We start from the raw sequence: 57,671 nt of genomic DNA on the forward strand, positions 1-57,671 counted from the left end.
TAAACTCATAGCCTCTTAATATCATATTATCTGGCATGATCCATTTAACAGCGAAGAAAGAAGCTATTGCTGTTAATATGATAGATGACCAGTTCCCTAAATTCAGAGCATTCTGAACGCTATCTGTTTCTTCTTTTATCCGAACCAAGGATGTTGAAATAATTGAAAAAAGAAGACCTAAGCCGGCAATAACCATAGGAAGTAAGATGGGAGCAATGCCACCAAAGTTGTCAATAGAGTTAATTTCACGACCTAATACCATTGTGGCAAGCAAGGTAGCAACGAAAGATCCGAATAAATCGGCGCCCATTCCTGCAACATCACCTACGTTGTCACCAACATTATCTGCAATAGTTGCAGGGTTTCTAACATCATCTTCTGGAATCCCAGCCTCAACTTTACCCACTAAATCTGCTCCAACGTCTGCTGCTTTAGTATATATACCTCCACCTACACGTGCAAATAGAGCTATTGACTCTGCACCTAATGAAAATCCGGCTAAAACTTCTAAAGCTTTCTGCATAGCAAGGCCATTTACTTCCCCGCCTGTATTGATAACATATACCTGATAGAAAACAATAAATAATCCCCCAAGGCCCAGAATCGCTAATCCTACTACACCAATACCCATTACACTTCCTGCAGTGAATGATACTTTTAGTGCTTTTGCTAAACTTGTACGTGCAGCTTGTGTTGTACGCACATTAGCTTTCGTTGCTATATTCATACCAATGTAACCAGCCAAGGCTGAAGTAAAGGCACCGATAATAAATGATACTGCTATTACCCAACTCGAGCTTTCTATCAAAGTGCCAGAATAAGCAAGTAATACAGCGGCTATAACTACAAAGTATGAGAGTACTTTCCATTCTGCTTTTAAGAAAGCCATTGCTCCGTCAGCTATGTAACCAGCGAGAGTTTTCATGTTTTCATCTCCAGCATCCTGTTTAATTACCCAAGCACTTTTGGAAATCATTATCGCTATGCCAATAAGGCCGATAAGGGGGATAAGATAAATAAGGTTGTTCTGTAAAAGTTCCATCAATCGATTATTGTTTAGAGTAAATATTGTAGGATAAATTATTGTTTATGAATTCCATAAGGAATTAGTCAAAAGTAGCACGGTTATTCTAATTATCAAATTTATTTTAAACTAAATATTATTAAATCCTATTTGCTATTAGATTGACCTTTAAAAGGTAAGGAACTTAAATAGATTATTCATAGAATTTGAGTTTCTTTCGTATCTATGATAATATATTGATTATATTTTATTTAATGCTTGATATATAAAGGGATTTGATATATCTTTGCAGTCCTAAAAAAGTATAGAATTAACAAAACTAAAAAACACTAAATGCCTACTATTCAACAATTAGTAAGAAAAGGTAGAGTAGCTTTGGTTGACAAGAGTAAGTCGCCAGCCTTGGACAGTTGTCCGCAGCGAAGAGGTGTATGTACACGTGTGTACACCACTACCCCAAAAAAGCCTAACTCGGCAATGCGTAAAGTTGCACGTGTACGTTTAACAAATGGAAAAGAAGTGAATGCTTACATTCCAGGAGAAGGACATAACTTGCAAGAACACTCCATCGTATTAATACGTGGTGGTCGTGTAAAAGATTTACCAGGAGTAAGATATCATATTATCCGCGGTGCATTGGATACTTCCGGAGTAGCAGGTCGTAATCAACGTCGTTCAAAATATGGAACGAAACGTCCAAAACCAGGACAAGCAGCTGCAGCACCAGCTAAGGGAAAAGGAAAGAAATAATTAAATTAGGAGATATTAAAAAATGAGAAAGTCAAAACCAAAAAAACGAATCATTTTGCCTGATCCGAAGTTTAATGATGCTCAGGTAACCCGTTTTGTAAATAACATGATGTATGACGGTAAGAAATCTATCGCTTACTCAATATTTTATGATGCTGTACAGTTAGTTGAAGAGAAAACTAGTGAGAATGGCCTAGAAGCTTGGAAAAAAGCTCTAAATAATGTAATGCCTGCAGTCGAAGTTAAATCTCGTCGTGTTGGGGGAGCTAACTTTCAAGTTCCTACTGAAGTACGTCCAGAACGTAAAATTGCTTTAGGTATGAAATGGTTAATCTCTTATGCACGTAAACGCGGTGAGAAAACTATGCATGAAAAATTAGCAGGTGAAATTATTTCAGCTTCAAAAGGTGAAGGTGCAGCTGTGAAAAAGAAAGAAGATGTTCATAAGATGGCAGAAGCTAATAAAGCATTCTCTCACTTCAGATTCTAAGATTAATACCATGTCTGATATAATTACACCGATAGTTTTTCTTTTGAGAATGGCTATCGGTGTAATATTTTTGACGAAAAACGATATAATATATAAATAATGTCAAGAGACTTAAAATATACTAGAAATATTGGTATCGCTGCCCACATCGATGCCGGTAAAACCACAACTACGGAACGTATTCTGTATTATTCAGGAACGAACCATAAATTGGGTGAAACCCACGAAGGATCAGCGACAACCGATTGGATGGCGCAAGAGCAAGAGCGAGGTATTACTATTACCTCAGCAGCAGTAACCGTTGATTGGAAATACAGGAATAACTTATATCATATTAATATTATAGATACTCCTGGACACGTTGACTTTACTGTTGAAGTGAATCGTTCTCTTCGGGTATTAGATGGATTAGTGTTCTTATTTTCAGCCGTAGATGGTGTTGAGCCACAATCTGAAACTAACTGGAGACTTGCGAACAACTATAAAGTTCCTCGTATTGGTTTCGTTAACAAAATGGACCGTTCAGGAGCTGATTTTCTTAAAGTTGTAGGACAAGTAAGAGAAATGCTTGGAAGTCACGCTGTTCCTCTTCAATTACCTATTGGTTCTGAAGAAACCTTTAAAGGTGTAGTTGACTTAATAAACCACCGAGGTATTGTATGGAATGAGGAAGATAAAGGAATGACCTTTACTGAAGTGCCTATTCCTGATGATATGTTGGAGGAAGCTGCGCTTTGGAGAGAAAAGTTATTAGAAGCAGTAGCTGATTATGATGATACATTGATGGAGAAATTCTTCGATGATCCGGAATCAATAACTGAGCGCGAAATTTTAGATGCTCTTCGTAAAGCAACTTTAGATGCTAAAATCGTACCGATGGTTTGTGGTTCATCTTTCAAAAATAAAGGTGTTCAAACCATGTTAGATTACGTGATGGAATTACTTCCTTCACCTTTAGATGTTGAAGGTATTACTGGAATTAATCCTAAAACAGAAGAAGAAATAGTTCGTCAACCAGATATTAAGGAACCATTTGCTGCATTGGCTTTTAAAATTGCAACTGACCCATTTGTTGGACGTCTTTGCTTTATCCGTGTTTACTCTGGAAACTTAGAAGCTGGATCATATGTTTATAATGCCCGTTCTGAAAACAAAGAACGTATTTCTCGTATTTTCCAAATGCATGCTAATAAGCAAAATCCTATTCCAAATGTTGGAGCTGGAGATATTGCTGCGGTTGTAGGTTTTAAAGACATTAAAACAGGTGATACCCTTTGTGATGAAAAGAATCCTATTATTTTAGAATCAATGGATTTCCCAGATCCGGTAATTGGTTTAGCAATTGAACCAAAAACACAGGCTGACGTTGATAAACTAGGTATGGCTTTAGCGAAATTAGCTGAAGAGGATCCAACTTTCCAAGTGAAGAGTGATGAGGAGACTGGACAAACAGTAATCTCAGGAATGGGAGAGTTACATCTTGATGTATTGATTGATCGTTTGAAACGTGAATTTAAGGTTGAGATTAATCAAGGTGCTCCACAGGTTGCTTTTAAAGAAGCTATAACTGGCACAACTCAACATCGTGAAACTTATAAGAAACAAACTGGTGGTCGTGGTAAATTTGCTGATATCCAGGTTATAATTTCTCCGGTTGATGCTGACTTTGAAAAAGGTGGTCTTCAATTTGTGAATGAAATTACTGGTGGTTCTATTCCCCGTGAATTTATTCCTTCAGTACAAAAAGGCTTTGAAGCTTCGATGAATAATGGTGTTTTGGCTGGTTATCCTATAAGTGATATGAAGGTTCGTTTGATTGATGGATCTTTCCATGCTGTCGATTCAGATGCATTATCATTTGAAATTGCTGGTCGGTCAGCTTTCCGTGCAGCATTGCCAAAATGTTCACCTGTATTAATGGAGCCGATTATGAAAATTGAGGTTCTTACACCAGAAGAAAACATGGGTGATGTTATGGGTGACTTAAATCGTCGCCGCGGCCAATTACAAGGTATGGATACTCGTAATGGTGTTCAAGTAATTAAAGCTTTAGTTCCTCTTTCAGAAATGTTTGGTTATGTAACTCAATTGCGTACTATCACTTCTGGTCGTGCAACTTCTACAATGGAGTTTGATCATTACGAACCAGCTCCAAGAAACGTTCAGGATGATATTGTTGCTAAAGCAAAAGGAAAAGTTAGCGCTTCCGAATAATTAAATTAACCATCGACTATTAAAAATAGCTCTAATAGCCGACTAAATAAATAACAAAATGAGCCAAAGAATTAGAATTAAATTAAAATCGTACGATTACAACCTAGTTGATAAATCGGCTGAAAAAATTGTAAAAACTGTAAAGCCTACAGGAGCAGTTGTTAGTGGACCTATTCCATTGCCAACAGAGAAAAAGATCTATACAGTTTTGCGTTCCCCGCACGTAAACAAGAAAGCGCGCGAGCAATTTCAACTATGTGCTTACAAACGTTTATTAGACATTTATAGTTCGAATTCTAAAACTGTTGATGCTTTAATGAAACTTGAATTGCCTAGCGGTGTTGAAGTAGAAATTAAAGTATAACTACAGAAAGTTATTAATTGAAAAGGCCAATTGTGTAAAGCATATTGGCCTTTTTTGTTGGTTATTATTGCGAAAAAACTCTTCTCATTTTTCGTTCTTCTATTATAAAAAACCGACTTTTGTAATTATCCCATCATATTTTATGTAAAGCTCAAAATTACTTCATATGGATGAAATGAAAGTGTTGACAGATCAAATCGAATTGTTGATTGCCGAAGGAGACCCTGTTAAACTTAATGAATATTTAGACAATCTAAACATTTCTGAAGTTGAGGGTTTAATTGATGAACTTCCTGAATACGCAGACACATTTATTTCAACGTTAAGTATTAATCGTGCAGTCAATGTTTTTAGAATCCTTGACTTTCCTACTCAGGAAAGAATTGTTAAAAAATTATCTGGCCCTAAGCTTGCTGAATTAATTAATGAGCTGCCTCCAGATGATAGAACATCCTTCTTTAGTGAGTTACATGGAGATGCGGTAAAAAAGATGATCATCCTACTTCCTCCGGCAGACCGAAAAGAAGCTCTTTCTTTATTAGGTTATCCCGAAGAAAGTGTTGGAAGGTTGATGACTCCTGATTATATCACAGTAAAGGAACATTGGAGTGTAGGAAGAGTATTAGAGCATATTAGAAAGTATGGTAAAAATTCGGAAACGATTGATGTTCTTTATGTAATCGATTCTAATGGAATCTTGTTAGATGATATTAGAATACGTGAAATCTTATTGGTTAAGCCCGATGTTCTTATTAGAGATTTAATGGATAGTCGATTAATTTCTCTTAAAGCTAATGACCCACAAGAGGATGCGATAAATGTTTTCCGAATGAACAACCGAGTTGCATTGCCTGTAACTGATGATCAACAGATTATGTTAGGTATTGTAACAGTCGATGATATTTTATGGGTAGCTAACGAAGAGTATACTGAAGATATGCAGCGTATAGGGGGTACTGAAGCGTTAGATGAACCTTATATGGATATGTCAATTATAAACCTGGTTAGAAAGCGAGCAGGTTGGTTAGTTCTTTTATTTTTAGGTCAATTATTTACTGCCTCTGTCATGGGGCATTTTGAAGCCCAGTTGGCTGGTGCATTAATACTAGCGATTTTTATCCCCTTAATTATGTCAAGTGGAGGAAATAGTGGTTCTCAGGCTTCAACATTGATTATACAGGCTATGGCATTAGGTGAAGTTTCACTTGGAGATTGGTGGCGTGTAATGAAACGAGAGATACTATCAGGTTTATTATTAGGAATAATATTAGGTGTTTTAGGATATCTAAGGTTATATGTTCAACATGTAGCATTTGGCGATTTAGGAGAACATTGGAATTTAATCGCACTTGTTGTTGGTTTGTCACTTTTGGGAATCGTAACATGGGGTTCATTAATGGGGTCAATGCTGCCTTTTATCTTAAGAAGGTTTGGTGCTGACCCTGCAACATCTTCTACCCCTTTTGTTGCAACTTTAGTTGACGTTACCGGATTAATCATTTATTTTTCAGTAGCAACGTATATTCTTAACGGGACATTATTCTAGGTTTACTTGTTAAGTTGAGTTGTAAACATTAAATTTTCTTTAATCAGATTTATATGGAAACAGAAAAGCGAAGGATTGCAGTTATTGGAGGTGGAAGCTGGGCTACTGCAATTATTAAGATGCTGAATGATAATGTATTGCCAAAAGATGTATTCTGGTGGATGAGGAATGAAGAAACTGTCCGGATTATCCAGAAAGATCAACGTAACCCGAACTATTTAAGCGCTATAAAGCTTAATCTGGAAGTCAACAATATTAGTACAGATATTCATTATGTTCTTAAGAATGCAGATGTTATTATATTGTGCGTTCCTGCAGCTTTTTTAAGAGATGCACTTGTTGGAATAACAAAGGAGCAATTAGCAGACAAGATCATTATTTCGGCGATCAAAGGAATCGTTCCTGATAACAATCAGATAATCGGAGAATTCTTGCAGGTTAATTACAAAGTATCTGTGAATAATATTGCTGTGATAAGTGGACCTTGTCATGCAGAGGAGGTTTCCCAAGAAAAGTTATCGTATTTAACCATTGCTTCTCAGTCGCTTGAGGTAGCAGAGTTTGTGGCTTTTTATTTAAATACTAATTATATTAAAACAAACATCTCTGATGATATCTATGGAACAGAGTATGGCGCAGTTTTAAAGAATATTTATGCTATAGCTAGCGGAATCTGCCATGGAATAGGATATGGGGATAATTTCCAAGCTGTTTTAATATCAAATGCTATTCGAGAAATGGCTCGTTTCCTGTCGGTAGTTCATCCTATTAATAGAGATATTAAGGAGTCGGCCTATTTGGGAGATTTGTTGGTAACAGCCTATTCTCAATTTAGCAGAAATCGTACTTTCGGAAATATGGTTGCCAAAGGATATACGGTTAAGTCGGCACAATTAGAAATGAATATGATAGCAGAAGGTTATTATGCTAGTAATTGCATTCATCAAATTAACAAAAAGTATAAGGTAGATCTTCCCATATGCAGGGCCGTTTATTCTATCTTATATGAAAAGCATTCAGCCCTTTTAGAAATCAAATTATTATCAGAATTATTGACATAATATGAAGCATTCTCTGCCTATACTATCTACTGTTAAATCAACAATCCTGATTTCTTTAATATTAATGAGTACTTCATGTACTCTTTTTAAGAAGTCTGGAACTATCGCCGTTAGACCAGTATCTGAAAAATCGTCTGCAATTTATCAGAATGGTTTAGTTGTTTCAGCTAATTCAATCGCTTCTGAAGTAGGGTTACAGGTAATGAAAAAAGGCGGAAATGCTATTGATGCAGCGGTAGCTGTACAGTTTGCTTTAGCTGTTGTTTATCCTGGAGCAGGAAATATAGGAGGAGGAGGTTTTATGGTATATCGCTCTGCGAAGGGTGAGACTGCTACATTGGATTTTAGAGAAACAGCTCCTCTAAACGCAACCAAAGATATGTACCTGGATATGTATGGTCAGCCGATAGCTGACCTTTCATTACAAGGACGATTGGCATCAGGTGTACCCGGCTCTGTAGATGGTATGGTAAAAGCTCATGAAAGATATGGTAGGTTAGTATGGAAAGAACTGATACAGCCTGCAATCGATCTGGCGCGAAATGGATTTCCAGTTACTGCTGCTCAAGCAAGGGAACTTAATTCAAAGGCTGCAAGTTTTTTAGAATATAATCCTGAAGGAGTTTCCTTCACTAGTAAAGCTTCTTGGAAGGCTGGAGATGTTTTGATTCAAGAGGATCTTGCCAAAACATTAGAATTAATTCGTGATAAAGGTCGTGCAGGTTTCTATGATGGAGAAATCGCTTCAAAAATAGTTGCTGAAATGAAGCGAGGTAATGGAGTAATCAGCCTAGAAGACCTCAAAAATTATGAAGCGAAATGGAGAACGCCTGTATTAGGAACCTATCGTGATTATAATGTTATTTCTATGCCTCCTCCTTCAAGCGGAGGGATAGCATTAATTCAGTTATTAAAAAGTGTAGAGGAGTTTCCATTAGAGAAATGGGGTTTTCAGCGTGATTCTTCTGTTCAGGTTATGATCGAAGCGGAAAGAAGAGTTTATGCAGATCGTTCCACTCATTTAGGAGATCCTGACTTCTATCAGGTTCCGCAAAACGAATTGCTAAATCCAAAATATAATGCGATTCGTATGAGCGATATGAATTTCGATAGAGCAACACCTAGCAATTCTATAAAAGCAGGAGATGCTGGTAATAATAGGGAAAGTGAAGAAACAACGCATTTTTCAATTGTTGATAAAGAAGGGAATGCCGTTTCATTAACAACAACGTTGAATGGTTCATACGGTTCTTTAGTAGTTGTTAACGGTGCAGGATTTCTATTGAACAATGAAATGGATGACTTTTCTGTAAAACCAGGTACTCCAAATATGTACGGATTGGTTGGAGGAGCTGCTAATAGTATAGAACCAGGAAAGAGAATGTTGAGTTCGATGACTCCAACTATTTTAGAGAAAAATGGCAAGCTTTTTATGGTTTTAGGTTCGCCCGGAGGATCGACTATTATAACCACGGTTTTTCAAACAATTTTAAATGTAATTGATTGGGATATGAATATGCAGGAAGCTGTTAACAGTCCGCGCTTTCACCATCAATGGCTTCCAGATGAAGTTGCTGTTGAGAAAGAATCATTTACACTTGAATTGCGTAATAAATTAAAAAATAAAGGATATTCTATAGTAGATCGAGGTGCCATTGGAAGAGTAGATGCAATCCTTGTTTCTCCAACAGGTGAGTTAACAGCAGGAGCAGATCCCCGAGGTGACGATACAGCATCAGGTTATTAATTGATTTTAGATATAACAAAAAAGGGATCTCAATTTGAGATCCCTTTTTTGTTATTGTATGTTTAGTCTACCAACGTTTCTTTGATTCGCTTTTGCTTCTTCCTGAGAAGTCACGAAATCCTGAATCTTGTTTTTCACGAGGGCGACGGCTGCTGCTATCATTTGAACCAGAACCACCTCTGTATCCACCGTTGCCTCCACTACCATTGCCACCTCCAGTACGAGGTCTTGAATGATGCGAAGAGCTGCTACGATTACGACTGCCATTGCTGCTACCGCCACTTCTACCACCAGATTCTCTTTGTCTGGCTCCTGCATTTTCAATTCGAACTTCACGTCCGTTGAACTCTACAGTTTTAAATCCGGCATACACTTTTTCAACTAAGTCATTTTCTACTTCAAAGAAAGAGAAAACACCCTTTAAATCAATTTTTCCAATTGATTTTCCGCTAATTTGAGTGCTGTTGCAAATAAAGCCTAGAAGATCACCTCTGTTGAATTCATCAACTGAACCAACATTTATGAATAACCTTGTAAATCCAGCCTCAGTTTCGTCACGTCTAGAACGATCAGGTCTTCCATTACGTTCATTAACATTGATATTGTTTGTATCTACGTTTAAGTCTTTCGAATTTTTATAGTATTCTAAAAAGCGATTAAACTCAACAGAAGCAAATTTCTTAATCAATTCCTCTTTGCTTAATTCACCGAACTCTTGCATAATGCGTGGCATATAAGGAGCAATTTGTTCCTCATTTACTGTAACGTTATGAAGTTTGTTGATCATTCCGAATAATTGTTTTTCAACAACATCGAAACCACTAGGAACTTCAGCTTTTACAAACTTTTTACCCAATGTGCGTTCTATCTGACGAATCTTACCTAACTCTTTCACGTTAATGATAGAAATAGAAACTCCAGATTTTCCTGCACGGGCAGTACGTCCGCTACGGTGAGTATAGCTTTCAAGCTCATCAGGTAAAGAGTAGTTAATTACGTGTGTTACGTCTTTAACATCGATTCCACGTGAAGCTACATCCGTTGCTATTAATAACTGAATGCTTTTATCACGATATTGCTTCATAACTTTATCGCGTTGTTGTTGCGATAAATCACCGTGTAAAGCATTGGCATTATAACCATCTTTAATCAGTGCTTCAGCGATATCTTGTGTTTCAATTTTTGTACGACAGAAAACAATCCCAAATATTCCAGGAGTGAAATCAATAATACGTTTAAAAGTTGCAAATTTATCTGATGCGCGAACAACATAGTATTCGTGATTAATGTTTGCATTACCAGTATTTTCAGTACCCATGGTTAATTCCACAGGATCAGTCATATACTGTTTTGCTATTCTGCGCACTTCACGTGGCATGGTTGCAGAAAATAACCATGTTTTTTTGCTTTCGGGCGTGGTAGACAGGATATTATTAATATCCTCCTGAAAGCCCATGTTTAGCATTTCATCGGCCTCATCTAGCACAACGTATTTGATATGCGAAAAATCAATGGCATTACGGCCAAGGATATCAAGCATTCTTCCAGGTGTTGCAACAACAATTTGCACACCACGACGAATTTGACGTAGTTGATCGCTAATGCTTGCGCCGCCATAAACAGCAACAACATTAACATTGTTCAGATTCTTTGCGTATTTTTTCAAATCATTAGAGATCTGAAGACACAATTCACGTGTTGGGCATAATATTACTGCCTGTGGGTGTTTTTCTGAAAAGTCGAGTAATTCTAACAAAGGCAAGCCAAAGGCTGCTGTTTTACCGGTTCCGGTTTGGGCTAATCCGACAAAGTCGTTGCTGCCTGCAAGTAAGACGGGAACGGACTGTTCCTGAATGGGAGTAGGTTTTTCAAAACCTAATTCTGTTAAGGCATTAACAATATCATGACGGATCCCCAGTTCAATAAATGGGTTCATGATGTAATAAATACGATAGGCCTAATTGCCTAAGGCGGCGCAAAGATAAGGTTAATTTTTTATAATTAAATATTAATTATATTTTTATTTATTTGCTTGTCACTCAGGCTATCCACGTAGTCTATCTACAGATTTGATTAGTTTTTCATCATTGCGTATTCCTTTTGCGGCTAAAAAAAGAAAAACTATATCCAATGGAGCTAAAAGAGCACCTATTCCAATGTTCTCTAATGCTAAAGTTTTATTTAGTTCTAAAACAGCATTGTTAGAAGAAATATAGAACCAAATAGCTAAAAGAATTACAAGAAAAATATTCAGATAGGTTATCTGAAGTTGTTTTTTTCGGTTTTTATAATTGAAAATGGTTGCAAGTGGTACTAAAGCTAATACTACGGTTACAATAGTTTGTAAAATAAACGATTTTACTTGTACAACGCCCTCTGAAACACCTTGATAGATTCCGGTAATTTTTATTCCCATTGCTGTTCCGAAATTATCGAAATATTGCAAATAGGGAAATAAGAATAATAAAAAAAGTGTTAAGCTGGCAAGTAATAGCCAAACTGTTTGAATTCGTTGTATCATCCTATATTAATTTTTAACAAATATACATAAATCCCCTAATTCCTTATCTTTGCTTTAGTGGGAAATGCAATTCAACGATATTTTATCGAATTAATATTTAATGGCACTGGTTATCATGGCTGGCAAATACAGACTAATGCAATCACTGTTCAGTCTGTGGTTGATGATGCTTTAAGTATGATCTTGCGGCAAGAAATCAGAACGCTTGGTTGTGGCCGCACTGATACAGGAGTCCATGCTAAACAACTTTATGCACATTTCGACTGTCCTCAAGCAAATGTAGAAAGGCAGTCAGCTACCATCGTAAAGAGTTTAAATGCGGTTCTGCCTAATGATATTGCTGTTAAGAGAATATTTCAGGTTCCGAATGACTTTCATGCTCGCTTCAGTGCTATATCAAGAAGTTACGAGTATTATATACATTTTGAAAAAGACCCCTTTCTTGATGGGCTGTCTTGGCAATTGAGAGATAAGCCAGATATTATTGAGATGAATAAAGCTGCAAAAATCATGATGGAGTACCAAGATTTTAGTTGCTTTAGTAAAACACATACTCAGGTTCTTACCAATAACTGCGAGATCTATAACGCAGAATGGAAATGGATTAATGATGGTCGCCTGGTATTTAACATTTCTGCTAATCGCTTTTTGCGAAACATGGTGCGTGCCATTGTGGGTACATTAATTGAAATTGGTAATGGAAGGAATGCAGTAGAATCCATTCGTTCCATCATAGAGAGTAAAGATCGTTCAGTGGCAGGAACATCTGTTCCTGCTTGTGGCTTATATTTAAGTGAAGTTGTATACCCTGATTTAAAAATGAAATATGAGCCAAAATAAATCATCAGATAGTTCATACGATATACAATTATTGCGAAGGGTATTGGTTTATATGAAACCATATCGTAGAGCTTTTGTATGGTCAATTATTCTAACCATAACAATGGCCGCAACAGCACCATTAATGCCGGTGCTTATTGAGTACACACTTGATAATTATATCTTAAAAGGAGATACAAGTGGCTTGAGTATGATGGCATTGTTGATGCTGGTCTTTTTAGTGTTAGACACTGTGGTCCGTTATTTTCAAACCTTATATACAAACATTTTAGGGCAATCTGTAATTCGTGATTTAAGAAGCGATGTGTTTGACCATATTACTCACTTGCGTTTAAAATACTTCGATAGAACACCCATTGGTCGACTTATTACCCGAACTGTTTCAGATCTGGAAACCATATCTGATATCTTTTCACAAGGAATTATTCAAATCGTTGGAGATATCCTGCAATTGGTAGTCATTATGGGCGTCATGTTCTATACAGATTGGCGTTTAACATTAATCGTGCTTTCTTTGATGCCAATAATGTTAATTGCTACTTATTTCTTCAAAAGAGCAATGAGGTCTTCTTTTCAAGATGTACGTACTTGGGTATCCCGTCTCAATACCTTTCTTCAAGAGCATATTTCAGGAGTTAGTGTTATTCAATATTTTGCTCGTGAGAAGCAAGAATACAATAAATTTATTGGCATCAATGCTCAGCATCGAAATGCACACATTCGCTCCAATTGGTATTTCTCTATCTTTTATCCGGTTATAGAAATTATCATGGCAATTGCATTAGGACTTGTGGTTTGGTATGGTAGCAGGTCAGCATTAGAAGGGCATACAACCTTGGGTGTTGTGGTCGCTTTTATCATGTATATTAATATGATATTTAGGCCATTACGAGAACTTGTTGATAAGTTTAATACCTTGCAAATGGGGATAATTGGTGCTGAACGGATATTCTCTGTATTGGATACTGATGAAAAGACCCAAAACAACGGTACTTTAAAGCCTGCAAAATTAGATGGAAAGATAGATTTTGAAAATGTTTGGTTTGCGTATGATGATGAAAATTGGGTATTGAAAAATATTTCTTTTACATTGGAGGCCGGACAAACTTTAGCACTCGTAGGAGCTACCGGAGCAGGTAAATCGTCTATAATTAATCTTCTGAGTAGATTTTATGAAATTAATAAAGGAGTCATAAAAATCGATGGAGTGGATGTCCGTGAGTTTGATTTGAATTACCTGCGCAAAAGCATTGCAGTAGTTCATCAAGATGTATTCTTGTTTTCAGATAGTATTACCAATAATATTAATTTATTAGATACTGAGATTACAATCGAACAGATAGAATCGGCAGCTAAATCAGTAGGTGCTGATACCTTTGTTGATCAATTACCTGGCAGATATGATTATCAGGTACAAGAAAGAGGAGCTACCCTTTCTTCCGGACAGGCTCAGATGATCTCTTTTATTAGAGCCTTGGTACACGAACCTAAAATTCTTGTTCTCGATGAAGCAACCTCTTCTGTTGATACGGAGACTGAAGAACTAATACAAAAGGCGATTGAAAAATTAATGGAAAATCGGAGTGCCATCGTAATTGCCCACAGACTTTCAACGATTCAAAAGGCCGATAAAATAATTGTGCTTGATAAGGGTGAGATAAAAGAGATAGGCAGTCATCAAGAGCTATTAAAGATGAACGGCTACTATAAACGGCTATACGATCTCCAATTCAACTCAGTAGGTATTTAAAAGGTTTTCTTAGAAATCGATAATCCTTTAGATTATATTTGATACTCTCTGTGCTATTCGTTACTTTTGCGGAACAAAAAAATAGCCCATGAGTGTACTTGTAAACAAAGATTCAAAAGTTATCGTTCAAGGTTTTACCGGCAACGAAGGCACCTATCATGCATCACAAATGATTGAGTATGGAACTCAGGTTGTAGGTGGTGTAACACCTGGAAAAGGTGGTCAAACACATTTAGATCGACCTGTATTCAATACTGTTCAAGATGCTGTTGATAAAACAGGAGCCAATGTATCCATTATATTCGTTCCCCCTGCTTTTGCTGCCGATGCAATTATGGAAGCTGCAAGCGCAGGTATAGCAGTAATTGTTTGTATTACAGAGGGCATCCCAACAAAGGATATGATTCAAGTAAAATCATACTTAAGTGATAAAAATTCTCGCCTGATCGGACCAAACTGCCCGGGAGTTATAACTGCTGATGAAGCTAAGATTGGTATTATGCCAGGCTTTATATTCAGAAAAGGAAAAGTTGGTGTAGTTTCTAAATCAGGAACTTTAACATATGAAGCCGTTGATCAAACCGTAAAAGCTGGATTAGGTATTAGCACAGCTATAGGAATTGGTGGCGATCCAATCATAGGTACTACTACAAAAGAAGCTGTAGAACTGCTTATGAACGATCCTGAAACCGAAGGTATTATTATGATCGGTGAAATTGGTGGAGGCATGGAAGCCGAAGCTGCTAAATGGATTCAAGCAAATGGAACAAAACCAGTTGTAGGATTTATTGCCGGCCAAACAGCTCCTGCCGGACGTCGTATGGGACATGCCGGTGCAATCGTAGGAGGTGCTGATGATACAGCAGCAGCAAAAATGAAAATCATGCGTGAGTGTGGTATTCGCGTTGTTGAATCTCCTGCAGAAATTGGAAAGGCAATGGCTGAAGAACTAAGCAAACTTGTGAAATAAGTTACAATATTTTTACAATAAAAAATGCCTGATGAATAATAACGTCAGGCATTTTTCGTACATTGTATAGTCATTTCTTTAAAGCTAATAAAATGAAACGTTTAATTCAATTAGGTTTAGTAGGCATAAGTTTCTTCTTTATTATCAGTGCATGTGGCTATACAAATGCCAAGGTTGCGCCAAGTGAAGAAACGAGTGAAAGTTTAACAACATATAATACTACGAAAATGGATACTACCCATTACAATAAATTAACAGCAGAAGAAAAATATGTAATTCTTCAAAAAGGTACAGAACGCCCTTTTACAGGTGATCTATTAGAAAATACTGCTAAAGGAACTTATACATGTAAACAGTGTAATGCACCATTATATAGATCCGAAGACAAATTTGAAAGTGAATGCGGATGGCCAAGTTTTGACGATGAAATAGCAGGTGCAGTAACACATATACCTGATGCAGATGGTGTACGTACTGAGATTGTATGTACAAAATGCGGCGGTCATCTAGGGCACGTATTTATTGGAGAGCATTTTACCGATAAAAATACACGCCATTGTGTAAATTCAGTTTCTATGAACTTTGTACCCGATGCAGTTATGTAAAATACATTTTACATAAAGACATACATCTTATCTATTTTAAAGAATTCCGTACTTTTAGAAATCTATAAAGTACGGAATTCTTTTTTTTAACGTTTTGTTTTAATATAAATGGATTAAATAATTTTGTTTTGAGAAATACACTCCTCTGTTTTATAATAAGTCTCTTCGTCATTAATAGCTCTTTTGCTCAAGAAAAACTAACATCATTCGTTAATCCATTAATTGGAACCGATGGACAAGGGTACACCTTTCCCGGAGCAGCAGTGCCTTTCGGGATGGTACAGTTAAGTCCAGATAATGGACAAGCTACCGGCTCTCCAAGCGGTTATCGTTATAATAGTACTGAAATTGTTGGATTCAGCCATATGCATTTAAGCGGTTCTAATATCAGTGATTGGCTTGATGTCTCTGTGATGCCTTTAATTAATCCATTAAAAGATCAAGATACTACTTTTAAAGCGGCAAGCTTTTCTCATCAAAATGAACAAGCTTCACCTGGCTATTATGCAGTCGAATTGGATAATGGGATTCAGGTAGAATTAACAGCAACAGAGCGTGTCGGTTATCATCGTTATACTTTCCCAGCACAGTCTGATCCTTCTATCCGTTTCGACCTGGCCTTTCATCAAGAACCTGATATACCAACCGAAACACTCATTAAAAAAGTGAACGATTCAACACTTGTTGGTTATCGCTACTCCAAGGGTTGGGCAAATACGCAACGGGTGTATTTTGCGGCAAAAACCTCTGAACCTGTAAAGGAGTTTTTCCTAAAGAGTGAAATAAATGTAGAGGTAGGTACCATCAATATTGGATTAGAGTCAAAAGAAGAAGGAGAAGGAGTTGTTTCCCAGCTAATCTTCGATCATGCCGACATGCCAAAAACTATTGAATTAAAGGTGGCACTTTCTATGACCAGTATGGATAAAGCGTTGCTTGCTTTAAATGAAATACCCGGATGGAATTTCGACGCAATAAAAGATCAGGCAGATTTAAAATGGGAGAGAGAACTTGAAAAAGTAAAAATAACAAGTAGTAATCCGCAGTTAAAACACATTTTTTATACAGCTTTCTATCATACTGCGCTTGCTCCAACTTTGTATTCAGATGCAGATGGTGAGTACAAAAATGCTAAGGATGAAACTCATCGCATGGCAAACGGAGAAATGAGATATACATCTTTTCCACTAGAAGATACTTATAGTGCTTTAAATCCATTGTTTACAATCACGCAGCCAACACGCTATACTGCTATGTTAAATAGCCTCCTGGCCTTCTATAATGAAAACGGATCTTTGCCTGTTTGGGATTTGAGTACAGCAGAAGTTGATACAACTGGAATCTTTCCTGCCATACCAATATTAAGTGATGCAATCCTTAAAGATTGGCCAGGCATAAATGCAGAAAAAGCTTATTCTGCTATGCGAGAAAGTGCATTTCAAGAAAGAGACACTCTTAAATTTGCTCTACAATATGCTTATTATGATTGGTGCATAGCAACTGTTGCAAAGAAATTAGGAAAACTAAATGATTATGCAATTTTCTCTGAAAGGGCATTAGCCTATAAGAACGGAAATGCATGGCGAAATTCATTCTTTGTACCTCACGATATCCGCGGACTTGAATCCCTTTATGCAAAAGGAGCTCTGGAGTCTAAACTTGATTCTTTGTTCTCAATTAGTTCTCCAACAGAAATCCAGGGTAAAGCTGTTTATTATACTCCTTTTATTTATAGTTATTTGGGTAAACCCTGGAAAACTCAGAATCAAGTGCGTCAGCTTTTTGATTCAATATATCAGGATAAGCCAGATGGCTATTTAAATAGTTTAAGTTCGGCGCAGACCAATGCCTGGGCAATCTGGAATGCTATAGGACTTTATCCTGCCAATCCGGTTGGTGGAGATTATATGATTGGAAGTCCTTTAGTAGATGCAGCTACGTTACAATTAAAGGGAGGTGCAAAACTACAGATCGAAGTAATAAACAATAGTGCTGTAAACAAATATGTGCAATCTGTTAAGTTGAATGGCGTGATCTATAAGAAGAGTTATTTTTCTCATAAAGATCTTCTAAACGGTGGTAAAATAACATTTCAAATGGGTGCAGAGGCTAATCTTGAATGGGGATCGAATGAATCATGGTTACCAGTTTCTACTTCCCAAACGGCGAATATTAATTCTTCTGAAGATGCTGACAAGAAAGATATTTTCACCGGTATTTCAGAGTTCTTTAAAAACCTTTTCAAGTAAAAGTTTTCATTATTTGCTAAGAAAGTAAAGCAACTGTTGTAGAGAAAGAACTAAACGTATGTTAGTAGGGGTAGGTCTTCAATAAACTGATAGGCTTCGTTTTCAAAATCAACCTGACAATAATAATGGTTCAATCCATTACTGACAAGCAATAGAGGGATTTTATAAACGAAGTTATAACGTGCAATCTGGTCAAACACGGTTTGTGTTATTTTTATATCCGGTGCTTTAAATTCAGCAATTAATATTCGCTCACCAGCAGTATTAAATACAATAAGATCTGTTCTTTTCTGCAGATTGTTTAATTTTAGTCCGCCCTCCGATTGAATCAATCCTTTTGAAACTCCTTTTTGATTAATCAAATGCTGTATCCAATGCTGCCGTACCCATTCTTCTGGAGTAACAAGAAGATATTTTTTTCGAAGTTCATCAAAGATATAAACTTTCTCATTTCTCCTCTGAAGCTGGAAAGGGTAGGGTGGCAGATTTAACGGAGTTCCTTTAAACATCTTTCAAAAATATGCTTAATTTTGAAAGATTCCATACATAAGAAATCAACAATCGATTATTTACTATATGACTTTTCAACAGCTAATAACCGACTTAAAAAATCGAAAATTCAGTCCCGTTTATCTTTTACATGGTGAAGAGCCTTATTACATTGATGCTGTAAGTAATTATATTGAAAAAAATGCTCTCTCAGAAGCCGAGAAAGGTTTCAACCAAACCATTCTTTATGGAAAGGAAACAGACTTCATAACCATTGTTAATAATGCCAAAAGATATCCGATGATGGCAGAATACCAAGTGGTTTTAGTTAAAGAAGCACAGAATTTAGAATGGAATAAAGACAGTGCTGAAATACTCCGGGCTTACTTAGAAAACCCATTGCGTAGCACCATTCTCGTGCTATGTTATAAATATGCCAAGTTTGATAAGCGGAAGAAGATCTTTAAGCTAATGGATAAAGGCGTTGTTCTTGAGTCAAACAAGATCTATGATAATAAGGTAGCAGGTTGGATTACAGATTATACTGAAAGTGCCGGGCGTAAAGTACATCCTGCCGCTGCTTCCTTAATGGCTGAATATTTGGGTACAGACTTGTCAAAATTGGTTAATGAACTGGATAAGATATTTCTGAACGTTCCCAAAACCCGTGAAATAAACAATGAAGATGTTCAAAATAACATTGGTATTTCAAAAGATTTCAATGTGTTTGAATTAAACAAAGCATTGGCTTACAAAGATGTATTAAAAGCAAACCAAATCGTAGATTATTTTACTGCCAATCCACGTTCCAACCCTGCCCCGGTAGTGTTAGGTGCATTAGGTACCTATTTTATAAAGATATTAAAATGTCATTATGCTGAAGATAAAAGTAAGGCAGGAATTTCTAAATTAATAGGAGTCCATTCTTTCTTTGTAGATGAATACCTGGTTGCTGGCCGTAATTATAATAAATGGAAAACCTTTCAAATTATCAGTCTCTTGAGAGAGTATGATCTTAAATCAAAAGGTGTAGATACTGCAAACAACGATATCGGACCCTTATTAAAAGAACTGGTTTATAAAATTCTACATTAAATGTAAATCAATTAATTTAACGTTCCAAAAAGAAGTCGTGCCTGCGTTCCCCAACCACCAATTAAAGCATCGTCAATACCATCACCATTTAAATCACCAATAGCTATATCCCATCCACGGCCAATTACAGTATTGGGAATGGCCTTCTCCGTAATATCTTTAAAGAATCCTTTACCATCATTTTCATATGCATGTACCTTTGAAGCATTAAAACCAGGAATCTCAATGGTGCTAATTAACAGATCCAAATCTCCGTCATCATCAAAATCAATGTAGTTAGATGCATAAGATGAGAATGTGTTCTTCGGCATTCGGGTAGAAGTTTCATCTTTAAAATTCGCTTTTCCATCATTAATTAAAATCCTCATTTGCGGATCTTTTTCGTAATTCCTTCCATTGCTCGTTAGGTTAGAAAAAACGATATCCTTATCGCCATCACCATCTACGTCAAATAGCAGCACAGTACGTGTTTCAAGAGGGATAGGCAAATCTAAACCTTCAGCTTTCTCAGTAAAAACTCCCATTCCATTATTAATTAATAAACGGTTTGGAGGTATCTCATTTCCTATTACCATATCTAGATCATTATCTCCATCCAAATCGGCTAAGGCAATACCTTGAGTAGCATCATTGACTTTTGGTAAATTTTGTTCCGTAGCATCGATAAAATGACCAGGGTTATTTTTATCATTCAGCCATAAGAAGTTTTGACCTTTTTCACCCGAATTTCCAATTATAATATCTGGCAAGCCATCCCCATTAACATCTCCTACGTCTAAACCATTGCCTTCACTTTTTGCTAGCAAACGTTCACTTACATCTTGAAAGCTGCCGTCTCCATTGCCTAAATATAACTCATGGTTCTGATCGTCTTCAGCAACAAAAATAACATCTAAAGTGCCATTATTGTCAAAATCGGCTACTCTCACATGCTCAGTATCATTCTTAACATTACTAAAGGCGTCCTTTTTCCAAGATAGCTTTCCGTTTCCATCATTTAAATAAAGACGATTAACATCTGCTTCCAGGGCAGAGATAACGTCTAAATCTCCATCATCATCAATGTCAGCAAAAACAGGATTAAGTATATGAGCTTCCGGGTCTATCGGTATATGAGTCTCTGTGACATCTCTAAAATAGAGACTGTCAGAGTCTGTATTATTAGTTTGAGAAGAGGAGGTTTTGCATGCTATTAAAAGAGGCAATAGAAATAATACAAAAATAAAAAGCTGTAGATTTTTCATATTGAATAACTATAAGTTAATAATTATTAACAACCTTCATCACTATTTGTTTAACAGCAACATGTACAATTGCACGCCTACAGAGAAGGCGAAATAATTGAAACTTATTTTTAATTAAAGCGTTGCATTTAGTAAAGAATACAAACGAGGTTTAATTTAAAAAAATAAGAAACATGGCACCAATAACTAAAAAGTCACCCACATCTAAGAAAGTAATGGGATTAGAAGGTTTACAAACTGATTCTAAATCAATGAGCTCAAAGAAAGGGCAAACCAATAGTAAAAAGTCATCGTCTGATAAAAAAATGAAAGACTCTGAATTCCATAAATTTTTCATAGACGAACTGAAAGATATCTATTGGGCAGAAAAGCATTTATCTAAAGCATTACCTAAATTAAAAAAAGCTGCTACTACCGATGAGTTGTCTAAGGCTTTTGAAAAACATACACAAGAGACAGAAACTCACATCGAAACCTTAGAAAAGGTATTTGAATTATTAGGAGAAAAAGCAACTGCTAAGAAATGTGATGCTATGGAAGGCTTGATTGAAGAAGCAAATTCTATTATTGCTGATACAACCAAGAGTACCATGCTAAGAGATGCAGCACTTATTTTGGCTGCGCAAAAGGTCGAACATTATGAAATTGCCACTTATGGTACATTGAGAACCTTTTCTGAAAAAATGGGGCACCAAGAGGTTACTACATTATTAGACCAAACATTGAAAAATGAGAAGGATACTGACGTTGCTTTAACTAAAATTGCAGTGAAGCATATCAACGAAAAGGCCTCCGAAGAGTAATTAATAATTCCATCAACAATACAAAATCATAATTAACATGTCAACAGCAAGCAATACAGCAGAAGTATTAAATGATCTGATTCAGATAAATAATGATAGAATTGAAGGATACCAAAAAGCATTAGAAGAATTAGATTCTGTAGATGCTGATTTGAATAATCTTTTCAATAGTTTCATAACTCAAAGTCAAGAATTGAAATCTGCATTACAAAGTGAAGTATCTTTACTTGGCGAAGAAGTCGATACAGGTACAACCGTATCCGGTAAAATTTACCGTACATGGATGGATGTAAAATCTGTTTTTACTGGAAAAGATCGCCAAACTGTATTAAACAACTGCGAATTTGGAGAAGATGCAGCCCAGAAGGCTTATAAAGAAGCTGAAAAGTCCGACGATCTCTTGCCAAATGCGCGAGCTTTAATAACCAGTCAAAAACTAGAATTGAAGTCTTCTCATGATAAGGTGAAAATTTTGCGTGATAGTGAGAAACTGTAGGTTCATTTTATAAGACAGATAGAATAGCAATCAATTCTATCTGTCTTATTCTCTTTTCTAAGCGGAATCTAATGAATAGAAAACGAGTTAATTCTACGACATTCTTTCAAAATTGTATTTGTCCTTTATTTTTTGATTAAAATAAGTACCCTTAGATCTTGATCTTCTCATTCCTTCATAGATATTAACAGGCACATCAAAGTAGCTGTATTTCAACCCGGAGACAAAACGAATTTCTAACTTCGAGTTCTTTTTGTCATAATTAAAAGAAGCTATTACTGATGAAGGCACGATAATTATTATTAGTTTTTACCATTCATATAACACTATGTAAACTTTTTTGTTTATAGAGAAAAAGATCTAAATATGATTGGAAAACTACAACTCTCCGTATATGGATTGCTTTTTATCTCTTTAAGTGTTAGTATATTATACATCGCCAGTGCATTTTTAATTCCTTTAACATTAGCAGGTATTTTATCTATGCTATTTGTTCGTTTATGTGATAAGTTAGAAAAATATGGAATAAGTCGCGCTCTTTCTGCACTCATTGCCGTGATAATATTATTAGCCGTAATCAGTACTATTCTTCTTCTTCTTACCTGGCAGCTTAATGATTTAACAAAAAATATTGAAGGAATGAAGCAGCGAGGTATGTCATTCCTTCAAAGTTTAAGAGAATGGATCAATGAAACTTTAGGTATATCATCAAAACAGCAAGAACAAATATTAAAAGAACAAGGAAACAGTTCTGGAGAAACAGGGAATATGCTTGCCAGTTTTGCAACAAGTATTCTTGGAGCTTTAGTTAATGCCATATTAATCATGGTGTATATCTATCTGTTTTTATATTACCGATCTCGTATTAAAAGGTTTCTATTGAAACTTGTTCCGCTTACTCAAGAAGCGAAAGCTAAAAAAATACTTCAACAAGCTACCCATGTTTCTCAACAATATTTAAGCGGATTGGCTGTAATGATCCTTGTTTTATGGATCATGTACGGCATCGGTTTTACGCTCATGGGTGTAGAAAATGCCCTGTTCTTTGCCATCCTTTGTGGTATATTAGAAATTGTCCCATTTATTGGCAATATAACCGGCACTTCCATAACTGTTCTTGCTGTTATAGCACAAGGTGGTCAAACAGATCAGATTATTGGAGTTGTTATTGTTTATTTGATTGTTCAGTTTCTTCAAACCTATCTATTAGAACCATTAATTGTTGGTGAACAGGTCAATATAAATCCACTCTTTACGATTATGGTTTTAGTAGGAGGAGAACTAGTCTGGGGCATTGCAGGAATGGTACTGGCCATTCCTTTACTAGGCATTGTTAAAATAATCTGTGATAATATTCCTGTTTTAGCGCCTTACGGTTATTTGATAGGTACAGATAAAAAAAGAAGAACGAATCTTCTCGAAAAATTAAAAAATAGCTTTAAAAAATAGCTGTTTATAAAATATTACGTTGTTTATCAACTAACCCTTCAATCAAACTTTTCCATTGAGAATAAGATAGTCCTAATTTCGCAGCTAAGCCTACAATAATATTTCGGAATTTATCTGTGAGCTTGGTTGCATCTTCATTTATTAATTCATTTCTGCCATGATACTCTGCTCTCACATGTAGGTTTTGTCGTTTAGCCAACAATGTAGAGGTCGCCATACTTTTGAAAAAATGCGCTATTTCATCATTATTTTCTTCTGGGTTTGAAGTGGGTCTCAATGTTATTGAACATAGATCTTCCTTTTCATTTTTTTCCTCTGTTATTTTCTCAACTTTAACCCAATCAAAACCATTTCCTGATGAGTTGCCCGGTCCTGGTATATCAATGCGAATCAAATCATTTTCCTTCATCTCCCGTATTAATTCTCGTCCCAAATGATCTGTTAAAACAAATGTAGCAGCTGGTATTTTAGCAATATCATACCATTCAAAAGATCGTAATAAACGTTTTCTTACAACCTGAAAGAATTCTTTGGCCTCTTGTTCATTATCTAATAAAGTTTCAGCATGCAGGTCTAATTGCTTTCCTGCATATTGTGGTGGAGTTGGATCTTTCATAAAAAGATTATTAATTTCTAATTAAAATATAATTGACTTTTAGTAATAACTTGGAAAAGAACGTTTGGTTTCTCTTCCTTACAAATTAGGTATTATATGAAAAGGTGTACAGTATATTTACGTAACAAGGGGGTAAATACCCGTTTTTATTTATTATTATAACTAATTGATAGATTGGATGTTGGTAATTAAAAATGTTAAATTAAAAATAAATAAAAATGAAAAAATTAGGTTTATGTATGATAATTGGCGCCCTTGCTTGGAGCTTACAGGCGTGTAATAGTTCGAATAGAAATGATGAAATGGATAATTCGGACAGTCTTTATAACAATGATAATATGGATGTACCACCCGTTGATACAACAGGTATGGGTACAATGAGGGATTCTATAGACAGTACCAATCAATTAGATACCGTTGGAAGAGGTTTGTAAGAGAAGTTTATAAAAACGAGAGGGAACAATTCTAAAAGAGAGGAAGATGTATACATCTTCCTCTCTTTTAGAATTACAGTCAGGTGAGCCTGCCTGCTTATAAAATTATTAACCAATAGAACATTCTTTCATTGCAATTGTTCATAAACAGTGAATGTTAAGAGGAATAAAAAAATCTGTTTTTAATAATCAGTAGTGGCTAAGCAATATCATATTTCTGAGGAAAAACTCAAAGCTATACTATTAAGAAATTCTGAAAGGATGAAACTTAGTAATAATGGGCAGGAAAGTATAAAGCGAATCTTAACTAATGGCGATATTTCTACACTTTTAAATGAACTCAATGTTTATCAGGTTGAACTTGAGATGCAGAGTAACGAACTTCAAACTTCATATGAAACGCTCGATGCTGAGCGCGGAAAATTTGCCGACCTGTACGATTTTGCACCTATAGGGTACTTTATAATAGACCATTTAGGCATGATAGAAGAAGTTAATCAAACAGGTATTAACCTTCTTGGTTTCTCTGGGCCTATCTTAAGAAATAAAAGATTTCAAAGCTTTATCTGTCATCAGCATCTTGAAAAGTTTTATAGCTTTTTGAATAGAATGCAAAATTCAAATGAAAAAATTAATACTGAGGTTAAATTAATATTGGCCAATCAACAAGTTTTATATGTACGGATGGAAGGAATAGTAATCCCAAGTTTTAGTTCTTCCAATATAAAATATTATATAACTGTTATTGATATTACAGAAAGTCGCAATGCCCAGCAATTATTGCAGGAAACAAAAGAACGCCTGGAGATGACTTTAAAAGCCTCATCAATGGGCTTCTGGAGTATTGAGAATGGAAGCGATCAAATCGTTTTAGATGAGTATAGTCATGATATATTAGATCTAGATCCCTTGAAATTTAATGGAACATTAAAATCATTTTTTTTACTGATCCATCCTGATGATCAGTCTAAAGTGCGCTACAGTTATATGTATAGTCTGAATAACCTTACCGAAATGGATCTTGAATTTCGGATACTTACACAGAGCGGTACCATAAAAGATATAGCAACCAAAGGCCAGCAAATAGTTGTATCAGAAGATCATAAATTCTTCGCTGGTATTATTATGGATATTACTGAGCGTAAGAAATTATTAAGAGAAGCTGAAGATTTAAAATTGGAACAACAAAGAGCAGTGCTCTCTGCAACGTTAGATGCCCAAGAAAATGAACGTTTCAAAATTAGCCGAGCCCTTCATGATAGTATTTGTCAGATATTGTATGGTATCAGGTTAAATTTACAGAGCCTGAGGCACTATAAAAACCATACAAGAGATTTTGAAAATGTAGATCAACTATTGGACCAAGCAATACGTGAGACGCGGGAGATTTCTTATGAGCTTACTCCATCTGTACTTAAAGATTTTGGGTTTTGTGCAGGCATTAAAGAAATGACCATCCGCTTGAGTACTCCAGAATTTTTGATCAAAACCAGTATTAGTAAAAATATTGATAAAATTCACCCTACTATTCAGCTTTATGCCTTTCGAATTATACAGGAATTGATAAATAATTGTATAAAACATGCGCATGCTACCTTGGCCGAAATAACTGTACGTCTCAAAAATGATTCGATAACAATCGTCGTATTTGACAATGGAGAAGGGTTTAAAACAGATTTAACACATGCTTTAAGACATGGCTCTGGTTTAAGAGGAATTAAAAATCAGGTCTTTCTTTTAAATGGAAATATAGATTTTGAAACTACAAGTAAGGGAACAACTATAACTATAACATTTAATAAAGATATTCATTTAGCGGTATAGGCTTAGAAGAATATTAAATCCATAGTTAAAATATAAAGATGATAAAGATTATACTAGCAGAAGATCATAATATTGTTCGTAATGGAATAAAGGTTCTCTTAGAGTCTGAAGAGGGGCTTAGTGTTGTAGGAGAAGCAAAAAATGGTCAGGAAGTCCTTAATATGATATCTAAAGAAAATCATATTGATTTGGTATTAGCCGATATTAATATGCCTGTGATGGATGGAATCGAACTTGTTAAAAAATTAAAAGCAACATATCCTAAAGTTCGTCTGATTATTCTCTCTATGCTTGATAGTGAGAAATATGTAATTCAGGCATTCTCCGAAGGCGCGTGTGGTTATTTACTTAAGAACGTAAGCTCAGACGAATTAATTTTTGCTATCAAACATGTAAGTATTGGAAGTAAATACTTATGTTCAGAGTTATCAATTAAGATGCTTGAAAGATTGATAAATTCCTCTATATCATCTCAATCGGCGTTTGAAGATGATATAGATTTTTCCTCCCGCGAAATTGAAGTTCTGAATTTAATAGCTCAAGGTTTAACGAATCATGAAATGTCCGAAAAATTATTCCTCAGCAAGCGTACCATTGAAGGTCACAGACAAAGTCTGATTGAAAAGACCGGTTCCCGAAATACAGCTTCACTAATTCGCTATGCTGTACTAAATGGTATAGTGCAATAAGTACGTATCGCATTGTTTTTATACTCAATACCTTGTGTAAAAAATACCTGAAAAGTGCTGTAACAGGTAATAACAAGGCATCTGTAATCAAACTTAATAGCAACGGCATAGTCTTTGGTCTTATTATATATAAAATCAAAAGACATGAGAATTCACGCTATTAAGGATTTGAAAGTTTCAGTAAAGAAAAAATTAACAATTACAGCTAGTCTTACAGCAGTTATTGTTATTCTCGTTATAACCTATAAAAAACTCGAACCAAAGTTCCTTAGATTTCTTAAAACTAAAAAGCGCTTGTATCGTAAGATGAAGAAACGAGCTATTAATAAAGAAATAGAATACGAAAAGTATATTGATACGATGATTGAAATACGTAAAACCTATGAAAGTGAACCAACTTTATGGATTTAAACTTCAGTTCTAATAGGGATTATGAAATTGAAAGTTGAACCCTGATTCACTTCACTTTCAATGAACATCTTGGCTTGATGTTTTTTTAAAATTTCCGTTGAAATAAATAAACCAACTCCTAATCCCGGGAAGCGCATGGTACTGTTATCAACCCGGTAATAACGTTCAATAACATGCTCTAAGTATTCGTTAGGAATACCAATACCATAATCTTTCACCGAAACTACTAAGTTGTTACCCTCCTTTACAGATTCAACTTCAACTTTATTAGCATTTGGTGAATATTTTATTGCGTTTGTCAGTAAGTTATTAAGTACTTGCTCTAATCGTATTTTATCGCCAATCATGACTACATCGGCTGTTTTTTTAACAACAATTGTATGAGTATTTGAGAACAGCTGTACATTGCTCACACTCGCTCTTATAACTTCATTGAAATGAATAAGCTCCATATTGTAAGAAAGTTTCCCAGCCTTTATTTTAGAAACATCCAATAAGTCATTGATCAGATTTTCTAAACGTGAAATGCTTTGTAATGCACGTTTTATAAGATCTTCTTCTCTTGGATTAGCCTCTATAGCTTTATTAAGAAGTTGGATATAAGCCTTCGCACTTGTCAGCGGTGTTTTTAATTCATGGCTGGCAAGGCTCATAAATTCATCTTTTTGTCGATTAAGGTTTTCGAGCTCCTTGGTGTACTTCTTTATCTTTTTTCTCGAAGCAACCTGCTCACTAATATCACGAGCGATCTTAGAGGCACCTATAACCATTCCTTCTTGATTTCTTATAGGAGAAATGGTAAGTGAAATTTTAATAATCCTGCCATCTTTGGTAAGCCGGTCGGTTTCATAATGGCGCACCTGTTCTCCTCTGCTTATACTTGCCAGAATTTCATCCTCTTCATTATACCTGTTTTTAGGAATTAACAGTTTGATAGATCTCCCTATAACCTCCTCTGGTTTATATCCAAACATTTTAGTTGCAGATTCATTCCAGCTGGTAATTACTCCATTTAAATTTTTACTGATAATGGCATCGTCAGAAGAAGTGATAATATTAGCAAGCATTAATTGCATTGCTTCCTCTCTTTTTTGTTTGGTAATATCAACCAAGGTGTTATGTGCACCAATAATGTTATTATCAATATCAAAAATAGGTTTAGCGTATGCTAAAACATTGCGGATGCTCAGGTCCGGACGCTCTATTATAATTTCTACACCTGCATGTGCCTCTCCTAAATGAAGACACATAGCCATCGGACAAATCTCTACAGGCATAAACATTCCATCCGGATAGTATAATTTCCAGGAGCCACACCAAAGATCTTTGCCTATTTCTGGGGTCCTGCCCCAAAGCTCGGCAGCAGCATTATTAAAAAAGTTAATGTATCCATCAGCATCACAAGTATAAAAAGCTATTGGCAGATGTGAGAATACAGAAATTGGTTCTAGATAATCCTGACCTAAAACTTGCGGCTGGAATGCTGGTTTACTTTGGCTGATGTTGGCACTTTTTTCCATTAACTTACATCTTAACGTAATTTTAAGCATTTAATACCAAAAGAAAAAAAGAAATTGCATATCACGTATTTCTAATAAACAAAAAAATATTTTCTACGTATTTATCTTAAATAAACAGTTATTATACGCTCTAAAATTTCGTATATATACTTAACTATCTAATTGCATTTTAAAAGAAGAAACAGAAACCTTACTCTTCATTAGCATCATTCTTACCTTCATCTTCTCCGCGATCACCCAGATCTTCCCGGTTTTTTTCAGCATCCTTCTTATTAGAATGTCTGCTTGGTTTGTATTGCCCTTCATCTGTTTTATTAGCTGAATTTCTTAGGGCATTCTGACCTTCATTTTCTTCCTTACCATCCCATTCGTGCTTTTTCTGTGCCATAATCTTCTTCGTTTTATTAATTGTTTAATAAGAAAACACCGATCAGAAACAGAAGTTTTAATTTATTAAGCCTTATCCATTAAATTGTTACCGTTCCCAGGTAAATGCTATCCGATTGCCTGCTTCGGTCCATAGCAGAAAAGGCTACATAAACATGATAGTCAAGATCTGGCTTTTGCGGATTAGGTGTAACTTGTATCCTATCAATTCCGTTCTTTCGGAATTGTCCTGCAACGGTGCCAAAAACATCGCCTACAATTACCTTATCTTCATCTTGGATATTGTAGGCTAGTAACATTATTTGATCATTTGGATGGCTGTCGGCTATATGTCCTCCTTCCCATGTAAAAGTTAATTCGGTCGGACTGGTTTTTTCTACTTTAATATCATCCGATAAAGGCAAAGTACCTATACTTACTTTCACTAAATGCGGATGGATTATAGAATTAAAGCCATCCTTTGTAAGTGCAGTTTTGTATAAGTATGATTTGGCTGCATTTACCCCATAAACGGTATGATTATCATCTTTAAAACCTACCTTAAGGAATTCCTTTATGGGTTGCAGCCAAAGTTGAGTATATGCAAAAACAAAACGATTTCCTAATTCTCCTTCCGTTGGAGGTTTTGTCCGTTTTGGTCTACTTTTAACATACACAATACCTCTCCAGGAGCTTCCTACAATGTCTCCGATTTTTCCTGAGATTGGTCCAAGCAGACCCTTTTTCATTTTTGCCATTTCCGAAATCTTTAATACAATAAGGTGAAAATTAATATAATATTGCTAAATCCTTAATATACAGTTTATTAATGACATTCAGAGCTTAAACACTAATTAAGCAGTAATTAGACAATGGTTAAACAGTGGTATAATGACTGTTTGACCACTGTTTGACCACTGTTTGGTTTGAATAAATCTTATTTGAAGAACTTTCTTATGTAAACTCCTTTTAGAAACGGACAGATAACAGATAGGAAAATGGCTTTTCAGGTTTTAGAGATAACTTTTCTTTTTCCTTTTACAATGGCTTTTAACTGGTTATTCAGGTTTATTATATCACCGATAATGAAGTATTCTTTTAGGTTACTTTTAATGCGGGTACGTAATATTCTTCTAACTACATCTTTATGAACTTCGCCTACTTCCTTAACTTGTTTTAACAGATTTAAGGCAACTATTGCAAGCAGAGCTCCAATTAAGAAAAGAAAGCTCCATTCATGTAAGGAGACCAGGCGCACTGTTTTATTGAATAAAGGTATAGGACTGATCCATTGTGCAGAAATTATGAGGCTTCTATTTACGAAGAAATCGGCCAGCAAGCCACCTATTAATGGTCCGATGGAGGAAAATATCGCAGTAATAATATTCTTAACAGATAAGTAGACAATAGCATCTTCTTTGGGTGCAAGCTTTAGACCAATATTAGCGGTTGAAAGATTAATGCCGGCAGTAGCAATACCACTGCAGAGATGAATAACTACCAATAAAGCAATATTTAGATAGAGTTGAGAATATATGCCTACAAAACACCAGGCTATAATACACAATATATAAATTGGAGCGCTAATGGAAATAATGCTTTTATTGCTGTAGCGGTCAGAAAGTGTACCCCACATCCGCAATGTTAATATGCTGAAAAGCTGGCTGATGGTTGCGAGTATAATAATGTAAGAGATTGGCAATCCCATACTTTTCATCATGAATACGATGAAGAAAGGTGTGGCAATATTTAAGGCCAGAACCCACATTGAATTGAATATTAGTAAGCATCGAAAATTATCGTTTTTTAAAGGCTGTTTAAATAAGGCTATAATATTGGCATTGGATAAATAGGATTGGGGTTCAGGTGCTTTAGACAATAAAAGTCCGCCAACGATACCAATTGTGCCGGCAATAAGAAAAAACACTGCATAGGCAGTCAGCTCATATCCCGGATAAGAGTTTTTAATAAAGTCAAGTATTATTGCCAGCGAAATGCTCAATATAATATTTAGTATTTGAGTGTATTTGCTGCGGCGTGAAAAATACTCGCCGAGTATTTTTTCAGGAACCATATCCTTCATCCAGGAGTTCCAGCTGGGACCAGCAATAGAACCGAAGAAATAATAAAAGAACAGGAAAAATAGAAGCATATTGACCGACTCATTTGATAGCCATAAGATCATACATCCAATGATGATGAGCGGAATTCTTGCTAAAAAGGAACAATATACTGCCACCGCACGCCTGTTATTGTATTTTCGTACGAGCCATATTGATAGTAATTGAAAAACATTGGTAAACATAGGCAGGGCCGCCAATAAACCGATCTGAAGATTGTTAGCACCCAATAAGATGGCTAAGGCTATAAGGAATGCGCCTTCTGTAAAAGAGGTCATAACTTCGGCGGTTAATCCATCCCAGATAACCATTTTTAAACCTTTTTGTACCTCACTTTCTGTTAGCTCTGGTTTTGGTTTTAATCTCCACACATTTAATTGTTAATAGATGCCAATACAAAATAACCCGCTGTATGAAAAATGGTTTTAGGAATAAAAAAACAAACTAGATAGGCTGTTGTTGTTTTTTTAAATGAATGGAGCTTATGTCAAAAGAAAATAAAGAAGCCAAAGAATCACAAGAACGTGATATACGCTTGCCAGAAGAAGCTGATTCAAAGGAGGAACAGCGTAAGAAATCTGTTAAAAATACTGAAAAGAGGTATGAAGCTGAAAGTCCGGCAGATCCCTATCAAGATCCTCCTGAAGAAATTCAGGATAGAGCTCAAGACAACATAGATTATGCTGAGAATGATATGAATGAAGAGGATCTTCCATAGAATAAATTAAAGTTAGATGAACAAATACTTAAATTGTGATTGATTTCCTGACTAGATTGTCTGATAGAACTCCTGACCTGATTTGGAATTTATCTATTATTTTATTTTCCATATTGATCGGTGTTCTTATAAAAAACATTCTTGTTCCCATAATAAGAAAGTATTCAAGCACAGATCAAAATTATTCAATTATACGGTCATCAATTAAGCATTTTCGCTTAACTTTTACTTTCTTTATACCCTTGCTGATCTTCAATGCATTATTGCCCTTAATGAAGATAGAGGCCTTAACTCGTGCTGGTTTTCAAAAGACTGTCGAGATTGCTTTAACAGTTTGTTTTGCAATTATATTTATACGTACCATCCGTATAATTGAAGATTATCTCTATTATCGCCATGATTATACGAAGGCAGATAACTTACGTGAAAGAAGGTTAAGAACGCAGATTCAGTTTATAAGGAAATTGCTGGTAGCAATTATTGTTATTATTACTACCGCAATAATACTCTTGAGCTTTGATAGTATGCGCAAAATTGGCGCAGGCTTATTAACGGGTGTTGGTGTTGGCGGTATTATTATTGGTTTCGCTGCACAGAAATCGCTTGGGAATCTTTTGGCAGGCTTTCAAATCGCATTTACTCAGCCAATGAGAATTGATGATGTTCTTATTGTAGAAGGGGAATGGGGAAGGGTAGAAGAAATAACGCTTACCTATGTAGTGGTTAATATTTGGGATAAACGGCGGCTTATTCTTCCTATACAATACTTTATAGAAACACCTTTTCAAAACTGGACCCGTACAACGGCTGAAATACTGGGGACTGTATTTATTTATACAGACTTTACAATTTCTGTCGGTCATTTAAGAGAAGAACTAAGCCGATTGCTAAAAGGCAATTCTCTGTGGGATGGTAAGGTAAACGTTTTACAAGTAACAGATTTCAAGACTGATGTTATGGAAATTCGCTGTTTGATGAGTTGCCGTAATTCGGGCGATGCTTTTGATCTTCGTTGTTATGTAAGAGAAAATATGATAGATTTTATTAAAAATAATTACCCAGAAAGTTTATCTCAAACACGTGTGGTATTAAAAAATACAAACTCCTAGTATAAACCCCTTATTTCATAATCTAATTCATTGCGTTAAATCTTACCCTGCTCTGGTATAAATACCTAAGTGTTAGCAAATACTACCTGATTTGCGTAAATGAGCAATCAAAGGAGATAATTCAATCGTTAATGCTGGTACCAAATCAAGCTAGAAGACGAATTATTTTAGAATCTAAATTTTAAGGAAATGATTGACTATGAATTTGAATCGATGGTATCAAAACAAGCTGCGGCGTTAAAAGTATATGCTTTGAATTTTACCCGTGATGAGCAAGATGCTGAAGACTTAGTGCAAGACACTATTTTGAAAGCAATTACCTATCATGATAAATTTCAAGATGGGACTAATTTTAAAGGGTGGTTGTATACCATCATGAAGAACACGTTTATTAATAATTACCGGAAAATAGTAAGAACAAGCGGTGTTGTTGTAAAGTACGAAGAGATTTCATCTTCAAATTTAATGTACAGCTCTACTGTGAACCGGGGAGAAAACAAGTTCATAATGGATGATATAAAAGATGCCCTGAACAAACTATCTGAAGAGTATTATGTTCCTTTTATAATGTACTTTGAAGGATATAAATACCAGGAAATAGCAGATTATTTGAAGATACCCATAGGGACTGTAAAGACCCGGATTCGTATGGCGCGTATTATGTTGAAAAAGCATCTTCGTCCTTATGGTGTAAAATCACAACCTTATTTGTTTGCAATGAGGTAATGCAGGCGATATTTTTCCTGAAAAGAGTACAAATTTTTTTGCTCTATCAGTTCAAATATGATTCAATTCAAACCGGAAGGAATTTATTGTCCGCAAGCCGATGTATACATTGATCCATGGCTCCCTGTAAATAAAGCAATTATTACTCACGGTCATAGTGATCATGCAAGACCAGGGCATAAAGAATATTTATGTCATACGCTTTCAAAAGAGATCCTTAAATTAAGATTAGGACAAGATATATCTGTTCAGACCTTGGCTTACAATGAAGCTATTTCTATAAATGGTGTGAAAATTAGTTTGCATCCAGCCGGACATATTATTGGTTCTGCGCAAGTGCGTTTAGAATATCGAGGAGAAGTCTGGGTAATTTCCGGCGATTATAAGGTGTTAAATGATGGAGTATCGGCACCTTTCGAGGCTGTGAAGTGCAATAGTTTTGTAACCGAAAGTACTTTTGGCCTGCCTATTTATGATTTTGATCCTTTCGAAAAGATCTATGCCGATATGAATAATTGGTGGCAAAACAATTCAAAAGATGGCTTTAATAGTGTAATTATCGGTTACTCTTTAGGCAAGGCTCAGAACATTTTGCAGCATTTGCAAGCATCTGATACAAGAATATATTTGCATGGTGCGGTAGCTAATATTAACGATGCTCTTCGTCTTTCAGGTTTTGATTTTAAAGGTGAAAGATTAGGGGAGGCATTTGATCGGAAAAAGCTAAACGGAGATATTATTATTGCACCTATGAGTGTAATTGGTTCTCCGTGGTTACGTAAGTTTCTACCTTACCGGATTGCTGTATGCAGTGGGTGGATGACCCTTCGTGGAGCGCGTCGCCGGTATGGTGTTGATAAAGGATTTGTATTATCAGATCATTGTGATTTTAAGCAGTTGAATTATGCGATCAAAGAAACAGGTGCTGAAAATATTTATGTAACGCATGGTTATCAATCCATTTATGCCAAATGGCTTCGTGAATCTTATGGCCTTAATGCCATAGAAATCAAAACCATGTTTGAACCCAATCCGCTGGAAGAAATAGAGGAAGGGCTATGAGGTATTTTACAGAAATCTTTCAAGCAATAGATGCTTCTACCAAAACGAACGATAAGATAACGGCTTTAATAGAGTATTTTAGGAAAGCAGAAGATCTTGATAAAGTTTGGGCCATTGCAATATTGACTGGCAATAAACCTAAAAGACCCGTTAAGGCAACAGATCTTCGTTTATGGGCATCCGAAATTGCAGATCTTCCATTGTGGATCATAGAGGAATCTTACTATGTGGTGGGTGATTTAGCGGAAACCTTATCGCATATTGTAGGAAATAGTGATGCTGTAAAGCAGGAAGAAATTCCTCTTCATGTTGTTGTAACTCAATTGAAAGATTTGTTTACAGCATCGATAGAAGAAAAGAGAGAGTTTATTCAGGCTTTTTGGAGAAAAGGGAATAAGGATGAGAACTTTGTTTTTAATAAGCTGATTACCGGGAATTTCAGAATAGGATTAAGTAAGCAGTCGGTAATAAAAGCTTTGGCTATTTATTTAGAAAGGGAAGAGAAGGAAATTGCTCATCGTTTAATGGGTAAATGGAATCCGGCAAAAGAGACTATGGAGTCGCTTTTTTCGGAAGATTCGCTTGTCTCGAAAGACTATTTGCCTTATCCTTTTTTTCTGGCTTATCCTTTAGAAGAGGCTCCATCTGCGTTTTTAGGTAATATTGATGATTGGTTTTTAGAGAAGAAATACGACGGTATCCGCGGGCAAATTATTGTTAGAAATTCGCAGGTATATGTCTGGAGCCGTGGGGAAGAATTGCTTACAGATAAATTTCCTGAGTTTCATATATTGCATATGCATTTGCCGGATGGGACGGTAATTGATGGAGAGATTATTCCCTGGAAGGAGGGTGCTCCTTTACCTTTTGGCATTATGCAAACAAGGATTGGCAGAAAGAATTTGTCAGCAAAGTCATTGGCAGAAGCACCGTTGGTTATGGTTTGCTATGATTTAATGGAGTATGAAGGTGTGGATATCCGACATTGGCCACTGTCGGAAAGACGCAAGAAGCTATTGGAGTTGATCAATCAGGAAGCGTTACAGGTTCTATTGATTCCATCACCGTTGGTAGAGTTGGATACTTGGGAAGATGTGGCTCATTTTAGGAGAAACGCACGAGAGGAATTCTGTGAAGGATTAATGATTAAAAGGAAAAGCAGTCCTTATGAAACAGGGAGGAGGAGAGGGAATTGGTGGAAATGGAAAACCGATCCTATGACCATTGATGGAGTGTTGATTTATGCACAAAGTGGCTCTGGCAGACGTGCTAATCTTTTGACGGATTATACCTTTGCGGTTTGGGATGGCGACTTGCTGGTTCCTTTCGCTAAAGCCTATTCCGGACTGACGGATAAGGAAATTTTAAAGCTGGATAAGTGGGTTAGAAGAAATACGCTTGAGAAGTTTGGACCGGTTAGAAGTGTTAAAGCAGAGCTGGTGTTTGAAATAGCTTTTGAAGGGATCAATAAAAGTACGCGGCATAAATCAGGTGTTGCTTTACGTTTTCCAAGAATAGCGCGATGGCGTGAAGATAAACCTGCTATTGAAGCAAATACAAAAGAAGATTTGGTAGCCATTTTAAATTCAATTCAACAGTGAATGAACTAGCAGAACATTGGTTTAAGCTTCAAAACTGGCAACCTTACGCTTTTCAAAAGGATAGCTGGGATCAAATGGCAAAAGGTAAATCAGGCCTGTTAAATGCTCCAACTGGTTTTGGAAAAACAATGGCTATCTGGTTTGGCGTATTAGAACATTATTATTTAAAGGTTGAACCTAAGTTAACTGATAATAGAAAGGCGAAGAAATTACACTGTTTATGGATCACACCCTTGCGTGCTTTATCAAGAGAGATCCATCAGGCTACAAACGCAGTTAGCGATGATTTGGGAATAGATTATACCATCGGACTTCGAACCGGGGATACACTTGCTACTGAACGTAAGAAACAAAAAACAAAACCTCCGAATGCTTTAATTACTACACCAGAAAGTGTTCATATTATGTTGGCTACGAAAGGCTATTCTGAATACTTTGCAGAACTTTCTGTTATTGTTGTTGATGAATGGCATGAGTTAATGGGCAGTAAACGAGGCGTATTAATTGAATTGGCTTTAAGCAGGTTAAAGGCCTTAAATCCTAAATTAATAATCTGGGGAATATCGGCCACCATTGGGAATTTAAAACAGGCAAAAGCTATTTTGTTAGGTACGATGAATGCAGGTGTATTGGTGCGAGCAGAGTTGGATAAGAAGATCGATATTCATACTATTCTCCCTGATTCATTGGAAAAGTTTCCCTGGGCCGGCCATATGGGATTAACATTGGCTGAAAAGGTTTTACCTTTAATTCAGCAGGGTAGCAGTACGTTGCTTTTTACCAATACACGCGCACAAGCGGAAATATGGTATCAACGATTATTGGATATAGCTCCCGATTTAGCAGGTGTAATGGCATTGCATCATGGCAGTCTGAGTCAAGATTTGCGAAATTGGGTAGAGAATGCATTGCATGAGGGGATCTTGAAAATAGTGGTTTGTACCAGTAGCCTGGATTTGGGAGTAGATTTCAGGCCTGTTGATACAGTTATACAAGTAGGTTCACCGAAAGGTATTGCGCGTTTTTTACAGCGTGCTGGCAGGAGCGGCCATCAGCCGGGAGCATTGAGTACGATTTACTTTCTTCCTACACATTCGCTTGAAATTATGGAAGGCGCGAGTCTGAAATATGCAGTTGCCAAAGGAATGGTTGAAGATAGGATTCCTTTTATCCGATCGTTCGATGTATTGATACAGTATTTAACTACGCTGGCAGTATCTGAAGGTTTTGATGCTGATGTTATCTTTAAGGAAGTAATAAAGACCCATTGCTTTGAGAGTATTAATCGTCAGGAATTTGATGATTGCCTTTTATTAATTTATAAGGGTGGAAAGACATTGGATGCCTATGATGAGTTTCATAAGGTTAAAATTATTGATGGTCTGTATAAGGTAACTGATAAAAAAATAGCCTTAAGGCATGTGATGTCAATCGGTACTATTGTGAACGATGCGATGATGCAGGTGAAGTTTTTAAATGGCAAATACCTGGGATCTATTGAAGAATGGTTTATTTCAAGACTTAAGCCGGGCGATACTTTCTGGTTTTCGGGTAGGAGCCTGGAGTTGATCATGGTAAAATATATGCAGGTTATTGTGCGTTCATCTAATAAGAAGCGAGGTAGAATTCCTTCATGGATGGGCGGGCGCCTTCCCATTTCTGCGAATCTTGGTGCGGCTATCCGTCACACTTTTAAAGAAATACATTATAAATCTGTTGAGAGTAAAACGCCTGAAGTAAAGTTTTTAATGCCTTTATTTAAAGAACAGAGCCGGTTAAGTTATCTCCCAAAAGAGAATGAGTTGTTGATAGAATATGTTCATACAAAATATGGTTATCATTTATTTGTTTATCCATTTGAAGGGAAATTGGTTCACGAGGGGATGGCTGCTGTATTAGCTTATCGGCTTTCTAAAATCAAGAAATCAACCTTTAGCATTGCTACCAATGAATATGGTATTGAGCTTTTGAGTGATGAAAAGATTGCTGTTGCTGAAATGTCTTTGGAAGATTTGTTTTCTACAAAGGAGCTATATAGAGATATTCAGGAGGGGATTAATACCATGGAAATGGCTCGTCGCCAATTCCGTGAAATTGCAGGCATCTCGGGTTTGGTTTTTAAGGGATATCCGGGGAAACAGATAAAGACTAAACATTTGCAGGCTAATTCTGGTCTGTTCTTTTCTGTATTTGAAGATTATGACAGGGATAATCTTTTGCTCCGGCAAGCCTATGATGAGGTGTTTATTTTTCAACTTGAGATTGTAAGGATGAATGCAGCATTTCAACGAATTGAAGCACATAAAAAGGTTTTGCAAACCTTGCAGCATTTAACACCCTTTTCTTTTCCATTATTTACGGAGTCTTTTCGCGAAAAATATTCAAATGAAGATTGGCTATCGAGGATTGAAAAGATTAAACAACAATTGGAAGAATTATGACCATAAGCATCCGAGGTACAGAGATTCAGTTGTTATCGCAAAAGGCGATTTATCTGGTTCAATATAAAATATTGGTCATTGCAGATATGCATTTGGGCAAGCTGCTTCATTTTAGAAAGAAAGGGATATTTGCTCCTAGTATTTCTATTAATGAGGATTTGGAAACGATGCAAAGCTTGATTGAAGAATATAAGCCTGATGAGGTTGTGTTTTTAGGCGACTTATTTCATAGTGAACTAAACAGTGACTCTGATTACTTTTTAAAAAAGATCGCTTTGTTTCCTCATATTAGATTTACTCTTACAAAGGGCAATCATGATATTATTCCCGAAGAGTTTTTTAATAATGCCCAGATAGATATTATTCAGGAAAGGATTCTTGAGGATAAAATAACTTTAAGGCATCAGCTTCCTGTAAATCTTGAACCTGATAGTTTCTATATTATTGGACATGTGCATCCTGGTTATGTGGTTCAGCGCAAAGCAAGGCAAACTTTTCGTTTACCTTGCTTTTATCAATCTGGAAATGTTTTTATACTTCCTGCGTTTGGCAGATTTACTGGTCTTTTTATACCAGAATTTTCAGAAGAAGGTATCAATTATGTAATTATTAATAATGAAGTTATTCATATAGCTAAATAGCAACATGTACTTCTACTGTATGCTCGGTTCCATCATCTACTAATTGAATACTGTTTCCTTCACCTCGTGAATCTCCTGCTTTCCACCAGGATTTACCTTCTGTTATTTGATAAACTGTAATCTTATAGGTTGAACTCTTATAACGGTAAACCATGGAGATAGATGGCCATTCTAACGGGAAGCAAGGTGCAAAGTTTAGTCGATCGACTTGCAAGTTTATTCCCAGCATTGAATAAGTAATAAATTGATACATCCATCCGGCAGAGCCAGTATACCAGGTCCATCCTCCTCTTCCTAAGTGCGATTCGTTTGCATAAACGTCGGCAGCCATTACATAAGGTTCTACTTTGTAAGTTTGTACAGCTTTCATATCCAATGCATGGTTGATGGGTTGAATCATGCTAAACAATTCATACACCTTTTTTCGATCGCCTAAAGCAGCAAAAGCCATGAGTGTCCAGATGGCAGCATGTGAATACTGACCTCCATTTTCACGAACTCCAGGAACGTAGCCTTTAATATAACCCGGGCTCGGTTTGGCGACATTGAAAGGAGGATCTAGCAATTGGATAATTTTCATATCCTTTTTTACAAGGCGCTTGTCTAAAGAATCCATGGCTGTATTTCTTCTTTCCTCTGGTGCAGCAGTAGATAATACAGACCAGCTTTGGGAAATAGCATCGATACTGCATTCTGTGTTTTCTTTTGAACCTAGAGGCGTTCCATCGTCAAACCAAGCTCGTTTATACCATTCTCCATCCCAGGCTGATGCTTCAATATTAGCTTGCAATTTAGCAGCTTCGTTTTTGCAGGTTTCTGCGAAAGCAGCGTCACCGTGATTTAATGCGGTGTCTGCGAAGTCGATGAGTATGGTGTATAGGAAAAAGGCAAGCCATACGCTTTCTCCACTTCCTTTATTACCTACTAAGTCCATACCATCATTCCAATCGCCTGAACCCATTAATGGTAAGCCATGTTTTCCAAATCTGAGGCCATGCTTGATAGCGCGAACACAGTGTTCGTATAAATCGCCATTTAAGTTACCATTAACCGGTAGATCATATAAGGAATCTTCTCCTTCATGAAGAAGTCTGCATTCAAGGAAACCGACTGATTCTGCCAATATTCCTGTATCTCCTGTAGTATTGATGTAACGAGAAACTACGAAAGGCAGCCATAATAAATCATCGGAACAGTTGGTTCGTACACCTCTTCCTTCAGGTGGGTGCCACCAATGTTGAACATCACCTTCAACAAATTGTCTGGAGGCATTGAGAAGGATTTGTGCTCTTGCCAATTCAGGTTTGTTATGCAATAGTGAAAGTACATCCTGCAGTTGATCTCTAAAGCCAAATGCTCCGCCCGACTGATAGAATCCGCTACGAGCAAATAAACGGGAGGCGATGGTTTGATAAGTAAGCCAGCCATTTGTCAGTAAATTAAGCGATTGATCGGGCGTGTTTACTTGCAGCGTACTTAATGTATCTTTCCAGTATTCTTTTACCTGTTGCAGTGATTCCAATACCCGATCGTGCTCTGTAAATTGTTGAATGAGGTTTAGTGCCTGAGTGCCACCAGCTTCATTACCTATTTGAAAAATAATTAACTTTTCTGCTCCGTCTAATAGATCAAATCGTACTTGTAAGGCAGCACAAGTATCCATATCTGAACCGACTCTGCCTGATAGTTTTTTGCGATTTAGCGCTTGCGGGTTCACTAAGTTCCTGTTTCTGCCGATAAATTCAGATCGATCTGTAGTGAAGCTGAAATTATTGCCCCCGTTAACTTTGAAGAAGGCAACTTGTTCTGCAAAGGCTGTATTATATCGGTTTCTGAATAATAATGCACCGCTTGGTGTATCATGTTCTGCAAGAATGTGCATATTCGTCTTTGAACGCACATCGCCAAGTATTATTTCTAAGAAGCCTGTTGAAGAAAGTTTGCGTATCCGGCCTGATTGGTTTTTCACTTTTAGAACAATGAACTTGATAGGCAGGTCTTTATCTACAAATACGGACATCTCTGAATGGATACCGCTTTCGATGTGTTCATAGGTGCTATAACCGAAACCATGTGTAGTTATATAAGGAGTTTTTCCTCCTGCAGGAAAAGGAGAAGGTGACCAGAATGCACCGGTTTCTTCATCGCGCAGATAGAATGCTTCTCCACCGATATCACTTACCGGATCGTTGCTCCACGGTGTAATTCGGTATTCATGTGCATTAATAGCCCATGTATAAGCTGAGCCACTTTCTGAAATTACTGTTCCGAGAATAGGATTAGCAATGATGTTTGCCCAAGGGGCAGGGGTACCTTTCTTTTTATCTGTTATTATTTTGTATTCATCACCACTTGGTGCAAAGCCTCCAGTGCCATTAAAGAAAAGCAGGTCATCTGGAAGATCTAATTCTTGTTTGGTTTCACTTTCCTGAGAGATAATTGATTTAAGCTCTAATAAAGGAGGCAGCACTTTTTCTGTATTATGCTGATTGATCTGTTCAGAAAGAGTGCTCTCGCTGTCGCGAATGATTATTCGTGCAACACTTTCAAAAAGTATGCGGTCTTCGGATGATATCTGATCGGCTGATTTTACAAATACATTGCCCGGGTTGCTATGCGTGAAGGTTGTGATGGCTGCAGACGAGATCATTCCTAAGATCTGATCTTGTAGCTCATGCCTGTAAGAACCATGATCTTCATTCCATATCACAAGATCGACTGCCAATCCTTTTAATTGCCAGTAGGCATGTGCCTGAATCATTTGGCTTACTAATTCAATGCTATCCGGGTTGTCTATTTGAAGAAGAATGATTGGTAAATCGCCGGATACAGAATGACTCCATAGTCCGGACTGACCTCTAAAGTTGCTATTGATCGTAGTTGAATCTGCCCTTAAATTAGGATTAGCATAAATGATAGAAGCTGCCAATTTTCCGTATAGCTGAGCATCAGCCTCGGTTGCATTAATTTGTCGGAGCAATACCTGACTATGTGTCCAGGATAGTTCAAATGCACGTTTCTTTAGATTGCGATCCCGGTATTTATGCATCAGGGCATCGCAGCTTTCTTTGGTTTCACTGATTCCGTAAATGAGATCAATCGTAGCTACTTGATTCGGCTTTATGACTATTCTATAGCGAATAGCCATAATTGGATCCAAAACTGATCCTTGATTACCAGCCAGGGTGCTTACTTCCATGGCTTGCGGATGTGCTATATTCTTTCCTCTGCCAATAAATTCCATCCGGTCAGTTTCATAGGAAACCTCCTGAATCTCTACACCGTGTACATCCATTAAATGGAATAAGTGAGGTGGTTGTTCAGCTTCAGAGCGAGAACGACGAGTGCTGAATATTGCATTGTATTCAGGCATTATCTCAGTTTGTACAAAAAGATTACTAAATGCCGGATGTGCTTCGTCAGATGCCTGGCTCGCTACTACAATCTCAGTATAGCTTGTAATTTCCAGAGTTTTTGCAGATTGAGACTTATTTGTTATTCGTATCCGTCTCATTTCAGCATCATCTTCAGGAGATACTACAATTTCGGTCTTCGTATCTATTCCATAATCTTGCCTGTAGAATTCAACATGCCCTTGAGAGAAGGTAGCTTTATAGTTCGTTGCCGGATGCATGGTTGGATGATGGGTATTTGACCAGAAATTACCCGTATTAACATCTTTAATGTAGCAGAATATTCCATAATCATCCTTGGTAGCATCTTCCCGCCAGCGCGTAATGGATAAATCTTTCCATCGACTGTATCCGCCACCCGAGTTTGTAACCATTACTTGATAGTGGCCATTGCTTAACAGTTGAATCTCAGGAATGGCTGTATTTGCTGTGCTGATAGTTCTTACCTGCACATCGGCATCGGTAGTACGCATTTCACTGATATCAGCAGTGTGTGCATAGAAAATGGATGTTTTAGGAATACGTTCCTGCAATAATAATAGGGTGGCCTGGAATCGCAATTCAGATACAAAGCGCTGTTGCATAGGCTTGTTTAACAATACGTAAGCCAGTGATAAGAAACCCATACCTTGGTGATGTGCCATATACGAATTAATGATCGCATAATTTTTTCCTCGTGGGAGACGGCTTGTTGTATAATCGATGGCTTCGTAAAAACCATATTCACCTTCAAAACCTTCGAGCGACATAAATTGCAGGTTAGCACAAGCTTTAGCAGGTGATATCATTAATGCAAGCATAGCGGCATAGGGCGCTATAACAAGATCTTCTTCCAAACCACGTTTGAGTCCGAGACCAGGTACACCGAAAGCGTGGTATTGGTAATTTAAATTAACATCTACATTGTTGTAGCCCGACTCTGATATACCCCATGGAGTTCCACGTTTTTTGGCATATTCTATCTGCCGTTTTACAGTGGCTTTATTTGTTTGATAGAGTAAGGTGTTTTCGTAAGATGGCATTATTAGTTGCGGCATCAGGTATTCAAACATAGATCCACTCCAGGATAGCAGGATAGGTCCGGCATTAGAATTAGTAAGCAGACGACCCAAAGAGAACCAACTTTCCTGAGGTAGTTTTCCTTGTGCAATAGCCACAAAAACCGCTAAACGCGCTTCGGATGCTAACATATCATAGAAACTATCATCTTTTCTTTGTTCGTCGACATTGAAGCCGATTCTTAATAGGTTAGTCGACTTATCGAATAGGAAGTCGTATTCTACTGTGCTTAACTCCTCACATTGATCTGCCAGTTGCTTTAAGAAAATTATCTTTGAAACAGCCGCAGTATAGCCTTTTGTAAAAGATGCTTGTAGCTTAATTAGCCATTCTCTATCCTCTGCATTATTCTCTTGTTTTTTATAGTGGTTGATATATTGTATAAACTCATCCGATGTTTCTTGGATGGATTTGAGAGAAAGATTGTAGTCTAACAGTGCCAGTTGAATAAATTGATTGGGAACTGGTAACATATCTAACCATGGAATATTTGTTGCCAGGTCATCGCGAATGCTTTTTATTTGCAAAGACAATCTCTTTGTCCACTTAGGCAGATCTGTTTCATTTTCTTCTTCCCATAAAGCTAATTCGTCAGTAATGAGGGCCAGGTTATCGAGATGTTTTTTTATGGTACTTAAAGAATGACTGTTTTCCTGGATAATGGTATCCAATAGTTCTAATATCTTTTCTATCAGTTCATTTTTCTGAATCTTAAGTAAGTCGTTTATTATCTCAACCGTTGTTCTTAGTCCTTCGAAGCTCCGGTAATTGAAGATCGGCTCATTTGGAAGTGAGATAAGGCCTTGTTTGAGTGTTAATAAATTACCTAAAAGATTGCCGCTATCCACACTAGATACATACCTTGGTTGCAAAGTTAATAGGGTGGTTGTATCGTACCAATTGTAAAAATGTCCTTTATATCGATCCATTCTCAACATAGTTTGCAGGGTGTTGTTGCAACGAGTAACAAACTCACCAGCAGGTATATACCCAAAATCATAGGCTGCTAAGTTGGCAAGTAAAGCCAATCCGATATTGGTTGGAGATGTACGATGTGCAACAATTTTATCAGGATGCTCTTGCAAGTTATCAGGCGGCAGCCAGTTTTCTTCTGCATTTACAAACTGCTGGAAGAATGACCACGTTTTGCGAGCAGACTTGTGCAGGAAAAGAGTCTGTTGTTCGGTTAATTCAGGAGCCTCTTCTTCTTCCGGAATACTTAAACGCCATGCAAGCGCTGGTGATATTATCCAAAGTATAAGAATAGGTGAAGCGACATAAAATGCCGGATGATTAGAATAAAGAAATAAGATAGTACAAATAGCGGCTACTACCGGGCCAATCCACATAGAAAGGTAGTTTGATAGAATCGTGTTTTTTGAATGACGCGATGTTTGTGCCGAAGGAGTCCATTCCAATAGTTTTTTACCGGTAAATATCATACGCCAATTGGTAAGTATGATAGCATGTGTATAACGGTAAGTTTCGTAGGGTAGAACCGCCATATCAAACATAAAGCGAATTAATACATCTCTTACAGAACGGCCCACATCAGATATGTGTGCTTTTAAATCAATGTCTTCGGGCCTATGAATTAAACGCAGCGCTGCTGCTGCCATAACTGGCAGGAGCACAATAATGGTAACGGCTAATGTCCAGAACCACGGATAGGGTAGAATTGACCATCCAAACAATAATATGAGTAATAAAGATAGAGGTAAGATACTTCTGCGAAGGTTATCGAATATTTTCCACCTGGATAGAGTTGAAAGATGGTTTCTTGTAAAACGGCCGTCTGCTCTGGTAACAAAGGGCATTATCCATGCGCCTATCTGCCAATCGCCCCTGATCCAACGATGATGTCGCTGAACATCTGTTTCATATTCAGCAGGATTTTGTTCGTATAATATTACATCGTTTAATAGTCCTGAACGTGTGTAACAGCCTTCTAATAAATCATGACTTAAGATACGGTCTTCTTGAAAGGTATTGCTTAATGTGCGTATAAATATATCAACATCGTAAATTCCCTTTCCAATAAAGGAACCTTCACGAAATATGTCTTGATACACATCAGACGATGCCCGTGTATAAGGATCAATGCCGGAAACGTCACCTTGCATACGAAGATACAGAGAGGTAGCACCTTTCGGGAAATTTGATGCTACGCGAGGTTGCAAGATGCCATAACCTTCGATAACTCGTCCCATTTGAGGATTGTATACGGCATGGTTTAATGGATGTGCCATGGATGCAATCAGCTTCCATGCAGCTTCACGAGGTAGCTGGGTATCTGAATCGAGTGTGATTACATATCTGACATTGGTTAATACCTGGTATTGGCCAACGATATGAGAAAACCTGTTTTCCTGGTTTCGTAACAGAGCATTTAACGCTGCTAATTTCCCTCTTTTACGTTCGTAACCCATCCATTTGTTTCCCTTTGCATTCCATTGTCTTGGACGATGGAAGAGAAAGAAAATATCGGATTGTTCAGGCTGATTGTATTTCTCGTTTAGTTCTTTAATTCTTTCGCTGGCCAGTTCTAACAAGGCATTATCCAGTGGCATAGTCTCGGTATCTGCATCCATAAAATCAGTTAGCAGTCCGAAATGTAAATTAGCTTCGCGGTTAGCCAGAAAACGAACTTCAAGTGCTTCAACCAGCTCTTCAATATACTTTTTGCTGGATAGCATGGTCGGAATGATAACCAGGGTACGACATTCATTAGGAATTCCTTTTGAGAAATCCATTCGAGGAAGCAGTGTCGGTTTTACCCATATCGTGGCTAGCCAATTTATAAAGGATATAGCTAATTGGGCAGAGCCTGCAATGCATAAAAAACCAACTATGGTTAATATTTCCCAGTCGAAAGTGCCGTGTCGATAAGCCAATAAGAACATGGCAGACGCGCCCAATAAGGTTACGATCGTAATGGAAAGGAAATAGATGGATACAGGCTTTCTATTTGTGAAATTAGTGATCTTCTGTTTAAAGGTATAGCGCATTCCGGCAGCCTGTTCGGTTTGCTTTCTTCCTTTATCAATTAAATAATAACCTATATGCTTGCGCCTATTGTCTTCTCCTTCGGGTACTATATAATTCTGCGCTATTTCTAAGGCTTTTTGTGCAACTTCTGTCTCGGATAGGAGGGTGCCTTTGGCAATAGCTTCTACTTCATGTCTATATCTATCGCGTGTTGCAAAATTCATCTTTTGGTAAGTACCAGTAACATCTTGACGAAGAACCTGATCTACGCTGCTAAGAGTTTCAACAAATTCACGCCAGTCTGTTTTGCCAATGAATCTTAATGTTCCTATGCTGTTTCTTACAGATACCTGATCGGCTGCCTGCTTTTGATTTTCTTGCCATACTAAATCATTGCTTGCAATACCCATTCTTGATAGCTGTTGCTCCATCCAATTAAGGGGCAATGCCAAAGCAGGTCCTTTACCTTGTAATTTGCGTGTAAAGCTAGCAACGAAAGGACTGTTAAGCACTGGTCTGGAGCGTGCCATATCCGCAATTGTTAGAACCAGATTAGCTGGTTCTTCCTTTACGGTGGTCATCATTTTTTCAGCCCAATAATCTGCCAGATTATTGTCGATCATATCCAAAGCTATCCGTTCTGAAACTCTCCGCAGGTTTTCAAGAACAGCGAGTCTGAGCATAATCGGGATTGCCCATAGCTCACCCAATGTTAATATTTTCTCAGTTTGATAGGCAGCAATAAAACCACTTAGACTTTTTACATCTACACGTCCGTCGCTATGTGATATGATTTCCAGCACAATATCATACACCCTTGGCATGCCGGCTGAATTTCCATTCTCTAAGTAAGGCAGACCTTCACTATATCCTTTTGGTAAGTGTTTTCGGGCTATTACTACTTGTTCTTCTATAAGATAGTAGTTATCAAGTAACCACTCTGCACCTGGAGTTATTGTTTGCCCGGATCGGATACTTTCAACCAACAGGTTTCGTACATCTAATAATATTTTCTCATTATTTCCGAGCCTCTTTAACAGCTTGTCAGAAGATTTTCCTTTTAGCAGCTTGTGAGATCGAGCCACTACTTTAGCATGGACTTCCATTTGATCGGAGTTGTACAATTCTGATCGAAATGGTTCTTCATTACGTGAGTTTCCAATGGAATTGCTTCCCTGGAAATAAACACGCATACGTGACAAGATATCGAAAACGGTACTAGTTTTAACCTTCATAGTAATTTAGAAAAGAGAGATTCCGAAATGGAGATAGATGATATTATTTGCACTAGGATTCTAAAGATAGCCATTTTTATTGATTATTGAGCCATATAGATCCGAAGGACCCTTTGATTGACTCTATGTACCATAACAATCCAGACGTTAAAATAGTTAGGGAGATAATGAAAAAAGATTCAATAAAAAAAGGGAGCAAATATATTTGCTCCCTTTTTTTATTGAATTGTTTATATGTTTATAGTTTAACGCGTTTGCCTTTTGCGGGAAACTGATTCATCATCGACCCTTCTACATTGTCTTGATCTGTTCTTTTTAAATATAGGTCAACATCGGTTTCTGAAGCAAAGAAATAAACTACAATTGCATCTTCAAGCTCATCGACAGCATCAATTTTTGCAACTTCAGATTTAGAGGCAGTATCGGTTATTACACCTACTAATTTTCCATCTTTTCTCTCTAATTTAATGGTAAGATTTACATCTCCAATAGGAACGTCTGCAACTGAAACATTCCATGAGCCTATAAAATAAGTTGATGGAGCTTGTGCATTTGCTTTGATTGAGATTGAAAGGCATAATATGAATGCCACAATTACAAGCCCGAATTTCTTTGTAATGGTTGAGTTTTTCATAATAAATAGGTGTAAGTTAGTATTAATTAATTATTGCGTTTGTTAGACACAATAAAAGTAATCAAAATCTTAATATTTCAAATTTTTATTTAGGTGTAATTTAAGCTATTTAAAGAATTAATTTATTATCTAGTTTTTAGATGGGATAGCAGAAGGAAAGATATTATAACAAAAAAGCCTGTCTGGAATTTCCAAACAGGCTTTTTTGTTATAATATGAATGTTAATTAAACATAGATATTTGCTTTTAACCATTTTACGCTATCTGCTACATCTGTAATAGATTTAGCTCCATCTTGCTCTATAAACGTATGTTGAACGCCTGAAAGTTGAGAATTGGTAAAGATGCGTTTGAAGTCAACTTTTCCTTTTCCAACAGAAGTTGGACGGTTAGAAGTAGGATCAATATCTTTAACGTGCCATAGTGGGAATCGTCCTGGATATTGTTTGAACATTTCTACAGGGTCCATTCCTGCTTGTGTAGCCCAAGCTAAATCGACTTCCATAAATACTTCATCTTTATTAGTTTGCCCTAATACATATTCATAAGCACTTGTACCTTCAATTTCATCAAATTCTGATTGGTGATTATGATAAGCGAATTTCATTCCGCTCTTTCTTGCTGCCTCTCCTGCGTTTGAAAAGATTTCAGTGGTTTTTTTGATTTCATCCATGTTTGATTCCGCAGAACTTGCACAGATAACCCATGAACATCCACCTTCCGCTGCTTCATCAACTATTTGTTGTAGATTATCGCGAAGATTGGTGCGTTGTCCGGCTGCAGCCATTGCAGCAGCAGCTTCAGGGCTAGGAGCGGGACGAGCTGGAGCATTTGCATTAGCTGGTCTGGTGCGAGGTAATCCACCTACGTGGTTACCGATCCATTTCATACCTAAATCGTTTACCATCGCAGCAAATTCTTTAGCTTTATGACCATAGTAAAGTCCGGTTGTACTTCCTGTTGCAGTTTCTAATTCTTTAACACCGATGTCAGCAATTTGCTTTAGTACATCTTTAGTGCTTAAGTCTTTATTGTTAAATAAAACACCTAGCGTATAAGTTTGTAAACCTACGGGTGGATAATTAGCTGCAAGTCCGGTAAATAATGTATTTCCTCGGCTTAATCCTGGTAATATACTGGCAGCAGCTAGTGCACCAGTAGTTTTTAAAAATGATCTTCTGTTGGACATAATTTAATGATTAATTGTTATTTGGTTTTATTGACCTACAATGTTAAATAAAATTATGAAACAATCATTATAATTTATTATAATTTAACAGTCCGTTCAATGGGTTTATTTTCCCATTGCGTATTGAAGTCCAGCCCAAAGATGTCTAAGGAAAAGAGGCTCAGAAAAACTAACATCTGTGTGGCCTCCAGCAGTATAAAATGCTCTTCCGCCATCAAATTCGTGGTACCAGGCCATTGGGTGATTATCGCCATTTGTTCCACCACGGTAAGTTTTTTCGTCAATTTTCAATAAAACGTGGATGTCATTACTTATGTTTTTGAAAGAGTAAAATTCGTCTTCTCTTTCCCATCTTTCTGGTAGAAAGCTGGTAGCCGGATTGTTCTTATCAACAACTACGAAAGTTCCTTTCTGTACGTTATCCGGGCCTGGATGGCCTGCAAACCATGCACCAGCTAATTGACCATACCAAGGCCAGCTGTATTCAGTATCAGTAGCAGCATGGATACCCAAATAACCTCCTCCTGATTGGATATAACGTTCGAAGCTTTTTTGTTGTTCTTCATTTAAAATATTACCAGTAGTATTCAGAAATATTACGGCTTTGTATTGTTTTAGGTTTGCATCAGTAAATTTACTAGCGTCTTCTGTGGTATCGATAGTAACTCCATGTTCTTGACCTAATTTTAATAATGCTACCTGACCTGGCTCAATGGAGCTATGTCTAAATCCTGCGGTTTTACTGAACACTAAAACTTTGGGAGGAGTTTGAGAATTAAAAGATGATAAGGTTACGATTGTTCCAATTAACAGGAAAGAAAGTATCCAGTTTTTTGACATTTTTAAATAGTTTTTCATAGATTAAGATATTAGATTATTTATTTGTGGTTATTGTTTTTATGCTTGAACTGATATGGTAATCGAGATTAAATATGGTATTGGTAACTCAAATATAGAAAACTAAAAATCATTTTAGGATATTTTATTTCGACATTAATACTAAAAAAGTGATTTATGCGAAGATAATGAGTATGCTAATGGAGATACCTTTTGTACAGGATTTTTGTACGTTTGTGTCAGATCTAAATCGAGTAAAACTATAATTATCCATTAAATAATTGACAACCAGCTTGCTATTACTCTATGTTATTGTCGTTGTTTTTATAGCAACTTTAATCCGTTCGGCTTTTGGATTTGGCGAATCGCTGGTTGCAGTTCCATTACTTGCTTTTTACATTCCAATTGAAATTGCAGTTCCTGTTTCAGTGTTGGTTTCTATTACCATTGCAGCTGTTGTGGTAATACAAGATTGGAAGAAAGTTCATATACAGAGTGCCGGAAGCTTGTTTATCTTTACTTTGTTAGGAATACCACTTGGCCTTTTATTATTGGTAACCGCCAATGAAGAGCTTGTAAAAATTGTTTTAGGAGTAGTGATTATTGCATTCTCAGTCTATTCTTTATTTTACCAATCTATAGAGTTAAAATCAAAAAGCTGGTTGTGGCTTTTCTTATGTGGGCTATTTGCCGGAGTATTGGGTGGAGCATATGGCTTAAATGGACCACCTTTGGTAATTTACGGATCTATGCGTCGTTGGACCGCACAACATTTTAGAGCGACTTTACAAGGTTATTTCTTGCCTGCAAGCACCATTGGTATGATTGGCTATTGGCTAAGCGGACTTTGGGTTCCTGCCGTTACTTATTATTATTTATGGAGCCTGCCTTTCTTATTCCCTGCAATTTTCCTGGGTAGAATGATCAACCATCGTTTACATGGAGATACTTTCTTTCGGTATGTTCACTATGGTTTAATAGCTATCGGTATTATACTTTTACTTCAATCCGTAATGTAAGTTGATAATTACGGATTGAAGTATTAATATTTTATGGTAATTATTTTTGTGTCGTAATAACGATTACACCGTTTGCTCCTCGAGTACCATAGATTGAAGTTTCTGCAGCATCTTTTAAGACGGATATCTTACTGATACTATTGGGGTTTAAACTAGATACATCATCCATTGAAATGCCATCTACCACATATAAAGGTTCTGTTGTATTTTCTCCATTTTTACCCGAATTAAATGAACTGACGCCCCGAACCCGAATTCTAAATGTGCCGTTGTCATTAGAAACAATTACTCCCGGAAATCGGCCTTGCAATTGTTCTCTAACATCGGATGATTTTTTCATATCATCTTTTGAAATGGACTTCGATGCACTAAGCGAAGTAGAAGTGTAACCATTAGAAACAGTTGTTTCAGATGGATTAGAACCGTTTAGGAATACTACAAGGTCACTTTTACTATTGAATTTTTTCTGAGTATCCTTATAACCGGGGGTTACGAATACAAGAGTTCCTTTTGATTTAGGAGACTCTATGGAGAAAGTTCCATCAGCAGCAGATCGTGTTTGTAAATCCGTCCCCTTTATTTTGATTAGAACTTCTTTTAAAGGTTCTCCATCCTGGCTAGCTACATTACCTTTTATAACGGCTTGAGCGAATGCCAGGTTGCTTAGGGCTATTAGTCCTGCAATATTCAGAATAATAGCATAGTAGGTCCTTTTCATGATAATTAAGTTTAGAGTGTTTGCTTTGATCTTAATGTAAATATAAACAAAAACAATTATCTCATATAATTTAATTATCTCATTTTAAGTAACTTAATTATTATACAAACGAGCCTGAGAAATATGCTATTTAATAGCAGGTTTTATTACTTTAATGATCTTTTTTGCTATTATTTTGTTTCCTTTATCAGAAGGATGCAATCCATCGTAGGTTGTATTAATCGCTTCAGGCGGATAAGGATATTCGTCAGTTTCAGGATTAAAAGGGATGTCAATAAAATCAGGGTATTTGAAGTTTTTATACTCTCCAGTTTGAGGATCTTTCAGCCTTTTAAAATTAACAATGTTCTTATAATTGAAATCGTTGGAGTTGTAGAGGTCAATCACTTTGTAATTCTCGAAGTTTCCAATTTCAATGACTGCGTTTGCAAATTCGGCCAGGTCTTTTCCATTCTTAGTTTTATAAGATCCGTAGGCATTGTTTTTCATATTATTGTAGTAAACAAAATCCAGTCTCTTCAGTGGAGTAATTAAAATGACCGCGGCCTTTGGGTTTAAGTTTTTTAGTTTGTCAGTAATTATCCTATAAGAACCATATACGGTTGATGTTCCTGTGCTATTTTTATAATCATCCATAGTTCCTAAAGTTTGACTGCCCCACCAGTCATTGGTTCCTAAAAATACGGTATATACATCTGCCGGTTTTAAGTTAAGCTTGTCAATTTCTTTGGCTATACGCACTACTGTCCAGCCATTATGACCTTGATTTTCATATTCTAAGCCTGGTATTTTATCTACAACCAATGACATATAGCCTTGCGTTACTCTGTTGCCGGTTTCATTTAAATGATCATTAAGATAAGTTATTGAATCTCCTATAGCTACCCACGTGGTTTTTGGCGGAAAAGTGAAAGCTGAAATAATGACATATAATGAAATAATTAATAGGGTTTTAAATTTCTGGCTCATAATTTAACGGGTTATTTTAAGAACATTATCAATCTTTAATTGAATATTTATTCTTAAAGATATTATTTATTTTTTTTAGAACCAGAGTGTGTGAATAAATAGAGCGGGGTAACAAGAAAATAGAAAGTTATAAGGTTAAAATATTTTAAATAAAATGAAATTATTCTGAAATATTTTAATCACTCGTCCGTCTATTATGTTAGAGGTTGAAAACAAGCTCAATTTTAAAAATCGATGGCTGATAAAAAGCACAGTATAATCTTAACAATTATAAAATCTTATAGTAAAGGTTTATCGGGCTTTATTCGGAAACGAGTTGATAATGAAGAAGATGCTCAAGATATTTTGCAGGATGTATGGTTTCAGTTAAGTTCTGTTATTAATTCGCAACCGGTTGAACAGGTTGGCGGATGGCTTTATCGGGTAGCAACTAATAAGATTATTGATAAGCGTAGAAAGAAAAGTGAATCATCCTGGATATATAAGGAGGAGGAGCAAGAAGAATCGAGTTTGTATGATCAATTTCTAAAAACGGAGAAAACACCTGAAACAGAATATCAGGATCGCATTCTTTGGCAGGAATTATTTAAGGCTCTTGAAGAGTTGCCAACGGAACAAAGAGATGTTTTTATCTGGCATGAGTTAGACCGTGTATCGTTTGCAGAGATATCGGCAGATACGGGAGAGTCTATCGGGAAATTGATATCACGTAAGCACTATGCTGTTTTGCATCTACGGAAACGTTTAAAAGTATTTTATTCAGAGTTTAAGGAATCACAATTTAAAAGCATATAAATTAATATTAAAATATCATGAACAGGAATTTCAGATTTAGAAAACGATTTATTTTTATCCCTATTTTGGCAATTGCTTTTGTATTTCTAGTAAGCTTTCTGGTCATGCTTCTATGGAATTATACCTTGCCATCTATTTTCGGATTTACAACCATTACCTTGTGGCAAGCAATGGGTTTATTTCTTCTTTGCAAGCTTTTATTTGGTTTTGGAAAAGGCCCAAAACGTGGAGGCCCCCCTTGGAAAAGACGATACATGGATAAAGATCTTTCTGAGCTTACTGAAGCAGAGAAAGAAAAATTTCAACAATATATTGATCAAGAAAGATGCTCCTGGGGCAAACCTACATTTAGATCGGATGAAAATAGACCAAATCAGATGAATCATGAACAATAAAAGAAGCTTAAACGAAGTATTGACATTAACACGTTTCAATGATAAAAAGTTGAAAGTTTGCGACCCTGCTCTAAATAACTTCTCCGTAATAGAAGATCTTTATGTAACTCAAGAGGCTTACTTGAAAAGTGAAACCTGCCCAGAGGCAATGTCCATCTTTATTGTAACCAATGGAAGTGGGAAAATAAACCTTAATTTGGAGGAGGTGGATATTCAAGAAAACAGTTTGGTTCAGCTGGTTACAGGCAATATCAACGAGGTATTTATTGAAAGTCAATCATTATTAATCTCAGGTGTGAGTTTTACAAGAGATTTTATTGAAGAGATGGGAATCATGACCGAGTTTTTGCCAAATATTTTTAGTTTTTTCTCCTCGGGTTCATTTCTTGCATGGAATCTGAAGCCTGAAGATACAAATACGATCAAACATCAAATCCGATTATTAGCAGAGTATGCCAATAATTTTACTACACACCCTTACGGAAAAGAGATTCTTGTCCATACTTTTTATGTCTTTCTTTTTGAGATTGAGGCTCTTCGTATGAAATACTCGGGTTCAACATATTTCCCTTTTTCTCGTCAGGAGATACATGTCCATAAATTTATGAAGCTTGTTCAACAGCAGTTTCGAAAAGTTCGAGCAATTAAAGATTATGCATCACAACTGAATGTATCAGCAAAGCATCTTACCGAAATCGTAAAACAGTTTACTGGGAAAAACGCAAGTGAAATGATAACTGAGCAAGTAATAAAAGAAGCGAAGATTTTATTGAAAGACCCCCAATTGAGTATTGGAGAAATTGCCTATAAACTATATTTCAGTGATCAATCTTTCTTTGGTAAATATTTTAAAAGACAAACAGGGATCTCTCCTAAAACTTACCGCGAATCTGTATTTATAAATCAGCATACAGATCGGAATCTACTTTATGAAGCTAAAAGATTTTCATATGGTGGATAACGCCATTGCTGTTTTTTGGCTACAATAAGCATAGATTTGACTACATCTGCTCTTTTGTTTGTGCGCAACTTTGGATTAACAAAAGAAGAAAAAATGAGAATTATAATTACAGGTTCGTTAGGCCACATCAGCAAACCATTAACACAAGAGTTAATAGAAAAAGGACATTCTGTTACGGTTATCAGCAGTAATCCCGAAAAGAAAACGAACATTGAAGAACTGGGTGCAAAAGCTGCAATCGGTTCTTTAGAAGATGTTTCGTTTCTAACAAAAACTTTTACCGGAGCAGACATTGTTTATCTTATGGAACCTCCTGTGTATTTCTTAAACCCCACAGCAGATCCTGAAAAGCAATGGAGCAACATTGTACAAAGCTATTTACTAGCTATTCAGCAATCGGGCGTAACGAAAGTGGTGCACCTCAGCAGTATTGGTGCTCACACCGACAAAGGCATTGGAATGCTAGAGACTCATCATTATGTAGAAAACATTTTGAAACAATTGCCGAACAATATTTCCATTAAATTTATGCGTCCTGTTGGTTTTTACTATAATATGTTTGCTTTTTTGCCAACTATAAAAGCACAAGGTATAATCGTTCAAAACTATGGAGGCGATGAAAAGGAGCCCTGGGTTTCACCTTTGGATATTGCAGCTGTGATTGCCGAAGAAATTGAGAAACCATTTGATGGCAGGGAAATCCGTTACATAGCAAGTGATGAAGTTTCGCCAAATGAAGTGGCAAAAATTTTGGGGGAGGTTATCGGTAAAGCTGATTTAAAATGGCTTGTTATTTCTGATGAACAATTTAAGGAGGGATTGATATCAGCAGGATTCGGTTTAAAAAGTGCGAAAGGTTTAACAGAAATGAATGCTAGTAGATTTGGCGGTGTGTTATATGAAGACTATTACCGCAATAGACCTGTGTTGGGGAAAGTGAAGCTGAGAGATTTTGGGAAGGACTTTGCAGATGCTTTTTTTAAATCCTAATAAATAAATAGAAAATTATGAATATGCAAGAAATTACAATTGCAGGAGAAAGCAAACATCCGTTGAAAGTAAAACGTTTCGGGTATGGAACTATGCGACTTACCGGTGAAGGTATTTGGGGAGAGCCTGCAAACCGTCCAGAAGCGTTGCAAATTTTAAAGCAATGCATTCAACGTGATGTTAATTTTATAGATACAGCCGATTTTTATGGCGAAGATGTCACTAATCGTTTGATAGCAGAAGCCTTGTATCCTTATCCAGACGGTTTGGTGATATGTACGAAAGTTGGTGGTGCAAGAAAACCCGATAAAAGCTGGGTGCCATTTAATCGCCCGGAAGATTTACGAAACAGTATAGAAAATAATTTGCGTACATTGAAGTCAGATCAGATAACCCTTGTTCATTTCAGGATTATGCCTGAAAGTGATGTGCCTTTTAAAGAATCAATGCAGGCTATGTTTGATATGCAGAAAGAAGGGAAAAT

At 36.6% G+C, this 57,671-nt stretch carries 50 protein-coding genes (2 of these 50 cut by a window edge); 33 read left to right on the forward strand and 17 right to left on the reverse strand.

Features of this window, described 5'->3' with window-relative positions:
- On the reverse strand, nt 1-1,042 hold the 5' end (the start) of the coding sequence (locus tag C8N28_RS10675) for a sodium-translocating pyrophosphatase (RefSeq protein WP_132224988.1). The gene continues 1,160 nt to the left of window position 1, outside the view; 1,042 of the gene's 2,202 nt are visible here — the first part of the coding sequence; it begins with the start codon at nt 1,040-1,042; its stop codon lies beyond the left edge, outside the window.
- 315 nt (nt 1,043-1,357) lie between these two features.
- Between C8N28_RS10675 and rpsL the strand changes: the two genes are divergently transcribed.
- The 7 genes from rpsL (at nt 1,358) to ggt (ending at nt 9,196) form a co-directional block, all read left to right on the forward strand.
- Nucleotides 1,358-1,774 (forward strand): 30S ribosomal protein S12, encoded by a 417-nt coding sequence (gene rpsL, locus C8N28_RS10680; RefSeq protein ID WP_132224644.1) that lies wholly within the window; start codon nt 1,358-1,360, stop codon nt 1,772-1,774.
- Nucleotides 1,775-1,796: 22 nt separating this feature from the next.
- Nucleotides 1,797-2,264, forward strand: coding sequence for a 30S ribosomal protein S7 (rpsG, locus tag C8N28_RS10685; RefSeq protein WP_132224646.1), 468 nt, complete (start codon nt 1,797-1,799; stop codon nt 2,262-2,264).
- Nucleotides 2,265-2,363: 99 nt separating this feature from the next.
- Complete coding sequence (gene fusA / locus C8N28_RS10690) at nt 2,364-4,478, forward strand: elongation factor G (protein WP_132224648.1); 2,115 nt, start codon at nt 2,364-2,366, stop codon at nt 4,476-4,478.
- Between the two features lie 58 nt (nt 4,479-4,536).
- On the forward strand, nt 4,537-4,842 hold the full coding sequence (gene rpsJ, locus C8N28_RS10695; protein ID WP_002993539.1) for a 30S ribosomal protein S10: 306 nt from the start codon (nt 4,537-4,539) through the stop codon (nt 4,840-4,842).
- A gap of 166 nt (nt 4,843-5,008) precedes the next feature.
- Entirely contained in the window at nt 5,009-6,388 is a 1,380-nt protein-coding gene (gene mgtE / locus C8N28_RS10700) for a magnesium transporter (protein ID WP_132224650.1), read from the forward strand.
- Between the two features lie 53 nt (nt 6,389-6,441).
- Complete coding sequence (locus tag C8N28_RS10705; protein ID WP_132224652.1) at nt 6,442-7,449, forward strand: NAD(P)H-dependent glycerol-3-phosphate dehydrogenase; 1,008 nt, start codon at nt 6,442-6,444, stop codon at nt 7,447-7,449.
- 1 nt (nt 7,450) lies between these two features.
- Nucleotides 7,451-9,196, forward strand: coding sequence for a gamma-glutamyltransferase (gene ggt, locus C8N28_RS10710; RefSeq protein WP_221410218.1), 1,746 nt, complete (start codon nt 7,451-7,453; stop codon nt 9,194-9,196).
- A 67-nt stretch (nt 9,197-9,263) separates the two neighbouring features.
- Here the strand turns inward: ggt and C8N28_RS10715 are convergent, their stop codons facing one another.
- Together C8N28_RS10715 and C8N28_RS10720 are read right to left on the reverse strand one after the other, a co-directional pair.
- Nucleotides 9,264-11,132, reverse strand: coding sequence for a DEAD/DEAH box helicase (locus C8N28_RS10715; protein WP_132224654.1), 1,869 nt, complete (start codon nt 11,130-11,132; stop codon nt 9,264-9,266).
- A 108-nt stretch (nt 11,133-11,240) separates the two neighbouring features.
- A complete protein-coding gene (locus C8N28_RS10720; RefSeq protein ID WP_132224657.1) occupies nt 11,241-11,717 on the reverse strand; it encodes a DUF4293 domain-containing protein in 477 nt (158 codons plus the stop codon).
- Nucleotides 11,718-11,774: 57 nt separating this feature from the next.
- Between C8N28_RS10720 and truA the strand changes: the two genes are divergently transcribed.
- The 5 genes from truA (at nt 11,775) to C8N28_RS10745 (ending at nt 18,131) form a co-directional block, all read left to right on the forward strand.
- On the forward strand, nt 11,775-12,557 hold the full coding sequence (gene truA / locus C8N28_RS10725) for a tRNA pseudouridine(38-40) synthase TruA (protein WP_132224659.1): 783 nt from the start codon (nt 11,775-11,777) through the stop codon (nt 12,555-12,557).
- Nucleotides 12,544-14,307, forward strand: coding sequence for an ABC transporter ATP-binding protein (locus C8N28_RS10730; protein ID WP_132224661.1), 1,764 nt, complete (start codon nt 12,544-12,546; stop codon nt 14,305-14,307). Before truA ends, C8N28_RS10730 begins: the two co-directional genes overlap by 14 nt.
- 88 nt (nt 14,308-14,395) lie before the next feature.
- The gene (sucD, locus tag C8N28_RS10735; protein ID WP_132224663.1) at nt 14,396-15,277 is read left to right on the forward strand and encodes a succinate--CoA ligase subunit alpha; all 882 of its coding nucleotides are present in this window, start codon (nt 14,396-14,398) and stop codon (nt 15,275-15,277) included.
- 92 nt (nt 15,278-15,369) lie between these two features.
- Nucleotides 15,370-15,882, forward strand: coding sequence for a methionine-R-sulfoxide reductase (locus tag C8N28_RS10740; RefSeq protein WP_132224665.1), 513 nt, complete (start codon nt 15,370-15,372; stop codon nt 15,880-15,882).
- 128 nt (nt 15,883-16,010) lie between these two features.
- Nucleotides 16,011-18,131: a GH92 family glycosyl hydrolase gene (locus C8N28_RS10745; RefSeq protein WP_132224667.1), complete on the forward strand. Its 2,121-nt coding sequence runs from the start codon at nt 16,011-16,013 to the stop codon at nt 18,129-18,131.
- 50 nt (nt 18,132-18,181) lie between these two features.
- Here C8N28_RS10745 and C8N28_RS10750 read toward each other — a convergent pair whose 3' ends face one another.
- Nucleotides 18,182-18,640, reverse strand: a complete 459-nt coding sequence (locus C8N28_RS10750) for a type I restriction enzyme HsdR N-terminal domain-containing protein (protein WP_132224670.1) — start codon at nt 18,638-18,640, stop codon at nt 18,182-18,184.
- Between the two features lie 67 nt (nt 18,641-18,707).
- On the opposite strand from C8N28_RS10750, the gene holA reads away from it, so the two are divergent.
- The gene (holA, locus tag C8N28_RS10755; RefSeq protein ID WP_132224672.1) at nt 18,708-19,715 is read left to right on the forward strand and encodes a DNA polymerase III subunit delta; all 1,008 of its coding nucleotides are present in this window, start codon (nt 18,708-18,710) and stop codon (nt 19,713-19,715) included.
- Between the two features lie 11 nt (nt 19,716-19,726).
- On the opposite strand, the gene C8N28_RS10760 is transcribed toward holA, so the two are convergent.
- Nucleotides 19,727-20,959 (reverse strand): FG-GAP repeat domain-containing protein, encoded by a 1,233-nt coding sequence (locus C8N28_RS10760; protein WP_132224674.1) that lies wholly within the window; start codon nt 20,957-20,959, stop codon nt 19,727-19,729.
- A gap of 251 nt (nt 20,960-21,210) precedes the next feature.
- Here C8N28_RS10760 and C8N28_RS10765 point away from each other — a divergent pair, with 251 nt between their 5' ends.
- Together C8N28_RS10765 and C8N28_RS10770 are read left to right on the forward strand one after the other, a co-directional pair.
- Nucleotides 21,211-21,762, forward strand: coding sequence for a YciE/YciF ferroxidase family protein (locus tag C8N28_RS10765; protein WP_132224992.1), 552 nt, complete (start codon nt 21,211-21,213; stop codon nt 21,760-21,762).
- 37 nt (nt 21,763-21,799) lie between these two features.
- Nucleotides 21,800-22,258, forward strand: a complete 459-nt coding sequence (locus C8N28_RS10770; RefSeq protein ID WP_132224676.1) for a ferritin-like domain-containing protein — start codon at nt 21,800-21,802, stop codon at nt 22,256-22,258.
- A gap of 93 nt (nt 22,259-22,351) precedes the next feature.
- Here C8N28_RS10770 and C8N28_RS13970 read toward each other — a convergent pair whose 3' ends face one another.
- Nucleotides 22,352-22,549, reverse strand: coding sequence for a KTSC domain-containing protein (locus C8N28_RS13970; RefSeq protein WP_165870320.1), 198 nt, complete (start codon nt 22,547-22,549; stop codon nt 22,352-22,354).
- 75 nt (nt 22,550-22,624) lie between these two features.
- Between C8N28_RS13970 and C8N28_RS10780 the strand changes: the two genes are divergently transcribed.
- Nucleotides 22,625-23,707 (forward strand): AI-2E family transporter, encoded by a 1,083-nt coding sequence (locus tag C8N28_RS10780; RefSeq protein WP_246012798.1) that lies wholly within the window; start codon nt 22,625-22,627, stop codon nt 23,705-23,707.
- Nucleotides 23,708-23,711: 4 nt separating this feature from the next.
- Here C8N28_RS10780 and C8N28_RS10785 read toward each other — a convergent pair whose 3' ends face one another.
- A complete protein-coding gene (locus C8N28_RS10785) occupies nt 23,712-24,323 on the reverse strand; it encodes a hypothetical protein (protein WP_132224678.1) in 612 nt (203 codons plus the stop codon).
- Nucleotides 24,324-24,562: 239 nt separating this feature from the next.
- On the opposite strand from C8N28_RS10785, the gene C8N28_RS10790 reads away from it, so the two are divergent.
- The 4 genes from C8N28_RS10790 to C8N28_RS10805 all read left to right on the forward strand — a co-directional run bounded on the left by C8N28_RS10790 (nt 24,563) and on the right by C8N28_RS10805 (nt 27,681).
- On the forward strand, nt 24,563-24,757 hold the full coding sequence (locus C8N28_RS10790; protein WP_132224680.1) for a hypothetical protein: 195 nt from the start codon (nt 24,563-24,565) through the stop codon (nt 24,755-24,757).
- A gap of 195 nt (nt 24,758-24,952) precedes the next feature.
- Nucleotides 24,953-26,581 carry a PAS domain-containing sensor histidine kinase gene (locus tag C8N28_RS10795; protein ID WP_132224682.1) on the forward strand — a complete coding sequence of 543 codons (1,629 nt, stop codon included), beginning with the start codon at nt 24,953-24,955 and terminating at the stop codon, nt 26,579-26,581.
- A gap of 38 nt (nt 26,582-26,619) precedes the next feature.
- Nucleotides 26,620-27,270 carry a response regulator transcription factor gene (locus tag C8N28_RS10800; protein WP_132224684.1) on the forward strand — a complete coding sequence of 217 codons (651 nt, stop codon included), beginning with the start codon at nt 26,620-26,622 and terminating at the stop codon, nt 27,268-27,270.
- A 144-nt stretch (nt 27,271-27,414) separates the two neighbouring features.
- Nucleotides 27,415-27,681, forward strand: coding sequence for a hypothetical protein (locus C8N28_RS10805; RefSeq protein WP_132224686.1), 267 nt, complete (start codon nt 27,415-27,417; stop codon nt 27,679-27,681).
- Here C8N28_RS10805 and C8N28_RS10810 read toward each other — a convergent pair.
- The 4 genes from C8N28_RS10810 to C8N28_RS10825 all read right to left on the reverse strand — a co-directional run bounded on the left by C8N28_RS10810 (nt 27,678) and on the right by C8N28_RS10825 (nt 32,058).
- Nucleotides 27,678-29,201 carry a PAS domain S-box protein gene (locus C8N28_RS10810; RefSeq protein WP_165870321.1) on the reverse strand — a complete coding sequence of 508 codons (1,524 nt, stop codon included), beginning with the start codon at nt 29,199-29,201 and terminating at the stop codon, nt 27,678-27,680. The genes C8N28_RS10805 and C8N28_RS10810 overlap by 4 nt on opposite strands.
- Before the next feature lie 190 nt (nt 29,202-29,391).
- Nucleotides 29,392-29,589, reverse strand: a complete 198-nt coding sequence (locus C8N28_RS10815) for a hypothetical protein (protein WP_132224690.1) — start codon at nt 29,587-29,589, stop codon at nt 29,392-29,394.
- Between the two features lie 79 nt (nt 29,590-29,668).
- The gene (locus tag C8N28_RS10820) at nt 29,669-30,325 is read right to left on the reverse strand and encodes a DUF6266 family protein (RefSeq protein WP_132224692.1); all 657 of its coding nucleotides are present in this window, start codon (nt 30,323-30,325) and stop codon (nt 29,669-29,671) included.
- Between the two features lie 248 nt (nt 30,326-30,573).
- Nucleotides 30,574-32,058 carry an MFS transporter gene (locus C8N28_RS10825; protein ID WP_246012799.1) on the reverse strand — a complete coding sequence of 495 codons (1,485 nt, stop codon included), beginning with the start codon at nt 32,056-32,058 and terminating at the stop codon, nt 30,574-30,576.
- Between the two features lie 113 nt (nt 32,059-32,171).
- Here C8N28_RS10825 and C8N28_RS10830 point away from each other — a divergent pair, with 113 nt between their 5' ends.
- From C8N28_RS10830 to pdeM, 7 genes are all read left to right on the forward strand, one after another.
- Entirely contained in the window at nt 32,172-32,405 is a 234-nt protein-coding gene (locus tag C8N28_RS10830) for a hypothetical protein (RefSeq protein WP_132224694.1), read from the forward strand.
- Between the two features lie 272 nt (nt 32,406-32,677).
- Nucleotides 32,678-33,514, forward strand: coding sequence for a mechanosensitive ion channel family protein (locus tag C8N28_RS10835; RefSeq protein WP_246012800.1), 837 nt, complete (start codon nt 32,678-32,680; stop codon nt 33,512-33,514).
- 189 nt (nt 33,515-33,703) lie between these two features.
- A complete protein-coding gene (locus C8N28_RS10840) occupies nt 33,704-34,240 on the forward strand; it encodes an RNA polymerase sigma factor (RefSeq protein ID WP_132224698.1) in 537 nt (178 codons plus the stop codon).
- Between the two features lie 57 nt (nt 34,241-34,297).
- Nucleotides 34,298-35,302, forward strand: coding sequence for a ligase-associated DNA damage response exonuclease (locus tag C8N28_RS10845; protein WP_132224700.1), 1,005 nt, complete (start codon nt 34,298-34,300; stop codon nt 35,300-35,302).
- Nucleotides 35,299-36,903: an ATP-dependent DNA ligase gene (locus C8N28_RS10850; RefSeq protein WP_132224702.1), complete on the forward strand. Its 1,605-nt coding sequence runs from the start codon at nt 35,299-35,301 to the stop codon at nt 36,901-36,903. The genes C8N28_RS10845 and C8N28_RS10850 overlap by 4 nt, the downstream gene beginning before the upstream one ends.
- On the forward strand, nt 36,900-39,344 hold the full coding sequence (locus C8N28_RS10855; protein ID WP_132224704.1) for a ligase-associated DNA damage response DEXH box helicase: 2,445 nt from the start codon (nt 36,900-36,902) through the stop codon (nt 39,342-39,344). The genes C8N28_RS10850 and C8N28_RS10855 overlap by 4 nt, the downstream gene beginning before the upstream one ends.
- Complete coding sequence (pdeM, locus tag C8N28_RS10860) at nt 39,341-39,985, forward strand: ligase-associated DNA damage response endonuclease PdeM (RefSeq protein WP_132224706.1); 645 nt, start codon at nt 39,341-39,343, stop codon at nt 39,983-39,985. Before C8N28_RS10855 ends, pdeM begins: the two co-directional genes overlap by 4 nt.
- Here the strand turns inward: pdeM and C8N28_RS10865 are convergent.
- The 4 genes from C8N28_RS10865 to C8N28_RS10880 all read right to left on the reverse strand — a co-directional run bounded on the left by C8N28_RS10865 (nt 39,978) and on the right by C8N28_RS10880 (nt 51,361).
- Nucleotides 39,978-48,680: a GH36-type glycosyl hydrolase domain-containing protein gene (locus C8N28_RS10865; RefSeq protein WP_132224708.1), complete on the reverse strand. Its 8,703-nt coding sequence runs from the start codon at nt 48,678-48,680 to the stop codon at nt 39,978-39,980. The two genes, pdeM and C8N28_RS10865, sit on opposite strands and share 8 nt — an antisense overlap.
- Nucleotides 48,681-48,918: 238 nt before the next feature.
- Complete coding sequence (locus C8N28_RS10870) at nt 48,919-49,314, reverse strand: hypothetical protein (protein ID WP_132224710.1); 396 nt, start codon at nt 49,312-49,314, stop codon at nt 48,919-48,921.
- Between the two features lie 226 nt (nt 49,315-49,540).
- Entirely contained in the window at nt 49,541-50,503 is a 963-nt protein-coding gene (locus C8N28_RS10875; RefSeq protein WP_132224712.1) for a TIM barrel protein, read from the reverse strand.
- A gap of 105 nt (nt 50,504-50,608) precedes the next feature.
- Nucleotides 50,609-51,361, reverse strand: a complete 753-nt coding sequence (locus C8N28_RS10880) for a ThuA domain-containing protein (RefSeq protein WP_132224714.1) — start codon at nt 51,359-51,361, stop codon at nt 50,609-50,611.
- Between the two features lie 272 nt (nt 51,362-51,633).
- Here C8N28_RS10880 and C8N28_RS10885 point away from each other — a divergent pair, with 272 nt between their 5' ends.
- Nucleotides 51,634-52,359: a sulfite exporter TauE/SafE family protein gene (locus tag C8N28_RS10885; protein WP_221410219.1), complete on the forward strand. Its 726-nt coding sequence runs from the start codon at nt 51,634-51,636 to the stop codon at nt 52,357-52,359.
- A gap of 40 nt (nt 52,360-52,399) precedes the next feature.
- Here the strand turns inward: C8N28_RS10885 and C8N28_RS10890 are convergent, their stop codons facing one another.
- Together C8N28_RS10890 and C8N28_RS10895 are read right to left on the reverse strand one after the other, a co-directional pair.
- Complete coding sequence (locus C8N28_RS10890) at nt 52,400-53,077, reverse strand: TonB-dependent receptor plug domain-containing protein (protein ID WP_132224718.1); 678 nt, start codon at nt 53,075-53,077, stop codon at nt 52,400-52,402.
- 126 nt (nt 53,078-53,203) lie between these two features.
- Nucleotides 53,204-54,046 (reverse strand): SGNH/GDSL hydrolase family protein, encoded by an 843-nt coding sequence (locus C8N28_RS10895; protein ID WP_132224720.1) that lies wholly within the window; start codon nt 54,044-54,046, stop codon nt 53,204-53,206.
- 234 nt (nt 54,047-54,280) lie between these two features.
- Here C8N28_RS10895 and C8N28_RS10900 point away from each other — a divergent pair, with 234 nt between their 5' ends.
- The 5 genes from C8N28_RS10900 to C8N28_RS10920 form a co-directional block, all read left to right on the forward strand.
- Nucleotides 54,281-54,841, forward strand: coding sequence for an RNA polymerase sigma factor (locus tag C8N28_RS10900; RefSeq protein ID WP_132224722.1), 561 nt, complete (start codon nt 54,281-54,283; stop codon nt 54,839-54,841).
- Between the two features lie 17 nt (nt 54,842-54,858).
- The gene (locus C8N28_RS10905) at nt 54,859-55,236 is read left to right on the forward strand and encodes a hypothetical protein (protein WP_132224724.1); all 378 of its coding nucleotides are present in this window, start codon (nt 54,859-54,861) and stop codon (nt 55,234-55,236) included.
- Complete coding sequence (locus C8N28_RS10910; RefSeq protein ID WP_132224726.1) at nt 55,226-56,197, forward strand: helix-turn-helix domain-containing protein; 972 nt, start codon at nt 55,226-55,228, stop codon at nt 56,195-56,197. The genes C8N28_RS10905 and C8N28_RS10910 overlap by 11 nt, the downstream gene beginning before the upstream one ends.
- 93 nt (nt 56,198-56,290) lie before the next feature.
- Nucleotides 56,291-57,187 carry an SDR family oxidoreductase gene (locus C8N28_RS10915; RefSeq protein WP_132224728.1) on the forward strand — a complete coding sequence of 299 codons (897 nt, stop codon included), beginning with the start codon at nt 56,291-56,293 and terminating at the stop codon, nt 57,185-57,187.
- 17 nt (nt 57,188-57,204) lie between these two features.
- On the forward strand, nt 57,205-57,671 hold the 5' portion of the coding sequence (locus C8N28_RS10920; protein ID WP_132224730.1) for an aldo/keto reductase. Its footprint extends 412 nt past the window's final position; only the first 467 of its 879 coding nucleotides appear in the window; it begins with the start codon at nt 57,205-57,207; its stop codon lies off the right edge, out of view.

Source organism: Albibacterium bauzanense, assembly GCF_004339765.1.
Lineage (GTDB): Bacteria > Bacteroidota > Bacteroidia > Sphingobacteriales > Sphingobacteriaceae > Albibacterium > Albibacterium bauzanense.

Excerpts from the sequence above, each read along its gene's own strand:
- rpsL (WP_132224644.1), top strand. The coding sequence starts at position 1,358 with ATGCCTACTATTCAACAATTAGTAAGAAAAGGTAGAGTAGCTTTGGTT.
- rpsG (WP_132224646.1), top strand. The coding sequence starts at position 1,797 with ATGAGAAAGTCAAAACCAAAAAAACGAATCATTTTGCCTGATCCGAAG.
- fusA (WP_132224648.1), top strand. The coding sequence starts at position 2,364 with ATGTCAAGAGACTTAAAATATACTAGAAATATTGGTATCGCTGCCCAC.
- rpsJ (WP_002993539.1), top strand. The coding sequence starts at position 4,537 with ATGAGCCAAAGAATTAGAATTAAATTAAAATCGTACGATTACAACCTA.
- mgtE (WP_132224650.1), top strand. The coding sequence starts at position 5,009 with ATGGATGAAATGAAAGTGTTGACAGATCAAATCGAATTGTTGATTGCC.
- C8N28_RS10705 (WP_132224652.1), top strand. The coding sequence starts at position 6,442 with ATGGAAACAGAAAAGCGAAGGATTGCAGTTATTGGAGGTGGAAGCTGG.
- ggt (WP_221410218.1), top strand. The coding sequence starts at position 7,451 with ATGAAGCATTCTCTGCCTATACTATCTACTGTTAAATCAACAATCCTG.
- C8N28_RS10715 (WP_132224654.1), bottom strand. The coding sequence starts at position 11,132 with ATGAACCCATTTATTGAACTGGGGATCCGTCATGATATTGTTAATGCC.
- C8N28_RS10720 (WP_132224657.1), bottom strand. The coding sequence starts at position 11,717 with ATGATACAACGAATTCAAACAGTTTGGCTATTACTTGCCAGCTTAACA.
- C8N28_RS10730 (WP_132224661.1), top strand. The coding sequence starts at position 12,544 with ATGAGCCAAAATAAATCATCAGATAGTTCATACGATATACAATTATTG.
- sucD (WP_132224663.1), top strand. The coding sequence starts at position 14,396 with ATGAGTGTACTTGTAAACAAAGATTCAAAAGTTATCGTTCAAGGTTTT.
- C8N28_RS10740 (WP_132224665.1), top strand. The coding sequence starts at position 15,370 with ATGAAACGTTTAATTCAATTAGGTTTAGTAGGCATAAGTTTCTTCTTT.
- C8N28_RS10750 (WP_132224670.1), bottom strand. The coding sequence starts at position 18,640 with ATGTTTAAAGGAACTCCGTTAAATCTGCCACCCTACCCTTTCCAGCTT.
- holA (WP_132224672.1), top strand. The coding sequence starts at position 18,708 with ATGACTTTTCAACAGCTAATAACCGACTTAAAAAATCGAAAATTCAGT.
- C8N28_RS10760 (WP_132224674.1), bottom strand. The coding sequence starts at position 20,959 with ATGAAAAATCTACAGCTTTTTATTTTTGTATTATTTCTATTGCCTCTT.
- C8N28_RS10765 (WP_132224992.1), top strand. The coding sequence starts at position 21,211 with ATGAGCTCAAAGAAAGGGCAAACCAATAGTAAAAAGTCATCGTCTGAT.
- C8N28_RS10770 (WP_132224676.1), top strand. The coding sequence starts at position 21,800 with ATGTCAACAGCAAGCAATACAGCAGAAGTATTAAATGATCTGATTCAG.
- C8N28_RS10780 (WP_246012798.1), top strand. The coding sequence starts at position 22,625 with ATGATTGGAAAACTACAACTCTCCGTATATGGATTGCTTTTTATCTCT.
- C8N28_RS10785 (WP_132224678.1), bottom strand. The coding sequence starts at position 24,323 with ATGAAAGATCCAACTCCACCACAATATGCAGGAAAGCAATTAGACCTG.
- C8N28_RS10790 (WP_132224680.1), top strand. The coding sequence starts at position 24,563 with ATGATAATTGGCGCCCTTGCTTGGAGCTTACAGGCGTGTAATAGTTCG.
- C8N28_RS10800 (WP_132224684.1), top strand. The coding sequence starts at position 26,620 with ATGATAAAGATTATACTAGCAGAAGATCATAATATTGTTCGTAATGGA.
- C8N28_RS10805 (WP_132224686.1), top strand. The coding sequence starts at position 27,415 with ATGAGAATTCACGCTATTAAGGATTTGAAAGTTTCAGTAAAGAAAAAA.
- C8N28_RS10810 (WP_165870321.1), bottom strand. The coding sequence starts at position 29,201 with ATGGAAAAAAGTGCCAACATCAGCCAAAGTAAACCAGCATTCCAGCCG.
- C8N28_RS10815 (WP_132224690.1), bottom strand. The coding sequence starts at position 29,589 with ATGGCACAGAAAAAGCACGAATGGGATGGTAAGGAAGAAAATGAAGGT.
- C8N28_RS10820 (WP_132224692.1), bottom strand. The coding sequence starts at position 30,325 with ATGGCAAAAATGAAAAAGGGTCTGCTTGGACCAATCTCAGGAAAAATC.
- C8N28_RS10830 (WP_132224694.1), top strand. The coding sequence starts at position 32,172 with ATGTCAAAAGAAAATAAAGAAGCCAAAGAATCACAAGAACGTGATATA.
- C8N28_RS10835 (WP_246012800.1), top strand. The coding sequence starts at position 32,678 with ATGAAGATAGAGGCCTTAACTCGTGCTGGTTTTCAAAAGACTGTCGAG.
- C8N28_RS10840 (WP_132224698.1), top strand. The coding sequence starts at position 33,704 with ATGATTGACTATGAATTTGAATCGATGGTATCAAAACAAGCTGCGGCG.
- C8N28_RS10845 (WP_132224700.1), top strand. The coding sequence starts at position 34,298 with ATGATTCAATTCAAACCGGAAGGAATTTATTGTCCGCAAGCCGATGTA.
- C8N28_RS10850 (WP_132224702.1), top strand. The coding sequence starts at position 35,299 with ATGAGGTATTTTACAGAAATCTTTCAAGCAATAGATGCTTCTACCAAA.
- pdeM (WP_132224706.1), top strand. The coding sequence starts at position 39,341 with ATGACCATAAGCATCCGAGGTACAGAGATTCAGTTGTTATCGCAAAAG.
- C8N28_RS10865 (WP_132224708.1), bottom strand. The coding sequence starts at position 48,680 with ATGAAGGTTAAAACTAGTACCGTTTTCGATATCTTGTCACGTATGCGT.
- C8N28_RS10870 (WP_132224710.1), bottom strand. The coding sequence starts at position 49,314 with ATGAAAAACTCAACCATTACAAAGAAATTCGGGCTTGTAATTGTGGCA.
- C8N28_RS10875 (WP_132224712.1), bottom strand. The coding sequence starts at position 50,503 with ATGTCCAACAGAAGATCATTTTTAAAAACTACTGGTGCACTAGCTGCT.
- C8N28_RS10880 (WP_132224714.1), bottom strand. The coding sequence starts at position 51,361 with ATGAAAAACTATTTAAAAATGTCAAAAAACTGGATACTTTCTTTCCTG.
- C8N28_RS10890 (WP_132224718.1), bottom strand. The coding sequence starts at position 53,077 with ATGAAAAGGACCTACTATGCTATTATTCTGAATATTGCAGGACTAATA.
- C8N28_RS10895 (WP_132224720.1), bottom strand. The coding sequence starts at position 54,046 with ATGAGCCAGAAATTTAAAACCCTATTAATTATTTCATTATATGTCATT.
- C8N28_RS10900 (WP_132224722.1), top strand. The coding sequence starts at position 54,281 with ATGGCTGATAAAAAGCACAGTATAATCTTAACAATTATAAAATCTTAT.
- C8N28_RS10905 (WP_132224724.1), top strand. The coding sequence starts at position 54,859 with ATGAACAGGAATTTCAGATTTAGAAAACGATTTATTTTTATCCCTATT.
- C8N28_RS10910 (WP_132224726.1), top strand. The coding sequence starts at position 55,226 with ATGAACAATAAAAGAAGCTTAAACGAAGTATTGACATTAACACGTTTC.
- C8N28_RS10915 (WP_132224728.1), top strand. The coding sequence starts at position 56,291 with ATGAGAATTATAATTACAGGTTCGTTAGGCCACATCAGCAAACCATTA.